Origin of the sequence: Microbacterium sp. SD291 (genome assembly GCF_017355365.1) — a bacterium.
GTDB lineage: Bacteria > Actinomycetota > Actinomycetes > Actinomycetales > Microbacteriaceae > Microbacterium.
On record NZ_JADIJR010000022.1, the window covers coordinates 1 to 53790 of the forward strand.

Sequence of the window (53790 nt, forward strand, 5' to 3'; positions counted from 1 at the left end):
TCTGTGAAAGAGCCACCCATTGTTGGGTGGCTCTTTTGCGTTAACCCCCTTTGCGTCGCCGAGCGCTCAGCGCATGAGTCGCGACTCCAGGATCGCTGCGGTCTCGCTGACCGCAGCGGCGAGCGAAGCCTCATCGAGATCCGCCGCAGCCCAGGTCACGGCGACAGCCGCGATAGGCCACCCTGCGTGATCGCGCACGGCTGCGCCGACGCTGCGCAGGCCGTCGGCGACCTCGCTGTCCTCCGTGGCATAGCCGCGGGCGCGCACCTCGCGCAGCAGCTCGCGGAGTTGGCTCGGCTTGCGCGGCCCGAGTCCCGTGCGGTCCGGGAAGGCAGAGGCGCTCGGGTAGAGCGCCCTGACCTGCTCGCGGGGAAGGGCGGCGAGCATCGCGCGCCCGGATGCTGTCAGATGGGCCGGGAGGCGCACACCGACATCAGTCACGAGCGCCGGCCGCCTCGGTGCGCGCTCCTCGACGATGTAGAGCACGTCGCCGCCGCTCATCACCGCGAGGTGAGCGCTCTCGCCCAGACGGTCGGACAGAGCGGCCACCAGCGGCCGTCCGAGTCGTGCCAGCGGCTGCTGCCGCGCGTACCCGCCCGCCAGCTCGAATGCGGACGTGCCGAGTCCCCAGCGGCGCTCCTCCTTCAGATGCAGGACGAAGCCGTGCGTCCCAAGTGTCGTGAGCAGGTGATACACGGTGGATCGCGGCAGGGTGAGCTCCCTGGCTATCGCGGAGGCCGCGACCGGCGCAGGACGCCCCGCGAGGTAGCGGAGGATGCGCAGAGTGTTCTCGGCGGCAGGCACCTGACCGGCATCCGCGCCGCCTGCATCCGCAATGTCTGGGATCACAGACACAGGATGTCATGAACCGCTGTTGCGCGCGACCTCCCGGGTGTGGAATCGAGACATGAGTGATCAGCCCCCCGTTCTCGTCGGCGTCGCGCCCCTGCGCCACGCCGATGTCGTCGCCGTCGCCCGGCACGGCGCCACCGTCGTCATCGCGCCGGAGGCCCTCGAGCGGGTTTCCGAGACCCGGAAGGTGATCGACGGCCTCGCCGCCGACCCGAATCCGCACTACGGCGTCTCGACCGGGTTCGGCGCCCTGGCCACCACGTTCATCGCCCCCGACCGCCGCCTGCAGCTTCAGGCCAGCCTGATCCGCTCGCACGCTGCCGGCACCGGAGCCGAGGTCGAGCGCGAGGTCACCCGCGGGCTGCAGCTGCTGCGACTGCAGACGCTCGCCTCCGGCCGCACCGGCGTCCGCCCGGTGGTCGTCGAGACCTACGCCGCGCTGCTGAACGCGGGCATCACGCCGATCGTCCGCGAGTACGGCTCGCTCGGCTGCTCGGGAGACCTCGCGCCGCTCGCGCACATCGCCCTCGCCACGATGGGGGAGGGCGACGTGCGCGTCCTTCGACAGGCTCAGGAACCCAGCACAGAGGTCGTCCCGGCATCCGAGGCGCTCGCCGCTGCCGGCATCCAGCCGCTGACCCTCGTCGAGAAGGAGGGCCTCGCCCTCATCAACGGCACCGACGGCATGCTCGGCACTCTCGTGCTCGCGCTCCACGACCTGGACGAGCTGCTGCTCACCGCCGACATCGCAGCCGCCATGTCGATCGAGTCGCAGCTCGGGACCGACGCCGTGTTCGCCGCCGACCTGATGGCGCTGCGCCCCCAGGTCGGGCAGGCTTCGTCCGCGGCGAACCTGCGTGCGTTCCTGGGCGATTCCCCGATCGTCCAGAGCCACAAGGGTCCTGAGGACGGGCGGGTGCAGGACGCGTACTCGCTGCGCTGCACCCCGCAGGTGCACGGCACCGCGCGTGACACAGCAGGCTACGCCGCGATGATCGCTGACCGCGAGCTCGCGAGCGTCATCGACAACCCGGTGATCACGGTCGACGGTCGCATCGAGTCCAACGGAAACTTCCACGGGGCACCCGTCGCGGCCGTGCTCGACTTCCTCGCGATCTCGGTCGCAGATGTCGCCTCCGTCTCGGAGCGACGCACCGACCGCGCCATGGATCCTGCCCGCAACCACGGTCTCCCGCCGTTCCTCGCCGACGAGGTGGGCGTCGACTCCGGTCTGATGATCGCGCAGTACGCGTCCGCCGGCATCGTGTCCGAGCTCAAGCGGCTCGCTGTCCCGGCATCCGTCGACTCGATCCCCTCGTCGGCCATGCAGGAGGACCACGTGTCGATGGGATGGGCCGCCGCCCGTAAGCTCCGCCGAGCGATCGACGGCCTCGGCCGCGTCCTCGCGATCGAGATCCTCACCGGCGCCCGCGCGCTCGACCTGCGCGCACCGCTCGAGGCAGGCCCCGCCACCGGGGCCGTCCGAGACCTCGTCCGCACCGTGGCGGCGGGGCCCGGCCCCGACCGCTTCCTCTCTCCCGAGATGGAGGCCGTGACCGCACTGGTGCAGTCCGGCGCCATCGCACGCATCGCAAAGGAGCACGCTCATGACTGACACTTCGACGAGCTCAGTAACCCAGCCCGCCAGCCGAACGATCCGCGCCGCGCGCGGCAACGTCCGCACCGCCAAGAGCTGGGGGGCCGAGGCCGCCAAGCGGATGCTGATGAACAACCTCGACCCCGAGGTCGCAGAGCACCCGGAGGACCTGGTCGTCTACGGCGGCACCGGCAAGGCCGCCCGCAGCTGGGAGGCTTACGACGCGATCGTGCGCACCCTCGACGAGCTGGAGCCCGACGAGACCCTGCTGGTGCAGTCCGGCAAGCCGGTCGGCGTGTTCCGTACGCACGAGTGGGCGCCCCGGGTGCTCATCGCTAACTCGAACCTCGTCGGCGACTGGGCGAACTGGCCCGAGTTCCGCCGCCTCGAGCAGCTCGGCCTGATGATGTACGGCCAGATGACCGCAGGGTCCTGGATCTATATCGGCTCGCAGGGCATCCTCCAGGGCACTTACGAGACGTTCGCGGCCGTGGCCACCTCGCTCGGCAGGGAGTCGCTCAAGGGCACGCTGTCCCTGACCGGCGGCGCCGGCGGCATGGGCGGCGCCCAGCCTCTCGCCGTCACCATGAACGACGGCGCCGTGCTGATCGTCGACGTGGACGAGAGCCGCCTCGCCCGCCGCGTCGACCACGGCTACCTCGACGAGTACCACACCGACCTCGACACTGCGATCGCACGTGCGGTCGCAGCGAAGGATGCGGGGGAGGCGCTCTCGGTCGGCATCGTCGGAAACGCGGCAGAGGTGTTCCCGGAGCTGTTCCGCCGCGGCGTGCCGATCGACATCGTCACCGACCAGACCAGCGCCCACGACCCGCTGGCATACCTGCCGATCGGCGTCTCGGTCGCGGACTGGAAGGCCGAGGCCGAGCGCGACCCCGAGGAGTTCACCCGCCGGTCGCGCGAGTCGATGGCCGCGCACGTCGAGGCGATGGTGGCGTTCAAGGATGCAGGGGCCGCTGTCTTCGACTACGGCAACTCGATCCGCGCCGAGGCGCAGCTGGGCGGCTTCGACCGCGCCTTCGAGTTCCCCGGCTTCGTCCCGGCGTACATCCGTCCGCAGTTCGAGGAGGGCCGCGGCCCGTTCCGCTGGGCAGCGCTCTCGGGCGACCCCGAGGACATCCGAAAGACCGATCGGGCGATCGCCGAGCTGTTCCCCGAGGACGCGGCGCTGCACCGGTGGCTGGAGAAGGCGGGCGAGAAGGTCCATTTCGAGGGGCTTCCGGCCCGCATCTGCTGGCTCGGCTATAAGGAGCGCCACCTCGCCGGACTGAAGTTCAACGAGATGGTGGCATCCGGCGAGCTCTCTGCACCGATCGTGATCGGCCGCGACCACCTCGACTCCGGATCCGTCGCCTCCCCGTACCGCGAGACCGAGGCCATGAAGGACGGCTCCGACGCGATCGCCGACTGGCCGCTGCTGAATGCGCTGCTGAACACGGCGTCCGGTGCCTCGTGGGTGTCGCTGCACCACGGCGGCGGTGTCGGCATCGGCCGCTCCATCCATGCAGGCCAGGTGACCGTCGCCGACGGGACAGTGCTCGCGGCCGAGAAGCTCGAGCGCGTGCTGACGAACGACCCCGGCACCGGTGTCATGCGGCACGTCGACGCCGGCTACGAGCACGCACGGGACATCGCGCGCGAGCGCGGCCTCAAGGTGCCGATGCTGTGAGGAGGGATGGCGAACGAGCAATGACAGATGCGGTTGCGCACGGCCGGCTCGCCGGGCTCGATCAGATCGACGGCGTCGGTCGCGACGGCGCTCGCGGGGGATACTCTCGTCACCTCTGGAACGACGCCGACATGCAGCTGCGCAGCTGGTTCATCACGCGCGCCGAGCAGCTCGGGCTCACGATCGAGCATGACCGCAACGCGAACATCTGGGCATGGTGGGGCGCTCCGGGTGATGACGCGATCGTCACCGGGAGTCACCTGGACAGCGTTCCCGGTGGCGGCGCCTTCGACGGGCCGCTGGGTGTGGTCAGCGCACTGGAAGCGGTGGCCACGCTGAAACGAGAGGGGTTCGTTCCCTCCCGCCCCTTCGCGATCCTCGTCTTCGCCGAGGAAGAAGGCTCGCGCTTCGGCGTCGCCTGTCTCGGCTCGGCACTCATGGCCGGTGCGATCACTCCGGATCGTGTGCGGGCTCTGACGGATGCCGAGGGGCAGACCTACGCCGACGTCGCACGGCGAGTGGGCTTCGACGCCGCGCACATCGGTCGCGATGAGGAGTCTCTGCGCAGAATCGGCCTCTTCCTCGAGCTTCACGTCGAGCAGGGGCGGGGTCTGATCGAACTGGGTTCGGCCACAGCGGTCGCCAGCAGCATCCTCGCCCACGGGCGGTGGACCCTGACCTTCCGTGGCCAGGGCAACCACGCCGGGGCCACCCTCATGACCGACCGCGACGATCCGATGGTGACCGCGGCGCGCGCCGTCCTCGAGATCCAGGAGGCGGCGCTCGCCATGCCGGGAGCACGGGCGACGGTGGGGCGCATCTCTGCGGTCCCTGGAGGATCGAATGTCATCGCCTCGACCGTCACGATGACGCTGGATGCCCGGGCCGGCAGCGATGATGACACGCGCGAGCTGGTGGCCGACATCGCCCGGCGGACGGGAGCATCCGAGTTCGAAGAGAACTCCTGGTCGCCCGAGGTCGCCTTCGACGCGGATCTGGCGGCAAGGCTCCAGTCGGCCCTCGGTGGCGTGCCCGCACTTCCCTCGGGGGCCGGGCACGACGCGGGTGTGCTCGCGGCATCCGTACCCACCGGGATGATCTTCGTGCGCAACCCCACCGGTGTGTCGCATGCCCCCCAGGAGTTCGCTGAGCTCGACGACTGCCTCGAGGGGATCGAGGCACTTGTCACCGTTCTGAAGGGCCTGCTGTGAGCCTGTGGTGCGAGCGACTGGTCAGTGCATCGGGCACGCGCGAGCGGGTCAGGATCGAGGTGGATGCCGAAGGAATGGTGGCATCGATCACGGCCGACACCGATGCCCGTACAGGCGACATCAGTCTGGGCACGGTGCTGCCGGGGGTGGGCAATGCCCATTCCCACGCATTCCATCGGGTGCTGCGCGGACGCACGCATGCCGACGGGGGCGACTTCTGGATCTGGCGACGGCAGATGTATGGAGCAGCCGGCCGTCTTGACCCGGAGAACTACCACGAACTGGCCAGAGCCGTCTTCGCAGAGATGCTCGCCGCGGGCTACACCGCGGTGGGGGAGTTCCATTACGCGCACCATCGGCCCGACGGATCGCACTATGCGGCTCACGACATGGAAGAGGCGCTCTCCGCTGCCGCGGCCGATATCGGCATCCGGCTCACTCTTCTCGACACCGCCTATCTTCACGGCGGGATCGGGCAGCCTCTGAGCCGGGAGCAGACGAGGTTCGGCGACGATACCGCCGAACGATACCTCGATCGCTGGTTCGAGCTTCGTCGCCGGATTCCTCGACTCGGTGCCGCTCTGCACTCGGTGCGCGCGCTCACCCCCGATGAGATCTCACGGATCGTCGACGGGCTTCCCCCCGACGTGCCCTTGCACATCCATCTCTCCGAGCAGCCGGCGGAGAACGAGGCGAGTCTCGCGACCTACGGCGTGACGCCCACTGAGCTCCTCGCTGAACGGGGGGCGCTGTCGTCGAGGCTCAGCGCCGTGCACGCGACGCACCTCACCGATCGTGACATCGAGCTTCTCGGTGCTGCGGGGGTCTCGATCGTGATGTGTCCGACGACCGAGGCCGATCTCGGCGACGGAATCGGCCCGGCGAGAGCGCTGAAAGACGCCGGAGCGACGCTCGCGCTCGGTTCGGATCAGAACGCCGTCGTGGATGCGGTTCTGGAGATGCGCTCTCTGGAGATGCAGGAGCGACTCGCATCGGGTGCACGGGGACGGTTCAGCCCGGCTGAGGTCATCCTTGCGGCCGGCGCTGGAGGCTATCGCTCGCTCGGCTGGGCTCAGAGTCCCTTGGAACCGGGGGGCCCTGCCGATCTCATCGAGGTGCGCACCGACTCGATGCGCACTGTCGGCTCGGCCCCCGAGCAGCTGATCTTCGCGGCGACCGCCTCCGATCTGACCCGCGTGATCGTCGGCGGCCAGGTCGTCGTCAGCGACGGCGTTCTGGCATCCGGCGAAGAACCCGCATATATGCTTGCCCGCAGTCTGGAGGCCTTCTCATGACCGAGCTGATCACCAACATCGGTGAACTCACCACTCACAGCGAACAGCATGGGCGGCTGCGGGACGCCGCGCTCGTCATCGAAGACGGGCGCATCGCGTGGCTGGGAGAGGCGCGTTCCGCTCCCGCCGCAGATCGGGTCACCGATGCGCACGGGCGCGCGGTGCTTCCCGGATGGGTGGACTGCCACAGCCACATCGTCTTCATGGGGGACCGTGGCGCGGAGTTCGAGGCGCGGATGGCCGGTCAGCGCTACAGCGCCGGAGGGATCGCCTCGACCGTTGCCGCAACGCGGGCCGCCGGGGAAGAGGCGCTTCGAGCACAGGCGCGTGCGCTGCGCACCGAGGCGCTGCGACAGGGGACGACCACGCTCGAGACGAAGACCGGGTACGGTCTGGATCTCGAAACCGAACTGCTCAGTGCACGGGTGGCGTCGCGGGTGGCCGAGACGGCGACTTTTCTCGGTGCCCACATCGTCCCGGACGGCGCGGATCGGCGTGAATATGTCGACCTGGTGAAGGGGCCGATGCTCGATGCGGTGCGTCCTTTCGTCGACTCGATCGACGTCTTCTGCGAGGACGGCGCGTTCACTGTGGAGGAGTCCCGCGAGATCCTCCTCGCAGGCGCCGCCGCGGGCCTGCGGCTGCGCGTGCACGGGAATCAGCTCGGACATTCCGGGGGAGTCAGCCTCGCGATCGAGCTGGGTGCGGCGAGCGTCGACCACTGCAACCACCTCTCTGATCACGACGTCCTGGCCCTCTCTTCTTCAGACACCGTCGCAACATTCCTGCCCGCCTGCGACCTTTCGACGCGAGAGCCCTTCGGCCCCGCTCGCGCGGTGCTCGATGCCGGTGGCCGCGTCGCCCTGGCGAGCAATTGCAACCCGGGCAGCTCTTATACGACCTCGATGGTCTTCAACGTCGCGACGGCGGTGCTGCAGATGCGCCTGACGATCGAAGAGGCGGTGTACGCGGCCACGCGCGGTGGTGCGCGGGTGCTGGGTCTCGACAGCGGTGATGATGAGCGCGGTGTCGTGCGGGTCGGTGCGATTGCCGATCTGCAGATGCTGGATGCCCCCTCGATCGCCCACATCGCCTATCGGCCGGGTGTGCCGTTGACTGCCGCGGTGTGGCAGCGCGGGGTCGCGGCGAATGGGGTCACGGCACGATGAGACGTCTCGCTCGATCAGAGCGCTCGGTCACGCCCTGGCGCAACGGCGGCGGCCATACCAGTGAGATCGCGGTGGCCGCCGGGTCATCCGCGAACGCCGGTTTCGACTGGCGGCTGAGCGTCGCACGCATCGACGGGGATGGTGACTTCTCGGCGTACCCGGGAGTCGACCGGCTGCTGATGCCCTTGAGCGCGGGCGGCCTGGATCTTCTCGTGGACGGCGTGCGGCAGAGCATCCCGCGCTTCGAGGCGATTCCGTTCGCCGGTGAGGCACGCGTGAGCGCGGTGGATGTCACGGCGCCGAGCCTGGATCTCAACGTCATGGTGCGTCGTGAGTTCGGGACGGCGTCGCTCGGGTGTGAAGCCGTGGAGCGCACCCATCTCGTCAGCAACCGCGCCGGCGAGGTGACAGCGATCATCGCGCTCGACGGTGCGCTTCGCGTGAACGGCGAGAGCCTCGAGAGTGAGGATGCTGTGCTGAGCGGCGAGGCGGAGACGATCGAGGTCGAGGGGACAGGGCGCATCGCGATCGCCTGCGTGCGCCCCGTCTCACCGGACAGCGACTGAGCGACGCCGTCGCGGCCCGCTCACCGGATGGCGAGCTCCGCGATGTCCTCGGCGGTGAGCGCTGTGCTCCAGACGTTCAGCTCGTCGACGTCGCCGGAGAAGGGTGCGTCCCACCAGTTCACGCCGACACCGAACTCCGCCTCCGATGCTGAGAACACGTCCGGGAATCCGGTGCCGTGGAAGCTCTCCACCCCGTCGACGTACACCGATACCGAGCCGCCGTCCACGGTGAACGCGACGTGCGACCACTCGCCGAGCGGCAGCGTCCGGCCGGTTCCGGCGTCGTACCAGCGGGTCCCTGACCAGAGCATCGCGGAGCCGCCCACGCCGCTGTGCCCCTGCGGGACCAGGCTGATCCAGGATTCCGGGCTTGTGGCGCCGAAGAACGCGCTGGTGAAGGTGGTCAGCGCGTCCGGCCGCAGCCACACGCTGACCGTGTACTCGGAGCCGTGGATCAGCCCCGTCGGCAGCCTCACCCCGGATGCGCCGTCGAGGTGGATCGCGCTGCCGGAGACACCGTCCGCGACGAAGGCCGCGGCCGCGCCCGACGTGTCGAGCCGCGCTCCGGTCGTCGAGGCGTCGGGATGCAGACCCGCGCCGTCGGAGAGATCGTTCTCGAACGACCATGCCCCGGCCAGCACTCCCGGAGTGCGGGCGAGCACGGTCAGGTCGAACGACACGGACTGCGTGACGTCACCCGCTGCGACGGTCGCGGTGAGCGTGACCCGAGCATCCGCCGAACCGATCGCCGGTCGCGTGACGGAACCGTCTGTCGCGACGACCGACGCGTCGGAGCTCTCCCACGTGATGACCGTGCCACTCGTCCCCTCGGTCGGCAGCGCGAGGCCCCCGGTGATGGCAGAGGTGTCGCCCAGGTCGAGGGCTGCGACGACGGCGGCCACGGCATCCGCATCCGACAGGGTCGGCACCTTCCGACCCCACACGCTGACGCCGTGCTCGGAGAGGGCGGTGAAGCCCGTCGACCAGGCCTCGAGGGCCGGATCCCACACCGGAACGAAACTGCCGGTGTAGACCTCGCCGTCGATCGTCAGCGTCGTCGTGTTCACGTCGTCGAGGATCCAGCTGCCGTTCGCGTCGCCGGTGATCCGGCCGTTCTTCGTGAGCACGATGTCGGCAGACGCCGCGGGGGCCGCCGTGATGTCCTTGCCCATGTTCACGAGCTGCCAGTCCCCGATGACGTCGCTGCGGTAGACCTTCCCTGCTGTCTCGCCGGCGTAGCGCTGCGGCGAGATCACCGGCCAGCCGTCCTCGTTGATCCAGACCTGGTGCACGCGCACCTCGTGGGACTCGCCGCTGCCGGGGAAGCGCGCATGGAAGACGAGGAACATGCGGCCGGTCTCCGGATCCTGGTACCAGGAGTTGTGGCCGGGGGAGACGTAGCCGATTCCGGCGCCGGTTCCGGCGTCTCCGAGCTTGCGGGTGAACAGGTGGCCTCCCATGAGCTTCACGCCGTACGGCTGGATCGACGCGTCGTCGAACAGAGGGAGCGCGGGGTCGGACTTCACGTCCGCCATGTCGTTGCCCTCTGCGTCGAGGTAGGGCCCGTCCGGTGCGGTCGAGCGCGCGACGCGCACGTCGTATCCGCCGGAGGCGTCGAGACCGCCGAACGAGAGGTACAGGTAGTAGTAGCCGCTCTCGGCGTCGTACTGGATGGTCGGCGCCTCGATGCGGCTGTGGTTCCCGCCGACGAGGTGCTTCCCGTACCCCTGGTCCGGCAGCGGCTCCCCGGTCGCGGGGTCGAGGCGCAGGATGTGGATGCCGCCGGAGTACGAGCCGTAGACCATCCACAGATCGCCTTCGGCGTCGTAGAACACGTCGGGGTCGACCGCATTCGGGTGCAAGCGGGCATCGTAGACCTCGCCCGGGTTCTCGGATTCTCCGGACATCCCGGACTTCAGCAGGATGCCCTGGTTCTCGTAGGGACCGTCGACGGCATCCGCTGTCGCGATCCCGAGCGCCGAGCGCGGTGAGGAGCCCTCGCAGGCGTTGTAGTACATGGCGAAGCGGCCATCGGGCAGCTGGATGACGTCGGCCGCCCAGAGCGTGCGCGTGTTCGCCCATTCGAAGGTGTCGGCGAGCTCGGTGTAGATGTCCTCGAACAGCGCGTTGTCGGCGTCCTGCGAGAGATCGACGGTGTGCTGCTCCCAGTCGATCAGGTCGGTCGTGTGCGCCGAGGCGCCGTGCGACCCGAACGCCCAGATCTCCTCGCCCGAGGTCACGATCGACGGATCGTGCACCGTGACGTCCTGGAACTGCGGCGGTTCGGGTGAGGCGGCCGGGGGCTTGGCCCAGGCCGGTGCTGCGACCAGGCAGCCGATGGCGATCGCTCCGGCGGTGGCCAGGGCGATCGGGGTGCGGGCGGGGCGGGACATGGTGCTCCTGTTCGGCATCGGACGGAGATTCGGGCTCGGCCTTGAGCCTCGCCCGAATCTACAACGATGTAGAACAGGAGCGCAAGGAATCTCTCCAACGTTGCAGGGATGCGCTCCGCGAATCAGGAGCTGCTGGACTCCGAGTCGATCTGCAGTCGCTCGCGGAGCATCCGCTTGCCCTGCTCTCCGGCCTTCTGGCTGTTGTGCTGGATCTTGCGGAACCACTCCGCGAGTTCGGCGTCGCCGGCGGCATCGGCGTCCTCGATGTACGCCTGAATCGTCCAGGCGCTGCGCAGGGACGCCTCGAGCACGCAGACGAGGTTGTAGTCCTTGTCCTTCAGGGGGCTGTCGGGTGCGGTCATGATCTCCTCCTTCTCATCGGAGATCCAGCCTGCGCGCGCCGCCGGAATCGGGCCAGGGACTGGCGCCTCGCGGCGCGGAGGCGTACCGTGCCTCGTCGGGTGTCGGCGACCGGTCGCGGTTCAGGCTCCGGTCGCGGTTCAGACTCCGGGGATCAGGGCGTGGGCGATCGCGAAGATGGCGAGGCCGGCGAGTGCGCCGACGAATGTGCCGTTGAGGCGGATGTACTGCAGGTCGCGGCCGACCATGAGCTCGATCTTCTCGGTCGTCTCGGCGGGGTCCCACCGCTCGACCGTGTCCGTGATGATCGAGGCGATGTCGTGCCGGTAGCGGTCGACCAGGAAGACCGCGGCATCCGAGACCCAGGTGTCGACGCGGTGCTGCAGCGCGGCATCCGTCGTCAATCGCTCGCCGATCTCCTGCAGGGCCTGCACGGCGCGGCGACGGAGGCCGCTCTGCGGATCGGCGAGGGCGGTGAGCAGGCCGGCCTTCGCGGTGTTCCACGCCTCGGCGGCCAGCGCGCCGACGCGCGGGCTGTCGAAGAGGGAGGACTTCGCGTTCTCCAGCTTCGCCCTGGTGGCCGGGTCGTGCTGCAGGTTGTCGGCGAGGCGGGCGAGATAGCCGTCGATCGCGAGGCGGGCCGGATGCCCAGGGTCGGCCTGAACCGCGTGCACGAAGCGCACCGCCTCGTTGTAGACGGTGTCGTCGACGAAGCGGTGGGCGAGCTTCGGCACCCATGACGGCAGACGCCGCGAGACGAGGCCGGTGAAGGATTCGGCGTTCGCGTCGAGCCAGCGCTGGATGCTGTCGACGGCCAGGTCGACCGCGCCGCGGTGCGCGTCGGCCTCGACGATCTTCTCGAGCCAGGCACCGGCGGGCGGACCCCACTCCGGCGCCACCAGATGCTCGCGCGCGAGGTCGGTGATGAGGTCGCGCACGTCGTCGTCGCTCAGCGCGTTCAGCACCGCGGCGGCGACCGCGGCTCCCTCGTTCCCCACTCGCTCGGCGTGCGGGGCGGCGCGCAGCCATTCGCCCGCGCGCTGCGCGATCGCGGTGCTCGAGAGCTTGGTGCGCACGACGTCGGCCGCGAGGAAGTTGGTCTCGACGAACTCGCCGAGGCTGCGCCCGATCTCGTCCTTGCGGCTCGGGATGATCGCGGTGTGCGGGATCGGCAGGCCGAGGGGCCTGCGGAACAGAGCCGTCACGGCGAACCAGTCGGCGAGGGCGCCGACCATGCCGCCCTCGGCTGCGGCGCGCACGTAGGCGAGCCAGTCGATCCGTGCCTGGAACGCGAAGGCGACGACGAAGACCACGGCCATGAAGACCAGCGCGCCCAGCGCCACCGCCTTCATCCGGCGGAGGGCGCGCAGGCGGTCCTGGTCGGCGGGGGAGAGCAGAGCCATCGGCGTTCGCGGCATGACGCCATCCTCGCACGTGCGTCTGAACCGGGCGTTTCGTCTCGCTTCGCTCGCTCAACGACCGGGCGGTGCGGGATCGCTCGACGACCGGGGGTCGGGGATCGAGAGTACGCTCGAATCCGTGATCGAAGACATCAAGAAGCGCGCACTGCACCGCACCAGCATCCTGGAGGGGCAGATGCGCGGTGTCGCGCGGATGATCGAGAACGAGGAGTACTGCATGGACATCATCACGCAGTCGCGTGCGATCCAGCGGTCCCTGGAGTCACTGAACCGCCTGCTGCTGGAGAATCACCTGCAGACGCACGTGACCCACATGTTCGAAGAGGGTGGCGAGGAGCGCGACAAGGCCGTCGTCGAGCTGCTGAAGGCGTTCGACTTCGACTCGAAGTAGCCGCGCTCCCCGTCCGTCACCGTCGGCCGTCGAACACCTCATCCTCCATGGCGTCGTACCCTTCGGCCTGAGGGTCGCCGTGCGTCCCGCCGGAGAGCGCGTACTCCTCCTCGGGGGAGAGCACCAGGCGGTGCCGGAAGAACAGCCCGAACCCGAGCAGGATGATGGCGTACACGATCGCGATCGCGATGATCGCCGGCCCGAACGTCGGGTTCAGCAGGAATCCGAGGAAGATCAGTGCCGAGATCACAAGGGCCACGACCGCGCCGGGGATGCCCCACGGGCTGCGGTACGGCCGGTCGGCGTTCGGGTACTTCTTGCGAAGGATCATGAACGAGATCAGCTGGAGCGCATAGGCGAGCACGGCGCCCCACACCGCGATGTTCAGCACGATCGCTCCTGCGACGGAGCCTGCTCCCTCGGCGTCGAGCGACGCCAGCACGTCGAGCACGATCAGCGCGATGAAGCCGATCGCCGCGCCGACCACGAGGGCCACCCACGGGGTCTGACGCTTTCCTGTGAGGGAGAGGAAGCGGGGGTAGTAGCCGGCGCGTGACAGCGAGTACATGTTGCGCCCGTACGCGAACATGATCCCCTGCAGGGAGGCCAGCAGGCCGATCAGCGCGAACAGTGCGAGGACGGCGGCGAGCTGGTCGCCGACGATCGCGCGGAAGCCGTCGAGGAGCGGCTCGCCGGCGACTCCGGTCGCCTCGGCGCCCAGGATCCCGGTGTTGAGGAACAGCACGAGGAGCCCGGTCACGATCAGGGTGCCGCGAGCCCAGAAGCCCGCCTTCGGGATGTCCTGCGTCGGGTTGTGCGACTCCTCGGCGGCCAGCGGCAGCTCTTCGATCCCGAGGAAGAACCACATCGCGAACGGCAGCGCGAACAGGATCGGCAGCACGCCGTGCGGGAGGAACGCGGTCTGTCCGGGGTCGGGGGCGATGTCCCAGAGCGCAGCCCAGCTGAAGGCGCCGGAGAAGATCGCCATCGCGGAGAAGATCAGGATGATCGCGATCGAGATCACCGAGACGATGATCGCGAAGCGGAACGAGATGGCGGCCCCTGCCGAGTTCAGCGCGATGAACGCGATGTACAGGATCAGGTACCAGAGCCAGCCCGGCAGCTCGAGACCGAGCAGCTCACTCGTGATCCCGTTCGCATACGACGCCGAGAAGTACACGATCACCGCGGTGGTGGCGACATACTCGATCGTCTCGGCGGCGCCGGTGACCAGGCCTCCCCACGGGCCCATGGCGGAGCGCGCGAAGGAGTACGCGCCTCCGGTGTGGGGCATCGCGGACGCCATCTCCCCGATCGAGAAGATCATGCCGTAGTACATGACCACCAGGATCACGAAGGCGATCAGCATGCCGCCGAAGCCGGCGAAGTCGATGCCGAAGTTCCAGCCCGAGAAGTCCCCGGAGATGACGGCGGCGACTGCCAGTCCCCACAGGCCCCAGACGCCGGCGGATCGCTTCAGCGTCCGTTTCTCGAAGTACTCGCTGCCCGCCCGTGTATAGGTCGCCCCAGCGACCTTGCGGGACTCGCTTTTGTGCTCAGACATCCGCTCTCCGTTCGAGTTCGTGTAGGCGCCGGGTGCACCTTGCGCATGATTCTGACAGTCAATGGTGGTTTCGTCTACCTTTAAACGCGGGAATGATCTACTCTGAGGGCGAAGCAGGTCGGACGGCCTCTTCACCGCACGAGGACAGGAGCGAGAGATGTCGGGAAACCTGAGCATCGAGCAGCTGGATGCCGGCATCGCCGCCGGCGACATCGACACGGTGATCGTGGCGTTCGCCGATGCGCAGGGAAGGCTCGTGGGCAAGCGCGTGTCCGCGCGCCTCTTCCAGGAGGACATCCTGCACCACGGTGCAGAAGCGTGCGACTACCTGCTGTCGGTCGACGTCGACATGAACACGGTGGAGGGCTACGCGATGTCCGGCTGGGACCGCGGATACGGCGACATGGTGCTGCGCCCGGATCCCGAGACGCTCCGCGACATCCCCTGGCTCGAGGGCACGGCGCTGGTGATGGCCGACCTCGTCTGGCAGAACGGCGATCCCGTCGGGCCGTCGCCCCGGGCCATCCTCGACCGGCAGCGCGATCGTCTCGCCGAACGCGGATGGACCGCGTATGCCGGCACCGAACTCGAGTTCATCGTGTTCGACAACACGTACCGCGACGCCTGGTCACGCAAATACGAGGGCCTGACGCCCGCCACGGATTACAACGTGGATTACAACCTGCTCGCCTCCACGCGGCTCGAGCCGCTGCTTCGCGACATCCGCAGGGGCATGGACGGCGCAGGGCTGTACTGCGAGGGCGTCAAGGGCGAGTGCAACCTCGGCCAGCAGGAGATCTCGTTCCGCTACGCCGAGGTGCGTCAGACCGCCGACGAGCACGCGATCTACAAGAACGGTGCGAAGGAGATCGCCGAGCAGCACGGGCAGTCCCTGACGTTCATGGCGAAGTTCAACGAGCGCGAGGGCAACAGCTGCCACATCCACCTCTCGCTGCGCGACCAGTCCGGCTCGCCGGTGATGGCAGGCGACGGAGAGCACGGCTTCAGCCCCGTGATGGAGCACTGGATCGCCGGTATCCTCGCGACGCTTCGCGAGTTCACCCTCCTGTACGCGCCGAACATCAACTCCTACAAGCGCTTCGCGAAGGGCAGCTTCGCCCCCACCGGCGTCGCCTGGGGCATCGACAACCGCACCTGCGCACTTCGCATCGTGGGCCAGGGTTCGGCGCTGCGCGTCGAGAACCGCGTGCCGGGCGGCGACGTCAACCCGTACTTGAGCATCTCCGCGATCATCGCCGGCGGTCTGCACGGCATCGAGAACGAGCTGACGCTGCCGGAGCGGTTCACCGGCAACGCCTACGACGCGGGTGTCGATCACCTGCCGACGACGCTGCGCGATGCCGCCCAGCTGTTCGGCGAGTCCGCCATCGCGCGGAAGGCGTTCGGCGACGACGTGGTGGAGCACTACCTGCACCAGGCACGCATCGAGCTCGAGGCGTACGAGGCGGCCGTGACGGACTGGGAGCGGATCCGTGGTTTCGAACGTCTCTGATCGGGCACCCCTCGTCGGGGTCACGACCTACCTCGAGCAGGCGCAGCAGGGGGTCTGGAACGTCAGGGCCGCATTCCTGCCCGAGACGTACCTCAACGGGGTCACGCGCTCCGGCGGCATCGCCCTGCTCCTGCCCCCGCAGCCCGAGACGGCGGCGGATGCGGCGATCAGCGGCCTGGACGGCCTGATCCTGACCGGCGGAGCGGATGTCGCCCCCGAGCTCTACGGTGCGCAGCGGCATCCGCTGACCGATTCGGCGCGTGCCGACCGCGACGCGTGGGAGATCGCGCTGTTCCGTGCGGCCGAGCGCCGGCGCATGCCGGTGCTCGCGATCTGCCGAGGGATGCAGCTCGTCAACGTCGCGCGGGGCGGCACGATGCAGCAGCACCTTCCGGAGTCCCTCGGCACGGAGCGCTACCGGGCGGCACCGGGCGTCTTCGCCGAGACCGACGTCGACGTCGCACCGGGCACCGCGCTCACCGACGTCCTCGGGGACACCGCACGCGTGCACAGCTACCACCACCAGGGGATCGACCGGCTCGGTGAGGGACTCACCCCCGCGGCGCGCTCCGACGACGGACTCGTGCAGGCTGTCGTCGACACGTCAGCCGGGCACCTCGTCGGAGTCCAATGGCATCCGGAGGAGAACGCCGAGGACCGGCGCCTCTTCGAAGATCTCGTCTCACAGGCACGTGCGTTCGCCGCGCGGCGGAAGGAGGACGCACGATGAGCGCGTTCACAGTCATCAACCCGTCCACCGGAGCCGCCATCCGCGAGGTGCCGAGGGCTGACGTCGGGCAGACGGATGCCGCGATCGCGCGCGCCGTCAAGGCTCAGCGGCACTGGGCCGCACTCGCCCCGGTCGCGCGCGCCGATGCGCTGCGCGCCTTCGCCAGGGCGGTCGGGGGCGCCGCGGAGGAGCTCGCGCAGCTCGAGGTGCTGAACTCCGGGCATCCGATCGGCGCCGCACGCTGGGAGGCGTCGCACGTCGCCCAGGTGCTCAACTACTACTCCGCCGACCCGGAGCGCCTCTCCGGCCGGCAGATCCCGGTGGCGGGCGGCATCGACATCACCTTCCACGACCCGTACGGGGTCATCGGCGTCATCGTGCCGTGGAACTTCCCGATGCCGATCGCGATCTGGGCGGTCGCCCCGGCGCTCGCCGCCGGCAACGCGGTCGTCCTGAAACCCGCGGAGCTGACGCCGCTGACCGCTCTGCGAATCGGCGAGCTCGCCGTGGAGGCGGGCATGCCGGAGGGGCTGCTCGAGATCGTCACCGGATCCGGGTCCGTCATCGGCCAGCGTTTCGTCGAGCACCCGGACGTGCGCAAGGTGGTCTTCACCGGATCGACCGCCGTGGGCATCGAGGTCGCGGCCGGGTGTGCGCGCGCGCTCAAGCCGGTGACCCTCGAGCTCGGCGGCAAGAGCTCGAACATCGTCTTCGCCGATGCCGACCTCGAGCGGGCGGTGGCGGCCGTCCCCGGCTCGGTGTTCGACAACGCGGGCCAGGACTGCTGCGCCCGCAGCAGGCTGCTGGTGCAGCGCTCCGTCTACGACCGGGTGCTCGAGCTGCTCGAGCCCGCGGTCACCGGCTGGCGCGTCGGCGACCCCGCTGACGCCGACTCGGACATGGGGCCGCTGATCTCCGCCGGGCACCGCGACACCGTGGCGTCCTTCCTGGACGATGCGAACATCGCGTTCCGCGGCAGCGCCCCCGAGGGCGACGGGTTCTGGTTCGCGCCGACCGTCGTGCTCGCCGAGCCGTCCGACCGGATCGCGCAGCAGGAGGTGTTCGGGCCGGTCCTCGCCGTGATCCCGTTCGAGGACGAAGCCGACGCGATCCGCCTGGCGAACGACACCGTCTACGGCCTCGCCGGCTCCCTCTGGACCGAGAACCTCGGCCGCGCCGTGCGCGTGGCACGCGGCGTGCAGAGCGGAGTGCTGTCCGTGAACTCGCACGCCTCGGTGCGCTACTCGACGCCGTTCGGCGGCATGAAGGCATCCGGTCTCGGGCGCGAGCTCGGCCCGGATGCGGCGGAGCACTTCACCGAGACGAAGAACGTGTTCTTCGCCACGGACGAGCACTGATCACACCCCACCCCGCACCCTGCAGAGGAGAAGAAGTCACATGAGCATCGATCTCACCCAGCGACTCAAGGATCGCGTCGCCATCATCACCGGAGGAGCGAGCGGCATCGGCTTCGCGACCGCCCAGCGCTTCGCGGCCGAGGGCGCCTTCGTCATCATCGCCGACATGGATCCGGTCAGCGGCGAGAAGGCGGCGGCGGCGGTCGGCGGCGCGTTCCGTCGCGTCGACGTCGCCGACGAGCAGCTCGTGAACGACCTCTTCGACGGGGTCGCCGCGGAGTTCGGGCGCATCGACATCGCGTTCAACAACGCCGGGATCTCGCCGGCCGACGACGACTCGATCGAGACGACCGAGCTGCCCGCCTGGGACCGCGTGCAGGACGTCAATCTCAAGAGCGTGTACCTGTGCTGCCGCGCGGCGCTGCGGCACATGGTGCCGGCCGGCCGCGGGTCGATCATCAACACCGCGTCGTTCGTCGCGCTGCTCGGATCGGCGACGTCGCAGATCAGCTACACCGCGTCCAAGGGCGGCGTGCTGGCCATGTCGCGCGAGCTCGGTGTCCAGTTCGCCCGCCAGGGCATCCGCGTCAACGCGCTGTGCCCTGGACCGGTGAACACCCCGCTGCTGCAGGAGCTCTTCGCCAAGGACCCTGAGCGCGCGCAGCGCCGGCTGGTGCACGTGCCGATGGGGCGCTTCGCGGAGCCGGAGGAGCTCGCCGCGGCGATCGCGTTCCTGGCATCCGACGACTCGTCGTTCATCACGGCCAGCGCGTTCGTGGTCGACGGCGGGATCACCAACGCCTACGTCACCCCGCTCTGAGCCGGCTACGGGCGCGCGTCACAGTGTGACAGGGTGAAGGCATGAGCGAGCACGCACCGCACGAGGGCGACCTCGTCGAGGTCCGCCGGGCGGTGTACCGGCCGCTGCGACGGGGCAACGCGCTGGAGGACACCGTCGCCCGGCTCGTGCAGACGATCCGGCTCGGTGTCGTCGCGCCGGGGGAGTCGCTGCCGCCCGAGCGCGAGCTCGCGGCGTCGTTCGGCGTGAGCAGGGACACGGTGCGGGAGGCGATCAGGGAACTGGCGGACACCGGATACCTCCTTCCGCGGCGCGGTCGCTACGGCGGCACGTTCGTGGCGGATCCGCTCCCGCAGCCCGCGACCCGCCGCGCGGTGACGCCGGAAGAGGTCGACGACGTGCTGGGCCTGCGGTGCGTGCTGGAGACCGGGGCGGTGCGCGCCGCCGCGAGCCGGTCTCTGGACGCGCCGACCCGCGCCGACCTCTGGGCTCGTCACGAGGCGGCGCTTCCGGCGGGCCCCGAGGAGTACCGGCGCCTGGACACGCTGCTGCATCTGGCCATCGCGGAGGCCGCCGGCATCCCGTCGCTTGTCGCGCTCGTGGCCGAGAACCGTGCGGACGTCAACGAGTTCCTCGACACCTTCCCGCTGATGCCGAGGAACATCCAGCACTCCGGGGAGCAGCACGAGCGCATCGTGGCCGCGATCCTCGCCGGCCGCGCGGATGCCGCGGAGGCGGCGATGCGCGACCACCTGGCAGGGTCCGAAGCGCTGCTCCGCGGCTTCCTGGCCTGAACGGGCCGTTCGTCGTCTGAGGAGCTCGAGTCGGTCAGTATCGAAAGCTTCTCACCGGATACACAACTGAAATCGTTGCAATTGGATCAAGGTACTTCGGTATTCGCTGTACCTGGCGCCGAACCTGTGCTTGACTACAAGCGATTCTCAACGGGGAGGTTCCATGACAGGCACCATGCCGGCGTCGACGGCGACGACCGATGCGCGCGAGGCCGCAGGCGGCGTCGGCATCGAGGGCGTGACCAAGCGCTACGGTGACGCCACCGCCGTCGACGATCTGACGCTCGACATCCGTCCTGGCGAATTCCTGTCGCTCCTCGGGCCCTCCGGATGCGGCAAGACCACCACGCTGCGCATGATCGCCGGATTCGAGTATCCGGATGCCGGCGACATCCGCATCTCCGGCCGCAGCGTGCTCGACCTCCCGCCGTACCGGCGCGAGGTGAACACGGTGTTCCAGGCCTATGCGCTGTTCCCGCACCTGACAGTCGCCGAGAACGTCGCCTACGGGCTTCAGCAGCGTCGCGTTCCCAAGGCCGAGCAGCGCGAGCGCGTGAGCGCCGCCCTCGACATGGTGCAGCTGCGGAGATTCGCCGACCGCAAGCCCGCCCAGCTCTCCGGCGGCCAGCAGCAGCGCATCGCGCTGTCCCGTGCGCTCATCAACCGCCCGAGCGTCCTGCTGCTCGATGAGCCGCTCGCGGCGCTCGACCGTCAGCTCCGCGAGGAGATGCAGGTCGAGCTCAAGCTGCTGCAGTCGCGCCTCGGCACCACGTTCGTGTTCGTCACCCACGACCAGGCGGAGGCGCTGTCGATGAGCGACCGGATCGCCGTGATGCGCGCCGGCCGCATCGAGCAGCTGGGCGCTCCTGCGGCGATCTACGCGGAGCCGGCCTCCGCATACGTCGCCTCGTTCATCGGCCAGCAGAACTTCCTGCACGGCACGGTGCACGCCTCCGGTGACGCGGTGCAGACGCCCCTCGGCGTGATCGGCGGGCGGTGGAGCGGCGGCGCGGTGCCGGCCGGGCAGCCCGCGGTGGCGGCGATCCGGCCCGAGTTCATCCGGCTCGAGGATGCCGGCGCGCCGGGCGACGGCGCCAGGGGCGTGGTCCTGAGCGTCTCGCATCTCGGCGAGACCCTCCAGGTCGTGGTGGAGGCGGGCGCCGGCCTCAAGCTGCTGGTGCGCACCCCGGCACCGGCCGCGCCCCGGCTCCAGCCGGGTGACGAGATCCGCTGCGCCTGGAACCGGGCGGACGTGCACCTGTTCGCCGCAGACGGAGCACCCAGCGCCGCGACCCACACGATCACCCTCCCCGCGAATGCCACCTGAGCACGCAGCAGAACCCCGCCCGAACACCCGCACGAGTCCACACGCACGAAGGAGTGCCATGAACGACACGACCAGCATCCGCATCCTCGCCGACAGCAAGGCGGCGCCGATCCTGCGCCACCAGCTCACCCGCCGCGGGTTCATGAGCACTGTCGCCGCTCTCGGCGCCGCCGGCCTCCTCACCGCCTGCACCCCGGCCGGCGGGGGCAAGCCCGCGGCGCAGGCCACCGGCGGCGAGATCGAGGGGTCGCTCTCGATCTACAGCTGGGGTGAATACGACGCGCCTGAGGTCGTCGAGGCCTTCACGAACGAGCACGGCGCGAAGGTCGTGATGGACACCTTCGCCTCGAATGAGGAGATGATCGCCAAGCTGATCGCCGCGAAGGGCAGCAGCGGCTACGACCTGGTGGTGCCGACCGGCGTGTTCATCCCGCAGATGATCGAGAACGGGCTGCTCACGAAGCTCAACCTCGACCTGATCCCGAACATCGAGCACATGGACCCCGAGTTCCTCGGTCGCGCGTGGGATCCGGAGAACGAGTACTCGATCTGCAAGGCGTGGGGCACGACCGGCTTCGTGTACGACAAGACGGTCATCACCCGGGAGCTCGCGACCTGGGCCGACTTCATCGACGCGGCGGGGAACGAGGCCTCGGGCAAGACCTCCGTCCTCGACGACCCCTCGCCGATGTGCGGCATCTACTACTGGGCGAACGGCATCGACTGGAACACGACCGACCCCGCAGATCTCGACGCCTGCGAGAAGTTCATGGTCGAGGAGCTCGCGCCGCACATCTCCGCGTTCGACTCGTACCCCGGCGGCTCGGCGATCCCGCAGGGCTCGCACGTGCTGATGCAGGCCTGGAACGGGGACGCGCGCATCGGCATCCTGGAGTCGCCCGACCCCGACCGCTGGCAGTGGGTGCTCGGCGCGCCGGACACGGAGATCTGGATGGACAACTGGGCGCTCGCCGCAGGAGCTCCGCACCCGGAGGCGGCGCACGCGTTCCTGAACTTCATCCTCACCCCGGACGCGCAGCTGGCGCAGGTCGACTACATCGGCTATCACACCGGTGCCGCCGGCATCAGCGAGGCCGCGGAGGAGGCCGAGCTCGAGCGCCTCGACCTGGTGTTCTTCGACGAGGCGCAGGTCGCGACCATGCACGAGGGCAAGGTCGGCGAGCAGCAGGCGCGCGTGGTCGAGATCTGGAACGCGACGAAGGCGGCAGCGGGTGCGTAGGCCCCGCTACCTGCTCGCGATACCCGCCTGGATCTGGCTGCTGGCATTCTTCGTCGCGCCGATCGGGATGGTGGTGTGGTTCAGCTTCGGGTACAAGCCGGGCATCTTCGGCACCCACGCGAACGACGTGCTCTCGTTCGACCGCTACATCGAGGCGCTGTCGCCGACGTTCTTCACGACGTTCCAGAACACGCTCTGGGTAGGCATCGCCGGCACGGCGCTGTGCCTGATCATCGGGATGCCGGTGGCGTACTGGATGGCGGTCAAGGCTCCGCCCGCACGACGGGGCCTGCTGCTGGCGCTGGTGATGGTGCCGTTCTGGACGAACTTCCTGGTGCGGACGCTGGGGTGGCAGGTCATCCTCTCGCCGGAGGGCTGGCTGTCGACTCTGCTCCAGGACCTCGGGATCACGCACGGCCCGATCGAGGTGCTGTACACGCGGGGCGCCGTGCTGCTCGGCGTCGTCTACAACTACCTGCCGCTGATGATCCTCCCGCTCTTCGTCGCGTTCGACAGGGTGAGCACTCCGCTGCGCGAGGCGAGCGAGGACCTGGGGGCGAACGGCGTCAGCACCTTCTTCCGGATCACCGTGCCGCTGGCCAGACCCGGCATCATCGCCGGCGTGCTGCTGGTGTACATCCCGCTGATGGGTGACTACATCACGGCCACCGTGCTCGGCGGAGCACAGGGCAACATGATCGGCCAACTGGTGGCGAGCCAGTTCGGCACGGCGCAGAACTGGGCGCTCGGATCCGCGATGGCGGTGCTGCTGATCATCGTGATCATGCTCTCGGTCGCCGTGGCCGCCGCGATCATCTGGCTGATCACGCTGCCGCTGCGCACACGGAACCGCCTCGTGCTGGGGGTGGCGGCATGAGCCGGGCGCGGCGCCGCGGCCGGGTCGGCGACAGGGTTCTGGCCACGTGGTCGGTGCTCGTCTTCGTCTTCCTGTTCCTGCCGATCATCGTGATCGTGATCTCCTCCTTCAACTCCGGCCGGCTCCTGGTCGCGTGGGACGGCTTCAGCCTCGAGCCGTTCGCCGCGATCCTGGAGAAGCCGGTGATCCGCGATGCGGTGATGGTGTCGATCCGCACCGGCCTGATCGCCGCGGTGCTGGCCTCACTGCTCGGCACGCTGGCCGGCATCGCGATGGCGAGGCGACCGGGACGCTGGGTCTGGTGGTTCCTCGGACTCCTGCTGCTGGTCTCGGTCACACCGGAGATCGTCGACGCGGTCGCGCTGCTGCCATGGCTGGTGTTCCTCGGCCAGGATCTCGGGATGGCGCTGTTCAGCGACGGGACCGCGCGTCTCGTCGTCGGGCACTCGCTGTTCTCGGTCGCGATCGTCTCGTACATCGTCAGGGCTCGACTCGTCGGTCAGGACGCCCGGCTCGAGGAGGCCTCGGCCGACCTCTACGCGACGCCGGTGCGCACCTTCTTCCGGGTGACGCTGCCGCTGGCGATGCCTGCCGTGCTCGCCGGGTTCCTGCTGTCCTTCACTCTGAGCCTCGACAACACCGTGGTGTCGGCGTTCGTGCAGGTGTCGGGCACGACGCCCTGGCCGGTGTACGTGCTGAGCGCTCTGCGCAGCGGCCTGCGGCCGGAGATCGCCGCGGTGTCGACGATCATGCTCGTGCTCACGCTCGTGGCGCTCGCACTGGTCGCGGTGGTGCTGCGGAGAGCGGGGGACTCGGCCACCGAGATCGCCCGGACCATGGCAGGAGGATGACATGACCCATGCCGATATCGTGTTCACCGGCGGGCGCCGGGGAGGGCGGGCTTTCCTCGCGGACGCGGCGCGGCGCACGGCGCCCGCTGTCGCGGTCACAGGAGGCAGGATCAGTGCCGTCGGACACGACCTGGAGGACCTGATCGGGCCGCGCACCGAGGTCGTCGACCTCGCCGGGCGGCTGCTCGTGCCGGGATTCCAGGACGCTCACGTGCATCCGGTCTGGGGCGGTCTCGACATGCTGCGCTGCGACCTGTCCGCACTGTCGACGCGCGAGGAGTACCTCGCCCGGATCGCCGAGTACGCCGCGGCTCACCCCGAGGGCTGGGTGCTCGGCGGAGGCTGGCAGATGTCGGCCTTCCCCGGCGGCACGCCCACGGCGGACGACCTCGACACGGCCGTGCCCGATCGGCCGGCGTTCCTGCCGAACCGCGACGGCCACGGCGCGTGGGTGAACTCGCGCGCGCTCGAGCTGGCCCGCATCACCCGGGACACGCCGGACCCGGTGGACGGGCGCATCGAGCGCGATGCCGAGGGGGAGCCGACCGGCACCCTGCACGAGGGCGCGATGGGGCTGGTCAACCGGCTGCTCCCGCCCGAGCCGCCGGAGCGACTCGTCGACGCCCTGCTGATCGGCCAGCGGCACCTGCACTCGTACGGCATCACCGCCTGGCAGGATGCCATCGTCGGCACGCAGTACGGCGATGCGGGCGATCCGCTGCCGGCGTACCTGACGGCGGCGGCGTCAGGGGCCCTGACGGGACGCGTGGTCGGATCACTGTGGTGGGACCGCGCGCGGGGCCTCGAGCAGATCGACGACATCGTGGCACGTCGCGCGTCCGGCGTCGTCGGCCGCTTCAGCGCCCGCAGCGTGAAGATCATGCAGGACGGCGTGGCGGAGAACTTCACCGCGGCGATGCTGGAGCCGTACTGCGACGGCCACGGGCATCCGGGCGCCGACGACGGCATCTCGTTCGTCGAGCCGGAGCTGCTGAAGGAGGCGGCGACGCGATTGGACGCGCTCGGGTTCACCCTGCACTTCCACGCGATCGGCGACCGCGCGGTGCGCGAGTGCCTGGACGCCGTCGAAGCCGCTCTCGCCGCGAACGGCCCGAGCGGGAACCGCCACCACATCTCGCACATCCAGGTCGTGCACCCCGACGACGTCCCGCGTTTCCGCGCCCTGGACGTGGCCGCGAACATGCAGATGCTGTGGGCGACGCTCGAGCCGCAGATGGTGGATCTGACCATCCCGTTCCTCGGCGACACGCGCTCCGCATGGCAGTACCCGTTCGGCGACCTGCTGCGCTCCGGGGCGGCGCTCGCGGCAGGCAGCGACTGGTCGGTGTCGACGCCGAATCCGCTCGCGGCCATCCACGTCGGGGTGAACCGGCGCTCCGCGCCCACCGAGTGGGAGGGCGACTACCCGCCGTTCCTGCCGGAGCAGGCGATCGACCTCGGCACGGCGCTCGCCGCGTACACCGCAGGGTCGGCGCGGGTGAACCATCTCGACGAGACGGGGACGATCGCGGTCGGGATGCTCGCCGACCTGGCCCTGCTCGACCGGGACCCGTTCGAGCATCCGGCCGAGGAGATCGGCCTCACCGAGGTGATCGGCACGTGGGTCGAGGGCGAGCGGGTGCACGAGGCCGGCTGATCGGGCCGGCCGGCCGACCGGGCGGGCCGACAGGCGCAGGCCGGCGGTTCAGACCAGCGGGAGGGCGCCGTCGTACTCGGTCGAGGTGAGCTGCGGGCCGTCGTCGGCGCCGAACACCCTGGCGGTGCCGGGGTCGGTGTCCCACGCACGCCAGCCCGGGTCGTGCCGGTGCAGGAACGACACGGCGGTCGCGTGCATGAGGTCGGCGAGACGCTGCGGCGGAGCAGGTCCCGCCAGACGGCGGACGCGGGGCGCGTCGAGCACATCCCACCAGAACGGCACGTCCAGGCAGTGGCATGACCAGCCGAGCACGGGCGACACCCACGCGAACCGGTACGCCCACGTCGACTCGCCGTCCCGCGCCTCCGCGACGCTCACCACCAGTGAGCGGAACACCTCGTCGGCGATGTAGCGTCCGAGCAGGCCGATCGCGTTGCGGCGGTGCGCGCGGTTGGCGGCCAGCCAGCTGCGCCGCCGCGGCGCATCCTGCGCGAGCAGCGGCAGGGCGAGGCTCCGCGGCAGGTGGCGCAGGAACATCGGGGCCGTCTCCAGCGCGGTCGTGAACTCGTCGTCGGTCGCGCCGAGGAGGAGCGGCTTGCCTGCGCCGACGCCGGAGCGGAGGGAGTCGACGGTCGACTGCCGGATCAGGTCGTCGTCGATCACCGGCCCCCACGGCACGCCATCGTGCAGCGGGGTGAGCAGGGCTGCGAGCCCGCGCTTGCCGAGCAGGCCCGCCTCGTACTGACGCCGGGTGAGCCGGCGCTCGCTCGTGCTCCGGAATCCCCGCAGGTCGGGGCGGACGCCGGCCAGTTCGGCGAGGCGGATGCTGCGCTGCCGCGCGACGTCCCGCGGAATGTCGGCGAGTGCTCCGGAGAACGAGATCGCCCCCTGGAACAGATGCTGCGCCGACGGCATCCCGAGCAGCGTGAGCACCGCGCCGCCGCCTGCCGAGTGCCCGGCGATCGTCACCCGCCCCGCATCGCCGCCGAAGGCCGCGATGTTCCGCCGCACCCACTCCAGCGCCGCCAGCCAGTCGCGCACCCCGCGGTTGTCGGGCGCGCCGTCGATGACGCCGAAGCCGTCGAAGCCGAGCCGGTAGGAGACGGTCACCGTGACGACGCCGTCGCGGGTGAAGGTGCCGCCGTCGTACCAGGAGCCGACGGGGGAGCCGGCGGAGTAGCCGCCGCCGTGGAACCAGACGAGCACGGGCAGGGCAGCGGGGGCGAGCGACGGGGTGAAGACGTTGAGGTTGAGCGTCTCGGCGCCGGGGACGCTCGGCTCGGGGATGAAGGCCCCAGGCTCCTCGCGGCGCTGCGGCGTGGGGCCGTAGGCGATGGCATCGCGGAGCCCGCTCCATGGCTCGACGGGCTGCGGGGGGAGGAACCGGTTGACGCCGACCGGAGCGGCGGCGAACGGGATGCCGAGGAACGCCAGGTCTCGGGCACGGCGGACCCCTCGGATCGGACCTTCCGCCGTCCCCACGACCGGATCTTCGCCCATGCTGCTCACTCCTGGACCGCCAGTATGCAGTCGGATGCAGGGGCGGTCACGCTGCTTGCGCGAACGCGCCGGATGTGCTGAGCCGTGCCCAGCGCATCCGGCGCGTCAGCCGATCAGGAGGAGGCGGCCTCGTCGGCGACGTCGAGCGCCTGATCGATCGCGGCGAGCCCGCGGACGAGCTCCTCCTCGGAGATCACCAGCGGGGGAGCGACGTGCACGCGGTTGAAGTGCGTGAACGGCCAGACTCCCGCCCGCTTCGCCGCGGCGGCGAAGGCGGCCATCGGCGCGGCATCCGCGCCGGACGCGTTGAACGGCACCAGCGGCTCGCGCGTCTCCTTGTCGCGCACCAGCTCGATCGCCCAGAACAGGCCGCGTCCGCGGACCTCTCCGACGGACGGGTGCTTGTCGACCCAGGAGCGCAGCGTCGGCTCGACGACGCGCGAGCCCAGGTCGCGCACGCGCTCCAGGATGCCGTCGCGGCGGAACACCTCGAAGGTGGCCACACCCGCGGCGCACGCGAGCGGATGACCGGAGTAGGTCAGCCCGCCGGCGAACGGCACTGTGTCGAACGCCCTCGCGATGCGGTCGCTGATGATCACCCCGCCGAGCGGCACGTAGCCGGAGTTCACGCCCTTGGCGAAGGTGATGAGGTCGGACTTCGCGCCGACCGCATCGATGCCGAACCACTCGCCCAGGCGCCCGAAGCCGACCATGACCTCGTCGGCGATGTACACGATGCCGTAGCGGTCGCACAGCTCGCGCACGCCCTGCAGGTAGCCGGGCGGCGGGATCAGCACGCCGTTGGTGCCGACCACGGTCTCGATGATGATCGCCGCGATCGTCTGCGGGCCCTCGAGCTGGATCGTCTGCTCGAGGTGGGCGAGAGCCCGCTCAGACTCCTGCTCCGGGGTCTCCGCATGGAACGGCGAGCGGTAAAGGTACGGCCCGAAGAAGCGGACCGCACCGGTGTCGACCGTGTCGTTCGCCCAGCGCCGAGGATCGCCCGTGAGGGAGATCGCCGTCGCGGTGGAGCCGTGGTAGCTCCGGTACATCGAGAGCACCTTGCGCCGGCCCGTGGACTGCCTGGCCATGCGCACCGCGTACTCGTTCGCCTCGGCGCCGCCGTTGGTGAAGAAGACCTTCTCCATGCCGTCGGGCGCGACCTCGGCGATGAGCCGGGCGAGCTCGCCGCGGACGTCGTTCGCGACCGACGGCTGGATCGTCGCCAGCCGGCCGGCCTGCTGCTGGATCGCGGACACGAGGTCAGGATGCTGATGCCCGAGGTTCAGGTTCACCAGCTGGCTCGAGAAGTCGAGGTAGGCGTTGCCGGCGTAGTCCCAGAAAGTCGACCCCTCGCCCGCGGCGACGGGAAGCGGGTCGATCATTCCCTGCGCGCTCCACGAGTGGAACACGTGCCCGCGGTCGTCCGCGCGCACCTGCGCCTCCGCCTCGGCGGCCGGGAGGGGGTGCTCGGCACCGTGCCGGTCGATGTGGTTCGTCATCTCAGTCCTCGTTCAGTGGTTGCTGGGGAAGCCCAGGTCGATCTGCGACGGCGTGTGGTCGGGCCAGCGGGTGGTGACGACCTTGGAACGAGTGTAGAAGTGCACGGACTCGGGGCCGTAGATGTGCGAGTCGCCGAACAGCGAGTCCTTCCAGCCGCCGAACGAGAACGCGCCGACCGGCACCGGGATCGGCACGTTCACGCCGACCATGCCGACCTCGATGTCGAACTCGTACTGGCGGGCCGTGCCGCCGTCGCGCGTGAAGATCGCGGTGCCGTTGCCGTACGCGTTCGAGTTCACGAGCTCCACGGCCTCCGAGTAGTTCTCCACCCGGACGACGGAGAGCACGGGGCCGAAGATCTCGTCCTCGTAGACCTTCATGCCGGGGGCGACCTGATCGATCAGGCTGACGCCGATGAAGAAGCCGTCAGAGTCGAACTGCTGCGTCGTGCCGTCGACGACGACCTTGGCGCCCTCGGCGGCGGCTCCTGTGACGTAGGAGGCGACGCGGTCACGGTGCTCGCGGGTGATCAGCGGGCCCATCTCGCTCGCGGCGTCGTCTCCGGCGCCGATGGTCAGGCCCTCGATGCGGGAGGCGATCGCCGCGATCAGGTCGTCGGCGACGTCGCCGACCGCGACCAGCACGGAGACCGCCATGCAGCGTTCGCCGGCGGAGCCGTAGGCGGCGGAGATCGCGGCGTCCGCGGCCGCATCGATGTCGGCATCCGGCATCACGACCATGTGGTTCTTCGCGCCGCCGAGGGCCTGGACGCGCTTGCCGTTGGTGGAGGCGCGCTGATAGACCGAACGGGCGATCGGGGTGGAGCCGACGAAGCTGATCGCCTTGACCTTCGGCGAGTCGAGCAGCGCGTCGACGGCCTCCTTGTCGCCGTTGACGACGTTGAGGACGCCGGCCGGAAGGCCGGCCTCGAGGAAGAGGTTGGCCAGCCAGACCGCGGCCGACGGGTCCTTCTCGCTGGGCTTGAGGACGACGGTGTTGCCGCAGGCGATCGCCGAGGCGATCATCCACAGCGGCACCATCACCGGGAAGTTGAACGGGGTGATCGCGGCGACGACGCCGACCGGCTGCTTGACGGAGTGCACGTCGACTCCGCGGGAGACCTGCTCGCTGCGCTCGCCCTTGAGCAGGTGCACGAGGCCGGCGGCGAACTCGACGTTCTCGATGCCGCGGGAGACCTCGCCCGCCGCATCCGAGAGCACCTTGCCGTGCTCGCTGGTGACGATCGCGGCGAGCTCGGGAGTGCGGTCCTTCAGGAGCTGGCGCAGGCGGAAGAAGACGTCGGCGCGCTTGATCAGGCTGGTCTCGCGCCAGGCGGGGAGGGCAGCGGCGGCCGCGGCGATGGCGGTCTCGACCTCGGCGGTCGACGCGAACGCGACCTGCTTCGAGACCTGGCCGGTGGCCGGATCGAAGACCTGGCCGGTGCGGGCGGCCTCGGCGGTCTCGACTCCGTTGATGACGTGACGGACGATGTCCACGAATTCTCCTCGATGTGGGGGATGTGCGTGATCGAACAATCTGACCGACATTCGATACGCTGGCTTGCATCAATGATCACAGAGCAGAGAGGGGCATCCAGGTGTCAGAGCGTCAGGACTTCGACGAGTATCGGACAGAACGTCCGGCACGGGAAGCCGATGCGCTGCTCACGGTCGCCGACGTGCTCGCGATGCCGGCGCTGCAGGCCGGATCCCCCGACGTGATCGTGGGCGGTGGCGCCCTCGAGGCGGCGGTGCGCTGGGCGCACGTCTCGGACAGTGCGGGCGTCGCCCGGCTTCTCGACGGCGGTGAACTGCTGCTCAGCACGGGGGCCGGATGGCCGGATGACCCTGCCGCACTGCGGGAGTTCGCCGTCGGCCTGCACTCTTCCGGCGTGGCGGGGATCGTGGTCGAGCTCGGCGGCGCGCATGCGGTGATCCCGGATGCTGTGGTGGATGTCTGCACCGAGGCGGGGCTCGCGCTGATCGCGCTGACGAGCGAGGTGAAGTTCGTGGCGGTCACCGAGGCGGTGCACCGCGCGCTGATTGCGGCGCAGACCGGCGCGCTGCGCGAGCGCCAGCACCTGCACGAGCTGTTCACGGCGCTGAGCCTGCGCGGAGCGCCCGCAGACGTCGTCGTCGCCGAGACCGCACGGGCGCTCGGAGCGCCGGTGCTGCTGGAGAACCTCGCCCACGAGGTGATCGCCCAGGAGAGCCTGCGGATGCCGGTGGCCGACGCCGTCAGGAGCCGTCATCGCTCGGATGCCGAGCGGATCCCCGTGCAGGCCAGGGGCGTCCGCTGGGGGACCCTGATCGGCCTGCCCGGACCGGCGCACCCCGCCGGCCGGCTCACCGTGCTCGAGCAGGGGGCGACGGCCCTCGCTTTCGGCTGCCTCGCCGACGGCGGGGACACGGAGTGGGCGCTGCTCGCCCAGCGCGGCGTGATCGACGACCTCCTCGGCGCGCGGTTCGCGAGTGCCGACGACATCGCCGCCCGGCTCGAGGCCGGCGGCTTCCGCGTCGCCGGCAGACGATGCCACGGCATCCTGCTGCGGGGCACCGGCTCGATCAGCGACCTCGCCTACCGCGCGCGACTCGCCGGGTGCGCCGTGGTCGCCGCTCGCGTTGGCGATGACGACGTCGCGCTGCTGTCGCTGCCGGCATCCGCCGTTCTGGGCGATGACATGCTCGCCAAGATCGCCGGCCCCGATCGCACGGTCTTCGTCGGGCCCCCGGCCGATGAGGTGCTCGACCTGCTCGCGTCGCTGCGCGCCGCGCGGGACCTCGCAGACAGCGACCCCTCCGATGCCGGTCCTCGGATCCGCCGCGTCGACGGCCGCCCGCTGGAGCGCCTGGTCGCCCGGCTCCGCGACGATCACCGGCTGCACGAGCACAGCGAGCGGATGCTGGCCCCGCTGATCCGCCACGACCGCGAGCGCCGCGGCGACCTGCTGGACGTGCTGTCAGCACTCGTCGCGCACCCGGGCAACCGCTCGGCGGCCGCAGCGGCCAGCCACCTGTCGCGGTCGGTGTTCTACCAGCGGCTCACCCTGATCGCGGACCTGCTCGACGCGGATCTCGATGACGGCGAGACCCTTGCGGCGCTCCACCTCGCGCTGCTGGCCAGGCGGCGCACCGCATCCTCCTAGCCGCCCGGCCCCGCCCCGCCCAGCCCAGCCCAGCCCGCGAGACTTCACGAATGTCTCGAAATCGGGCCGAATCCGTGACATTCGTGAAGTCTCGCGAGTTGTGGCGGGTCAGAGGACGCTCTGCGCCCGGGTGAGCACGTCTCGGAGGATCTGCTCGATCTCGCGGAACTCCGGCTGCCCGATGGTCAGCGGCGGCGCCAGCTGGATGACGGGGTCGCCCCGGTCGTCGGCGCGGCAGTAGAGCCCGGCCTCGTAGAGGGCGGGGGAGAGGAAGCCGCGCAGCAGGCGCTCGGACTCGGCATCGTCGAAGGTCTCGCGGGTCGCCTTGTCCTTGACCAGCTCGATGCCGAAGAAGTATCCGTCGCCGCGGACGTCGCCGACGATCGGCAGGTCGAGGAGCTTCTCGAGCTCCGCCCGGAACAGGGGCGAGTTCTCGCGCACGTGGCCGTTCAGGTTCTCCTCGTCGAAGATCGCGAGGTTCTCCAGCGCGACCGCCGCCGAGACGGGATGCCCGCCGAACGTGTAGCCGTGGTAGAACGTCGTATCGCCCTTCGAGAACGGCTCGTAGATGCGGTCGCTGACGATCGTCGCGCCGATGGGGGAGTAGCCGCTGGTCATGCCCTTGGCGCAGGTGATCATGTCGGGCACGAAACCCATGCCGGTGCATGCGAAGGTGTGACCGAGGCGGCCGAACGCGCAGATGACCTCGTCGGAGACCAGCAGCACGTCGTGCCTGTCGCAGATCTCGCGCACCCTGGCGAAGTAGCCGGGAGGGGGCGGGAAGCAGCCGCCGGAGTTCTGCACGGGCTCGAGGAAGACCGCGGCCACGGTCTCCGGTCCTTCGAACAGGATCATCTCCTCGATGCGGTCGGCCGCCCAGCGGCCGAAGGCCTCCACATCATCGGCGGGTGCGCCCATCTCGGCGGCACGGTAGAAGTTCGTGTTCGGCACGCGGAACCCGCCGGGGGTGACCGGCTCGAACATCGCCTTCATCGCGGGGATGCCTGTGATCGCCAGCGCGCCCTGCGGGGTGCCGTGATAGGCGATCGCCCGGGAGATGACCTTGTGCTTGGTGGGCTGGCCCATCAGCTTCCAGTACTGCTTCGCGAGCTTGAACGCGGTCTCGACGGCCTCGCCGCCGCCGGTGGAGAAGAACACCCGGTTGAGGTCGCCGGGTGCCTCCTCTGCCAGCCGGTCGGCGAGCTCGATCGCCGCGGGATGCGCGTAGGACCACAGCGGGAAGAACGACAGCTCGGACGCCTGCTTCGCGGCGGCGTGCGCGAGGCGGCGACGGCCGTGCCCTGCGTTCACGACGAAGAGGCCGGCGAGGCCGTCGAAGTACTCCTTGCCCTTCGAGTCCCAGATGCGGTGGCCGTCGCCCTTGACGATGATCGGCACGCCGGATTTCTCCATCGTGGACTGCCGGGTGAAATGCATCCAGAGGTGGTCCTTGGCCATCGCCTGGAGCTCGGCCTCGGTCGGGATCGTGCGGGTGGTGGCGATGCTCATCTGGTCCCCCAGTTGTAGAGCTGCTTCTGCAGCTTGGCGTAGATGAAGGTTTCGGTGGACAGCACGCCCTCGATCGGGCGGATGCTGTCGTTGATCGTCGCCAGGAGGTCCTCGTCGTCCTCGCAGACGACCTCGGCGAGGATGTCGAAGGATCCGACGGTGATCACGACGTAGTCGATGGCGTCGATCGCGGCGACCGCCTCGGCCACGACCCTCGTGTCGCCGGTGACGCGGATGCCGATCATCGCCTGCCGGCGGAAGCCGAGCTGCATCGGGTCGGTGACGGCGACGATCTGCATCACTCCCGAATCGGTCAGCCGCTGCACGCGCTGGCGGACAGCGGCCTCGCTGAGGCCGACCACGCGGCCGATGTCGGAGTACGAGCGCCGCCCGTCCTCCTGCAGCAGCTCGATGATCGTCTTCGAGACATCATCGAGTGCGGGATGTTTCTTCGTCGAAACCATGGTGCGATCTTCGCACCAGAATTCACTATTTGCAACTGATTTCGAAGGTGTAAAGGTGATTAGCCTCCGAAATCGACCGTATTCGTCAGTTCAAGAGTCGAGTGGTCCTAGCCACGCGCTCGCCGCGGTCGCGTGCGCCGACTCCGGATCGGAGGGATGGAAGGCGCCGGCGAGAACGTCGCGGTACAGCCGGGAGAGCTCGTTCGAGGAGAAGTAGGAGCCGCCGCCCGCCGTGAGCATCGCCTGGTCGACGACGTGCTTCGACATCGTGATCGCGCGGTGCTTGACGCCCGACAGCAGGGTGAACCAGCGCGCCCCGTTGTCGGCCAGTTCGTCGACGTCTCTGGCCAGCGACGCGATCTGCGGCGGCAGGGCGTCGTACGCCAGGGCCATGTCGGCGATGCGCCAGCGGATGTCTGGGTCCTGGCTGTAGGCCCGCTGAACCGGTCCCTGAGCTTGTCGAAGGGTCGATCGCCGGCTCTGCACGGTCAGCACGGCGAGGTCGAGGGCTCGCCGGGCGATGCCGGTGTAGACCGAGGCGAGCAGGATCTCGAACACGCTGAAGATCCCGAACACGATCGGGTCCGGGTTGGGGTCCGGATCGATGCGCCGCACCACGTGCGCGGCATCCGCCACCGCGTCATCCAGCCGGGTGGTCCGGCTCTGCGTCGCGCGCATGCCGAGCGTGTCCCAGTCGTCGGAGGTCGCTACGGCGTCCGTCCGCTCGATGAACGCGAACACGAGCTTCGGGGCGTCCGCGCTCGTGGTGTCCAGGCCGTGCAGGCCGAGCATCGTCCACACCGGCGCGAGCGAGGTGAAGATCTTCGTGCCGGTGAAGGCGTAGCCACCGCCGTCGAGCGGCCTGGCGTCGGTGTCGCTGCCGAACAGGACGAGGTCGTTGCCACCCTCGCTGATGCCGAATGCGAAGACCTCGCCGCGCACGGCGCCGTCCTGCACGAACTCGAGCCCGGGCACGCCCCGGTCGGAGAACACCTTCGCGACGCCGGTCCAGACGAGGTGCATGTTGATCGCGAGGGCGGTGGCGGGGGCGGCAGTCGCCAGGCGCTGCTGGAGGATCGCGGCTTCCGCGAGACCGAGGCCGGCGCCTCCCCGCTCGCGCGGCACCAGGATCGCGAGGTACCCCGCGTCCCGCAGCTCGTCGAGGTCCTGCTGCGGGAACGTGTTCTCGCGGTCGTGGATGGGCGCGCGCTCGCGGATCCGGTCGAGGAGATCGTCCGGAAGGAACGCAGCCGGGTCGAAATCGCTCATGCCAGTGTCGCTCATGCCAGTGCCTCCAGGAGATGGCGGATCGAGTCCTCGGGCCTGTCGCGGTGCGGGGAGTGGCCTGCGCCTTCGACCACGGACATCGTCAGGAGAGGGTTGGATGCCAGGGCGTCCGCCGCGGTCGCGCCGGTGAACAGGCTGTAGACGGCCGGGTCGGCGCCGATCACGTGGGCCGGAACCGTGAGGCGCGCGACGTCGGCCCGCACGTCCCACGGCTTGTTCTGCGCGCTCGTCTGCTCGACCGCCCAGCGGCTGGCGCGGTGCACCGCGTCGACCTTGAGTTCGATGTCCTGCGGGTGCCAGTGCGGATGCTCCGCCCGCACGACCTCGGTGCGCGGGTCTGCGAAGGCGCGCTCCTGGCTCTTGCGGATCACCTTCGCGTCGTGCCCCTCCACGAGGATGGCGGGGTCGATCAGCACGATCCGGCTCGTCCAGCCAGGGGCGGATGCCGCGGCCACAGTGCCGGCGGCGCCGCCGAGCGAATGGCCGATCACGGCATCCCAGGCGCCGCCCCCGTCTGGCGCCGTCGCTGCGAGGTCGGCGGCGTAGGCGGCGACCGTGTAGTCGACGGAGCGCGGCGCGTCGCCGTGGCCGCGGAGGTCGACGGCGGTCGCGTGCCACCCGTGCTCGGCGAGCCCGTCGCCGAGGCGCCACATCAGCGCCGCAGACGAGCCGAGCCCGTGCACGAGCAGTGCCCGGCGGTTCGAGAGGGGGTCGCCCCAGGAGATGCGAGGAAGCGTGAGCGGCGCAGGCATGTCCCCAGCCTACGGGCGGCGATGGCGAAGAGGTCAGCCTGCATCAGGAAAAGTGATGCAGGGGAGCGTTCACCCATATTGGCCAGATGCATCCGTGCTGCGCTTTACTGACGGCATCGAGTGGCCCACGAGAGGACCCGCGCCATGACTGTAGAACTTGAGACGTCCGACATCCGGACCCAGCCCCTGCGCAAGACGCTGGGACGGATGGACATCGTCTTCCTGTCCGTCGGCGCGATCATCGCGATCGACACTGTCGCCGCGATCGCATCGCTCGGCGGCGCCGAGGCGTTCACCTGGACGCTCGTGATCGGCGTGACCTTCCTGTTCCCCTACGCGATGGTCATCGCCGAGCTGGGCAGCGCCTTCCACGGCGAGGGTGGTCCCTTCGTGTGGGTGCGCCTCGCCTTCGGCAAGCTCGCCGCCGCGATCGCCACGATGTTCTACTGGATCACCAACCCGCTCTGGATGGGCGGATCGCTCGTCTTCGTCGCGGTGGCGACCTGGAGCGCCTACATCTCACCGATCGAGGACGGAAGCCCCGCGGACTACCTCTTCAAGCTCCTCTTCATCTGGCTGGCGATCGCCACGGCTGTCATCGGCCTCCAGCACGGCAAGAAGATCGTCGCCGCCGGCGCGATCGTGAAGGTCCTCCTGCTCGCGATCTTCGTCGTCACGGTCGGTCTCTACGCGATCCAGCACGGCGTGCACGGCTACGCCGCCGGCGACTTCACACCGACGCTCGGGGGCTTCCTGGCGGTGACGCCCGTCATCCTGTTCGCCGTCGTCGGCTTCGAGGCGCCGAACGGGGCCGCCGAGGAGATGCGCAACCCGCAGCGCGACGTGCCGAAGGCCATCGCGACCTCCGGCATCATCTCGATGCTCTGCTACCTGGTGCCGATCTTCGGCATCCTCGCGGTGCTCCCGGCCGAGAAGGTCGCCGGCGCGAGCGGCTTCCTCGACGCCCTGAAAGAGGTGTTCGTGGTCTACGGCGGCGCCTCCGACCTCGTCATGGGCGTCGCCGCGGTGGCCTTCGTCTTCATCGTCTTCACCCAGGCCAGCGCCTGGATGATCGCCTCCGACCGGGTGATGGCCGCCGCAGGCGCCGACGGCGCGTTCTTCCGCTACTTCGGCAAGTTCTCCGAGCGCTTCGGCACCCCGGTGCGCATGAACCTGCTCTCCGGCGTCGTCGCCTCGGTCTTCTGCATCGCCGCGACCCTGCTCCTCAGCGGCGACGCCGCCGCGGTGTTCTTCGTGGTGCTCATCATCGCGATCTCGACCCTGCTGCTTTCCTACCTGATCATCTTCCCGACGATCATCGTGCTGCGCCGCAAGTTCCCGGACGCGCACCGCCCCTACCGCGTACCCGGCGGCAAGGCCGGCGTGTGGGTCTGCACGATCCTCATCTACGCCTGGGTCGCCCTCGGCTCCTGGGTCGCCGTCTTCCCCGGCACCCTCGAGGCGGCGCTCGGCCTCGAGTACGATTTCCTCGATATCTGGGGCGTCGACCAGGTCACCTTCGAGTTCTTCACGATCGGCACGCTGCTCGCCATCACGGCGCTCGCTCTCGTCGGCTACGTGTGGCAGCGCGGCCGCGATCGCGCCGCCGGCATCGTCGAGATCGAGGCGTGATGCGCCCGAACCTGTCGTGAGCCTCCACGAGACGCTGCACACGGCCGCCGTCGCCGCCATGGCGTTGGCGGCCGTGGTGCATCCGGGGCTCCGCGACCGCGCCTGCCGGCCCGACCTCCTCGCTGCGATCGTGATGCTGGTCGCCATGGCTGATGCCCTGTGGCTGCGGATCGTGCCGACCGTGTACGCGATTGCGCTCCTGCTCGTCGCGGCGATGGCATCCGCCGCGATCCGCGCCGTGCTGGTGGGGCGCGGGGTGGTCCCACGCCTCGGCGCCTGCGAGAGCACCCACAGTCCGCTCGGCTTCGTCGCGACGGCGGTGTGCCTGCCGTCGATGCAGGGCGCGGCTCTGTCCGGCGGTGCCGCCCACCACGGGCTCGGAGCGGGGGCGTTCACCGCTCTCGTCGTGCTCGTCTGCGCCGGCTATGCCGTCGCCTCCTCCGTCGCCGCGTGGGCATCGGCCGGCGCCGAGCGCGCGCACTATGCGCTGATGGGCGCCGGCGCCGCGCTGATGGCGCTCGCGGTGCTGTGATCGCACTGCATCCATTCAACTGATCGATCTCGCCAGGCTGCATCACGCGAAGTGATTCAGTGCACATCGGACGGATATTGGCCAGCGGCCGTCACCTGCGATGTACTCGATGAAACAGGGCGTGCCTGCCGGTACGCCCGACGCCCCTGACACCGCAGTTTTGGAGAGCATCGTGATCACACCGATCGTCCTCACCGCTCAGCGCACGCATCCGCTCGACCCGCTCAGCGCGTCGGAGATCACGGCTGTCCGCGACCACCTCGTCGCGGAGGGGCGCCTCGGAGACACCGTGCGAGTGGCCTACCTCTCGCTCAGGGAGCCCGAGAAGGCGCTGCTGCGCGGTGGCGTCGACGTGCCGCGCGAGGCGCGCGTGATCCTGCTGGACACGGCGAACGGTGACACCACCGACGTGCTCGTCGACCTCACGAACGGGCGAACGGTGACAGCCGTCGCCGTCGACCCGCTGGTCACCGGCCAGGCGCCGGTGCTGTTCGAGGAGTTCGAGGCGATCGAGTCGATCCTCGCCGCGGATGCCGGCTGGCAGGCCGCTCTCGCCACCCGCGGACTGACCCCGGACCAGGTGCGGGTCGCGCCGCTGTCCGCCGGCATCTTCGACTACGAGGGCGAGGAGGGCCGCCGGCTGCTGCGCGGTCTGGCGTTCGTGCAGAAGGAGCCGGGTCAGTACGCGTGGGGGAACCCCGTCGACCAGCTCGTCGCGTTCGTCGACATGATCGAGCGCCGGGTCGTGCAGATCATCGACGATGGCCCGTCGGACGACCCGATCTCGAACGGGAACTTCGAGTCCCCCGAACTGACGGGGGCGCTGCGCACCGACCTCAAGCCTCTGCAGATCATCCAGCCGGAGGGGCCGAGCTTCACCCTCGAGGGCAACGTGCTGAGCTGGCAGAAGTGGGACATGCACATCGGCTTCGATGCTCGCGAGGGGCTCGTGATCGGGCAGATCGGCTTCGACGACCACGGCATCCGCCGCTCGATCATCGACCGCGCCTCCATCGCCGAGATGGTGGTGCCGTACGGCGACCCCGCTCCGTACCGCTCCTGGCAGAACTACTTCGACACAGGTGAGTACCTGGTCGGCCGCGACGCGAACTCCCTGGAGCTCGGCTGCGACTGCCTCGGCGAGATCACCTACCTCTCGCCGGTCGTCGCAGACGACTTCGGCAACCCGCGCGAGATCACCCAGGGCATCTGCATCCACGAGGAGGACTTCGGCCTGCTCTGGAAGCACACAGACGACTGGGCAGGCCACAGCTCCTCACGCCGCCAGCGCCGTCTCGTCGTGAGTTTCTTCACCACGGTCGGCAACTACGACTACGGCTTCTACTGGTACTTCTACCTCGACGGCACGATCCAGTTCGAGGCCAAGGCCACCGGCATCGTCTTCACCGCCCGGTACCCCGGAGAGGGCTACCCGTACGCGTCGCAGATCGCTCCGGGCCTGGGGGCGCCGTTCCACCAGCACCTCTTCTGCGCGCGGCTGGACATGGCCGTCGACGGCGACCGCAACGCCGTGCACGAACTCGACCTGCAGCGCGTGCCGAAGGGGGAGGGCAACCCGCACGGCAACGCCTTCACCCGCTCTCGCCGCGTGCTCGGCACCGAGTCCGAGGCGCGCCGCAAGGCGGACGGCCTCGCCGGCCGGGTGTGGGAAGTCGTCAGCACCGAGAAGACGAACATCGTCGGCGAGCCGGTCGCTTACACGCTCATCCCGCAGGGGCTGCCGACCCTCGCCGCGGCGGAGGACTCGTCGATCAGCAGGCGAGCGGCATTCGCGACCGAGCACCTGTGGGTGACCCGCTTCGCGGAGGATGAGCGCTACCCGGCTGGGGACTTCGTGAATCAGAGCGTCGGCTCGCCCGGTCTGCCGGAGTTCATCGCCGCCGATCGCACCATCGACGGCGAGGACATCGTGCTCTGGCACTCGTTCGGCCTCACGCACTTCCCGCGGGTCGAGGACTGGCCCATCATGCCGGTCGACTACACCGGTTTCACGCTGAAGCCGACGGGCTTCTTCGACGCGAACCCCGCGCTCGACGTGCCGCCGTCGCCCCGTGCCGAGGGCGGGTCGCACTGCGAATCCGGCAGCTGCCACTGCTGACCGGGTTCCTCAGGCTCCCGGGTTCGCGTGGTCGGGGGATCAGCGCGAGCTCGGGTATGTCGCGGCATCCGCTCAGGCGGTGTCGAGCGCGTCTGTGCCGAACATCTCCCGCGCCAGCGTGCCGATCACGCGGGCGCGGGCGGTGGGCCGCACGTTCGTCACCCGCACGAAGCAGACCTCGAGCGGGTCGGCGCGGGGCCCTGTGAGCGGGATCGCGACGACCTCGCCGCCGTCGTAGGTGATCGACGACTGCGGGATGTGGTTCAGCACCGAGTACCCCTCGCCGCGCCCCACGAGCGAGCGGATCGTCTCGTAGCTGCGCGAGGTGTAGCGGATGCGCGGCTCGACGCCCGCGGCCTCGTGCATGCCGAGGAAGTACTCGCGGGAGTGCGGGGTGTCCAGCAGCACCAGGTCCTCTCCGGCGAGGTCGGCCAGCCCCAGGTGCGGGCGCCCGGCCAGAGGGTGGTCGTGCGCCAGGAGGACGTGCGGCGCCGACGTGTACAGGCGGTCGAACGTGAGGTCGTGCGCGCGACCGAAGTCGTACGCGATCGCCGCTTCGACGCTGCCGGAGAGCAGCAGATCGGTCGTGCCGTCGACGTCGGCCTCGATGATCTCGATCCGCAGGTTCGGATGCAGCTCCCGCACACGGGAGATCAGGCGGGGGAGCACGAACGGCGCGAGCGTGACGAAGCAGGCGAGGCGCAGGGTGCCGCGCACGTCGTAGTGCTTGCCGCGCACGGTGTCGGTGATCTCGTCGACCTGCGCCAGCAGCGACCGTGCGTCGAGCAGCAGCTGCTCGCCGGCATCGGTCAGCGCGAGGCCCCTGCTGCGCTGGCGCACGAACAGCTGCACGCCCAGCCCCCGCTCCAGCTGCGCGATCGCAGTGGAGACGGCCGATTGCGCGACGTGGAGGTCGATCGAGGCCTCGGTCATCGAGCGCTTCGTCGCGGCGGCGAGGAAGTAGCGCAGCTGGACGAGGGTCATGTCGGGGCGGGTGAGGCGTGCCATGGCGACACTGTATCAACAGATCAGATACGGTGCGTCGTCAATCTCATCTATACAGATGCTGGAGGGCTTCCTAGCCTGAAAGCGTCCAGTCGAAACCGGAGCAGATGGAGGTCGGGATGCCGATCGAAGAGACCGACGTCCTCGTCGTCGGAGCGGGCCAGGCAGGCATCGCGATGAGCGAGCACCTGCACGAACGTGGCATCCGCCACATCGTCGTGGAGAAGGACCGCATCGCCGAGCGCTGGCGGACAGGGCGCTGGGACTCGCTCGTCGCCAACGGGCCGGCCTGGCACGACCGCTTCCCGGGTCTCGCCTTCGATGTCGACGCCGATGCCTTCGCGACCAAGGACGACGTCGCCGCGTACTTCGACGCGTACGCGGCGAAGATCCAGGCGCCGGTTCGCACCGGCGTCGACGTCACCGCCGTCCGCCGCCTCCCCGGCCGTCCCGGCTTCGAGGTGCAGACCTCCGCCGGCGTCATCCGCGCGCGTCACGTCGTCGCCGCCACGGGGCCGTTCCAGAAGCCCGTCGTCCCCGCCGTGGTGCCGGATGCCGCCGGCATCCGCCAGCTGCACTCCAGCGCGTACCGCAACCCGCGGGAACTCCCCGAGGGTGGCGTCCTCGTCGTCGGCGCCGGATCGTCCGGCGTGCAGATCGCGGACGAGCTGCGCAGGGCCGGCCGTCAGGTGCACATCGCCGTCGGCCCGCACGATCGTCCGCCGCGCAGCTACCGCGACCGGGACTTCTGCTGGTGGCTGGGCGTTCTCGGCAAGTGGGAGGCCTCGGCGCCGCGTCCTGGAGCCGAGCATGTGACGATCGCGGTGAGCGGTGCCCGGGGCGGTCACACCGTCGACTTCCGCCGCCTCGCGGCCGAGGGCATCACGCTCCTCGGACGCGCGGGCGCGTACGAGGACGGCGTGATGCGGTTCGCTCCCGACCTCGCGAAGAACATCGCCGCAGGAGACGCGAACCACCGCGAGCTCCTCGACGAGGCCGACGCCTATATCGAGCGCAACGGCCTCGACCTTCCGGAGGAGCCGGAGGCGCGCATCGTCCTTCCGGACCCGCCGTGCCTGACCGAGCCGATCCTCGAGCTCGATCTCGCCGCGGCCGGCATCACGACGATCATCTGGGCCACCGGCTTCGCGGTCGACTACTCCTGGATCGAGCTCGACGCCTTCGACGAGCGCGGGCGGCCACGGCATCAGCGCGGTGTCTCCGTCGAGCTCGGCCTGTACTTCCTCGGGCTGCCCTGGCAGTCCCGCCGCGGATCGAGCTTCATCTGGGGCGTCTGGCACGATGCGCGCTACCTCGCCGACCAGATCCAGATCCAGTGCGGCTACAGCGCGTACGCACCGACCTCGACCGCCGCGCCCGCGGAGGGCGCCCTCCTCGCGACCGGAGCTCTGTCATGACGAACCACACCCGCATCCGTCCCTTCAACACGAAGGTCACCTATCCCGAGCAGAACCTCGACAACGACCTCTGCCAGGCCGTCGTGGCCGGCGGCGTCGTCTACCTGCGAGGGCAGATCGGGCAGGACCTCGAGACGCGCGAGTCGGTGGGCATCGGCGATGTCGAGGCGCAGGCGGAGAAGGCCATGGCGAACATCGCCATGCTGCTCGAGGAGGCCGGCTCGTCCCTCGACGACATCGTGAAGGTCGTCGTCTACCTCATCGATCCGCGCTACCGCGAGCCGGTCTACCGGGTGATGGGGCGCTGGCTGAAGGGCGTCTTCCCGGTGTCGACCGGGATCGTGGTGAGCGCGCTCGCCCGCCCCGAATGGCTCGTCGAGATCGACGCGACGGCTGTGCTCAGCGACCCTGCCGCGACGGTCCGGGCGGCTGGGGAGGAGCTATGACGTTCTCGATCGTCGCCCGCGACGCCGCCGGGGCCTTCGGATCGGCGATCTGCTCGTCGTCCCCGGCGGTCGCCGCGCGCTGTCTCTCGCTCGCCGACGGCGTGGGAGCGGTGAACTCCCAGAACATCACCGATCCGCGGCTCGGCCCGCAGATCGTCGAGCGCCTGCGCGCCGGCGCCTCGGCCCAGGAGGCGATGGATGCCGTGATGGCGAGTGCGGAGAACACGGAGTTCCGTCAGGTGCTGGTCGTCGACGGCACCGGAGGCACGGCCGTGCACTCGGGGGAGCGGGCGCTCGGCATCTTCGGGGATGCTGCAGGTTCCGGTGTCGTCGCGGGCGGCAACATGCTCGCCGCGGCGAGCATCCCGCATCTCATGATCGAGGCCTTCGAGAGCGCGAACGGCGACCTGGAGCACCGCCTCCTGGCCGCGATGCGCGCGGCGATGGCCGCGGGCGGCGAAGCAGGACCCGTGCACTCGGCGGGCCTCTCCGTCGTGCACGACGCCGGATGGCGCGTCACCGACCTTCGTGTCGACTGGACCGAAGGCGACCCGATCGGCGAGCTCGGCGAGCTGCTGGAGCTGTGGATGCCGCAGCGCGACGCGTACGTCATGCGCGCGCTCGCGCCCGACGCCGCACCGTCTTACGGGGTACCGGGCGATGAGTGACCGCCACGCGACGCTCAGGGCCGCAGCGGATGTCGCCGTGGCCGGGGCGTCCGCCGACCTCATCGCGCTGTCCGAGACGTTGCACGCGCACCCGGAGACCGCATGGAACGAGCACCGTGCAGCGGCCTGGGTGGGCGACGCCCTCGCCGGCGCCGGGTTCCGGGTGACGCCCGCGTACCTGGGCCTCGAGACGGCCCTGCTCGCCGAGGCGGGTTCCGGGCCGGTGACGATCGGCGTGATGGCCGAGTACGACGCGCTCCCCGGGCTCGGTCACGCCTGCGGGCACAACCTCATCGCCGCGAGCGCCGTCGGGGCCGGGCTCGCGCTCGCCGGGCTCGCCGACGAGCTGGGCATCACGGTGCGCGTGTACGGCACCCCCGCCGAGGAGGGCGGCGGCGGCAAGATCGAGCTCATCGACCGCGGCGCCTTCGCCGACCTCGACCTCGCGATGATGGTGCACCCCGCGCCGGTCGACGTGGCGGAGGCGCGGCCGTTCGCGGTCGCGCACAGCCACGTCGCCTACGACGGGGTGTCCGCGCATGCCGCCGCCTACCCCGACCAGGGCGTCAACGCGAACGACGCCTTCGTCATCGCCCAGGTCGCCATCGGTATGCTGCGACAGCAGCTGCCGGCCGACACCAGGGTGCACGGCATCCAGACCATCGGCGGCTACGCGCCCAACGCGATCCCGGAGCGGACCGAGGGTCGCTGGTACTGGCGGGCGAACTCGCTGGACGAGCTGGCCGTGCTCGAGCAGCGGGTGCTCCGCTGCTTCGAGGCGGGAGCGCTGGCGACCGGCGCCGCGCTCACGGTCACGCCGGAATCGAAGCCCTACGCCGAGTTCCGCACCGACGAGCGCGCCCTCGCCGCGTACCGGCGCGGTGCGCTCGAACGGGGGCGCGTGTTCGCCGACCCGGCCGTCGCCGGACGCATGAACCGCGCCTCGACGGACATGGGCAACGTCTCGCAGATCGTCCCCGCCATCCACCCCTACATCGGCGTCGGCTCGCTGCCGCACTCCAACCATCAGAAGGAGTTCGCGGCCGCTTGCATCGGCCCGGTCGCCGAGCGCGCGCTCCTGGACGCCGCCGTGCTGATGGCGTGGACGGCGATCGACACCACACTCGAAGGAAGAACAGCATGAGCACCATCGACTGGCAGACCCGCGCCGGAGAGCTGCGGATCGACGGACGCGCCGTCATCGGCGGTGAGCGGGCGGATGCCGGGGAGTCGACCATCCCGGTGATCAGCCCCGGCTCGCTCACCCATCTCGCCGACCTCTCGGCGGGCACCGTGGAGGACGTCGACATCGCGGTGCGGCATGCGCGCACGGCCTTCGAGGACGGCCGCTGGAGCCGGATCGGCGCGGCCGAACGCGGGAGCATCCTGATCCGCCTCGCCGAGCTCATCGAGGAGAACCTCGAGGAGCTCGCGCTGCTGGAGACGCTCGACTCCGGCAAGCCGATCACGCAGACGCTCGCCGTCGACGTGCCGGGCACCGCCGAGACCTTCCGCTGGTACGGCCAGCTCGCCGACAAGCGCTACGACGAGATCCCGGCGACGCCCCCGGGCTCCACGGCGCTCGTCCGGCGGGTGCCCCTGGGCGTCGTCGGTGCCATCACGCCCTGGAACTATCCGCTCGAGATCGCCGCATGGAAGCTCGCGCCGGCGCTCGCCGCCGGCAACAGCGTCGTGCACAAGCCCGCGGCGGAGACGTCCCTCACCGCTCTCCGGCTGGCCGATCTCGCCCTCGAGGCAGGGCTCCCCGCCGGCGTGCTGAACGTCGTGCCCGGCCGCGGCTCCACGGTGGGCGGGCGCATCGCCCGGCATCCCGACATCGACGTGCTCGCGTTCACCGGCTCCACCGCCGTCGCCAAGCAGCTCCTCATCGACTCCGGCTCGTCCAACATGAAGCGGGTCGCGCTGGAGGCCGGCGGCAAGAGTGCGAACCTCGTCTTCGCGGATGCCGATCTCGCGCTCGCCGCGCAGAAGGCGGCCTTCGGCGCCTTCTACAACCAGGGCCAGGTGTGCTCGGCGAACTCCCGCATCCTCATCGAACGCTCGGCGCACGACGAGTTCGTCGCACTGCTCGTCGAGGCGTCACGGGCGTACGAGCCGGGCGACCCGCTCTCCGGCGGCGACGGCAACGGCAGCCTGATCAGCACCGCGCACGCCGACGACGTCAGCCGTGCGATCGAGGCGGGCGCCCGCGACGGGAGCCTGATCAGCGGAGGCGAGCGGGTGACCATCACCGGCTCCGACGCCTATCTGCGCCCGGCCATCGTCACCGGACTCGGCGCCGATCACGAGCTGCACCGGGCGGAGGTCTTCGGGCCGCTGGTCGCCGTGCTGCCGTTCGATGCCGAGGAGGAAGCCGTGTCGCTCGCGAACGCGACCGAGTACGGGCTCGCGGCGTCGCTCTGGACCAGCGATCTCTCGCGTGCGCACCGCGTCTCCGATCGGCTTGTCGCCGGGACCGTGTCGGTGAACACCGTCGACGCGCTCGGACTCACCACGCCGTTCGGCGGCTTCGGGCAGTCGGGCTTCGGTCGAGACCTGTCACGGCACGCGCTCGACAACTACACCGACTGGAAGACCACCTGGTTCCAGCACGGCTGATCGCCGTGCCGTCGGCCGTCGCCCTCAGGAGGGTGTGACGGCCAGCGGCTCGGTGTCGGGGTGCGGGCTCGCGTCGCGCCCCCGCAGGTCGGGGAACGCGCGGACGAAGACGATCGAGACGACCAGGCCGACCGCCGCGAACAGCGTCGCCGCCAGGTAGGCGCCGCGCCAGTCGGTGATGTCGACGAGGAAGCCGGCGACCGCCGAGCCTGCCGCCGCGCCGATGAGCTGCCCCGTGCCCGCCCAGCCGAACGCCTCGGCGGTCTCGCTGAACTTGACGCTCGCGGAGGTGATCGCGAACAGCATCGCGAGGGCAGGCGCGATGCCGATACCGGCGAGGATCAGGGTTCCGCCGAGCCAGAACACGTTCAGCATCACCATCGTCAGCGCGAGCCCGACCGTGACGATCAGGAGGCGCCGAGCCATCGCCCACGGGCCGATCGGGAGATGCCCGAACGCGAGTCCGCCCGCGAGGCTGCCTGCTGCGAAGACCGCGAGCACGATGCCGGCCTCGAGGCTGCCGTGCTCGAACGTGGCGACGACGCCGACCTCGACGGCGGCGCACGCACCGATCAGGAGGAACCCGATCACGGTCGCCATCAGCACAGGCGGCTTGAGCACCACCTTGCCGAGCGGGTTCCTGCTGCGGGGGATGCGGACCCGGCCGACCTCGGGGGAGAGGATGAACCACGCCCCTCCTCCTATGAGGAACACCGCCACGAGCAGCAGTCCTTCCACGGTGCCGATCTGGGTGGAGACCAGGGTGATCACGACCGGGGCGAGGATCCAGATGATCTCCTGCAAGGAGGCATCGAGCGAGAACAGCGGGGTGAGCTGCGAGGAGTTCACCAGCTTCGGGTAGATCGTGCGCACCGCCGACTGGATCGGCGGCGTCGAGAGGCCGGCGAGCATCCCGAGCGCCATGCAGCCGCCGACGTTGAGGGGGAGGAGCGCGAGCCCGAGCACCGCGAGCACGCACACGCTCAGGGTGAGGGTGAGCACGCGCCGCATCCCCCAGGCGCCCATCCATCTGCTCGTGATGGGGCCGGCGACGGCCTGGCCGACGCTGGTCGCGGCGAGCACCAGGCCTGCGGCTCCGTACGATCCGGTCTGCTGCTCGACGTGCAGCAGGATCGCGAGCGAGCTCATCCCGTTGGGGAAGCGCGCGGTCAGCTGTGCAGCGATCATGCGCGCCACTCCCGGCGTGCGAAGAAGATCCCGGTATCCCGCCACCAGACCACGGTACCGGGAGGGGGCGACGCGACGCGAAGAGCCGTCGTCCGCGACACGCCGCGACACGCCGAAGGACGTTTTCCACAGGAAACCGGATGTCGGATGCCGCGCGTAGCGTGCCACCTGTGGATGGATCTGACGAGGGTGTCCGAGAGCCGCGGTTTCACGCGCTTCGCAGGCCCTCCGGCGAGGCTCCGAGCTGTGGAAGAAACGGTGGAGAACCTGTGTTGTATCAGTGGAGAGCAGTGGAAAACTACACGGATGTAACTACTACCCCTTGTGGTCGCCCTCAATGTCCGTCCCCATATGTAGTATTGAACTCCCGGCGGGGGGACTGCCGGATAAAACAGAGATCTGAGGGGATTCACATGTCGATCACCGTCTACACGAAGCCTTCCTGCGTTCAGTGCAACGCGACCTACCGTGCGCTGGATGCCAAGGGCATCGAGTACGAGATCCTCGACCTGTCGGAGGACCCGACGGCCCTGGAGCACGTCAAGGCGCTCGGCTACATGCAGGCGCCGGTCGTCGTCACCGACGAGGGCCACTGGTCGGGCTTCCGTCCCGACAAGATCGACGAGCTGGCTTCGCGCCTGGCCTAGTCCGACAAGCTCACCAACCCGAGGGGGCAGCTGTGATCATCACTGAGACAGCAGCGCCTCTCCTGGTCTACTTCTCGAGCGCGTCGGGCAACACCGCGCGCTTCGTCGAGAAGCTCGGGCTTCCGGCCCGGCGCATTCCGCTCCACCGGCAGGAGGAGGAGCTCGTCATCGACGAGCCCTTCGTGCTGGTCACCCCCACCTACGGCGGGGGTGAAGGGCGCGGCGTCGAACGAGGTGCCGTGCCCAAGCAGGTGATCCGGTTCCTCAACGACGAGCGCAACCGGCGCCACATCCGAGGAGTCATCTCCGCGGGTAACACCAACTTCGGCGAGTCGTTCTGTCTCGCCGGTGACATCATCAGCCGCAAGTGCCACGTGCCTCACTTGTACCGGCTTGAAATCTTCGGCACACAGGACGATGTCGATCGCGTGACCGACGGATTGGAACGACAGTGGGATCTTCGTTGACCGAGACAGTGGCATTCAAGGCGAACCCCGCGTATGAGGGGCTCGACTATCACGCGCTCAACGCGATGCTGAACCTCTACGACGCGGACGGCAAAATCCAGTTCGACGCCGACAAGCGCGCCGCGCGGGAGTACTTCCTGCAGCACGTGAACCAGAACACCGTGTTCTTCCACTCCCTCAAGGAGCGCCTCGACTACCTGGTCGAGAAGGAGTACTACGAGCCGGCCGTGATCGAGCAGTACTCGCTCGAGTTCATCCAGAAGCTCAACGACCTCGCGTACGGCAAGAAGTTCCGCTTCGAGACCTTCCTCGGCGCGTTCAAGTACTACACGAGCTACACGCTCAAGACCTTCGACGGCAAGCGCTACCTCGAGCGCTTCGAGGACCGCGTCGTCATGACAGCGCTCGGACTCGCCGACGGTGACGAGAAGCTCGCTGTCGCGCTGGTCGAGGAGATCATCTCCGGACGCTTCCAGCCGGCGACCCCGACGTTCCTCAACGCGGGCAAGGCGCAGCGCGGCGAACTCGTCAGCTGCTTCCTCCTGCGCATCGAGGACAACATGGAGTCGATCGCCCGCGGCATCAACTCCGCCCTCCAGCTCTCCAAGCGCGGCGGCGGCGTGGCGCTGCTGCTCTCGAACATCCGTGAGGCCGGAGCTCCGATCAAGCAGATCGAGAACCAGTCCTCGGGCATCATCCCCGTCATGAAGCTCCTCGAAGACAGCTTCAGCTACGCCAACCAGCTCGGCGCGCGTCAGGGTGCGGGTGCGGTGTATCTCAACGCGCACCACCCCGACATCATGCGCTTCCTCGACACCAAGCGCGAGAACGCCGACGAGAAGATCCGCATCAAGACGCTGTCGCTCGGCGTCGTCGTGCCGGACATCACTTTCGAGCTCGCCAAGAACGGCGAGGACATGTACCTCTTCTCGCCGTACGACGTCGAGAAGGTCTACGGCGTTCCGTTCGGCGACATCTCGGTCACCGAGAAGTACCGCGAGATGGTCGACGACTCGCGCATCAAGAAGACGAAGATCAACGCGCGCGAGTTCTTCCAGACGATCGCCGAGATCCAGTTCGAGTCGGGCTACCCGTACATCATGTTCGAGGACACGGTGAACAAGGCGAACCCGATCAAGGGCCGCATCAACATGTCGAACCTCTGCAGCGAGATCCTGCAGGTGAACACGCCGACGACGTACAACGACGACCTGTCGTACGACCAGATCGGCAAGGACATCTCGTGCAACCTCGGCTCGATGAACATCGCGCTGTCGATGGATGCCGATGACCTCGGTCAGACGGTCGAGACGGCGATCCGCGCGCTGAGCGCGGTGAGCGACCAGAGCCACATCCGCTCCGTCCGCTCGATCGAGGACGGCAACGACCGTTCGCACGCGATCGGCCTCGGGCAGATGAACCTGCACGGCTACCTCGCCCGCGAGCACGTCTACTACGGGTCCGAAGAGGGCATCGACTTCACGAACATCTACTTCTACACGGTGCTGTTCCACGCGCTGCGCGCCTCGAACAACCTCGCGATCGAGCGCAAGCAGGCCTTCGACGGGTTCGAGGACTCGACGTACGCGTCGGGGGAGTTCTTCGACAAGTACATCGAGCGCGCCTGGGTGCCGGAGACCGAGAAGGTCAAGGAACTCTTCGCCGGCAAGCACATCCCGACGCAGGCGGACTGGGTGGCGCTGAAGGCGTCCGTCCAGGAGCACGGCATCTACAACCAGAACCTGCAGGCGGTGCCCCCGACCGGCTCGATCTCGTACATCAACAACTCGACGTCGTCGATCCACCCGATCGCGTCGAAGATCGAGATCCGCAAGGAAGGCAAGCTCGGCCGCGTCTACTACCCGGCAGCATTCATGACGAACGACAACCTGGAGTACTACCAGGACGCGTACGAGATCGGCTATGAGAAGGTCATCGACACGTATGCGGCGGCCACGCAGCACGTCGACCAGGGCCTGTCGCTGACGCTGTTCTTCAAGGACACCGCCACCACGCGCGACATCAACAAGGCTCAGATCTACGCATGGCGCAAGGGCATCAAGACGATCTACTACATCCGTCTGCGTCAGATGGCGCTCGAGGGCACCGACATGACCGAGTGCGTCTCGTGCATGCTCTGACCCCTCAGGCTCAGCGACTCTCGACTAGGAACCCATCATGACTCCCCACCCACAGATCAAGCTGGTCGCCAGCGTGCAGGCGATCAACTGGAACCGCATCCAGGACGACAAGGACCTCGAGGTCTGGAACCGTCTGGTGAACAACTTCTGGCTGCCCGAGAAGGTGCCGCTGTCGAACGACGTCCAGTCGTGGAACACGCTGACGCCTGAGGAGCAGCTGCTCACGATGCGCGTCTTCACCGGGCTCACGCTGCTCGACACGATCCAGGGCACCGTCGGGGCGGTCTCGCTGATCCCCGACGCGATCACCCCGCACGAGGAGGCGGTGTACACCAACATCGCGTTCATGGAGTCGGTGCACGCGAAGAGCTACTCCTCGATCTTCTCGACGCTCGCGTCGACCAAGGAGATCGACGAGGCGTTCCGCTGGTCGACCGAGAACCCGAACCTTCAGAAGAAGGCTCAGATCATCATGGACTACTACCAGGGTGACGACCCGCTCAAGCGCAAGATCGCCTCGACGCTGCTCGAGTCGTTCCTGTTCTACTCGGGCTTCTACCTGCCGATCTACTGGTCGTCGAAGGCGAAGCTGACGAACACCGCAGACCTGATCCGCCTCATCATCCGCGACGAGGCCGTGCACGGGTACTACATCGGCTACAAGTTCCAGAAGGGTCTCGAGAAGGAGACCGAGGAGCGCCGTCAGGAGCTGAAGGACTACACCTTCAACCTGCTGTTCGAGCTCTACGACAACGAGGTGCAGTACACGCAGGACCTCTACGACGGCGTCGGTCTGACCGAGGACGTCAAGAAGTTCCTGCACTACAACGCCAACAAGGCCCTGATGAACCTCGGCTACGAGGCGATGTTCCCGTCGACCGTCACGAACGTGAACCCCGCGATCCTGTCGGCCCTCTCGCCGAACGCCGACGAGAATCACGACTTCTTCTCCGGCTCGGGTTCGAGCTACGTCATCGGCAAGGCCGAGGCGACGGAAGACGACGACTGGGACTTCTGAGAGCTTCTCTCTGAGGTCTCGGCGAAACAGCTGGTCAGAGGCCCGGATCCGCGAAATCTCGCGGGTTCGGGCCTCTTTCGTGCCCTCTTCGAAATGACAGAGGAGGACAGAGATGACCAGGAATACCCGTTCGGTGGGGCACGCGGGTGGCACGAGCACACCTCCCTCATGGAGGCGAGAGGGTCCGGCACCCGAAATTTCGGGTTGGCGAGCGGCCGAGGGCGTGCCACTTCGTGCCACAGGTGATCTACGAAATCCCTCACGATCCGCGGAAATATGCGGATCCTGGGTCTCATGGGCATCGAGTGGCATGGAGTGGCACGACGGTCCAGGCGCGTCCGTTCGAGTCCACGGGAGGGCACGATGAGTGCATCGAAGCGAGAGTCGTGGGGCAGCCTGCGCAAGCTCCCTTCTGGCCGCTGGCAAGCGCGCTATCCCGGACCCGACGGAGAGACATACACGGCTCGGACCGAGGGCGACAAAGCGCTGACGTTCCTCACGAAGACGGACGCGCGGACATGGCTTGCCGCCGTGCACACGAAGATCTCGCTCGGCCAGTGGAAACCGCCAGCGGCCGTAGCGGCACAGAACCGCGCCGAAGCCGCTGCGGAGAAAGCGCGGTCGATGGGGTTCGAGGAGTACTCGGAGCGATGGGTGCAGATGATCAAGACAGAGCGCAATCGCAGCGGCAAGATTCGGGCAATCGCAACCGTCCGCTCGTATCAGAGCAAGGTCAGCGGTTACCTCATTCCGGAGTTCGGTGACACTCCGGTGAGGGAGATCGACGTGGACCGCATCCGAGTGATGACGCAGCGACTCGACCAGATCCCTGCGCCGTTGAATCCGAAGTCGAAGTTCAACGGGATCACGCGGCCGGTGCTGATCGTGCTCATGATGATCTTGCGCCAGGCGGCCCGCGACGCGATCATCCCTGCGGCACCGAGCATCTCCATTCCGCGTCAGGAGTCGGTGCGTCACGATTCTGACCACGACGAAGGTGAGGATGTCGTGGCGCCCAGGCAGGTCGAAGCGCTCTACGCGGCGGTTCCCGAGCAGTGGGCGATCATGGTGCCGCTTGCCGCCTGGTGCCAGCTGCGTCGCGGGGAGTGCCTGGGACTCCAACGGCGCGACATCGAGTGGCACGATGACGGCAGCGCAACCCTGCATGTGCGTCGTCAGCTGAACGCCAACACTGGTGACTACACCGACACCAAGAGCGATGCAGGCAAACGGTCGCTCAGCATCCCGAAGCTCATGACCGTTCGACTCAAGCAACACCTGGCTGACAACGTCGCCGCCGAAGCCAAAGCGCCGGTCGTTCCGGCGAGCGTCAGGGGCAGCATGCCGCTCTCGAACACTCGCTGGGGGTACGTCTGGGCCGACGCGCGAGACGGCGTCGACGGCTTGCCGCATCGTTTCCGCTTTCACGACCTGCGACACACGGGCCTGACAATCTTTGCTCAGGAAGGTGCGACGCTCGCTGAGCTGATGCGTCGGGGCGGGCACGCGGATATTCGAATCGTGCTGCGGTACCAACACGCCACCATGGACCGTGATCGCGAGCTGGCGAATCGAATGAGCGACCGAGTCGTCGAGAACATCGCCCGCGCGCTGGAGGAGGATGAGGAGACCTAAGCGGACAGCCGCGGCCACCTGTGAAGTGACACGAGTCCACTCACGGGGAGGTAGCGCCATGACTGCTCGAACTCGCTCCGAGGAGCACGACACCGGGTTGGTCTCCCTGGCGATCGCGGCTGAGAGCTTGGGTGTCTCGGTCAAGACGATCCGACGTCGAATCTCCGACGGCACTGTCCGGGGATACAGGGTCGGACGCCTCATCCGCGTCGACCTGGACGAGCTGCGGCGGAGTCTCGTCGTAGAGATCCCGACGGCGGGGTGACCGCTACAACACTCGAGTGTTCGGCGAGACGACATGAGGTGCCCCCGGGCGGATCGCATTCCGCTCGGGGGCGCTCGTGTTGTCCCCGAGCATTCGCACGACATCGGGTCCGCAGGTGACGACACGGGCACGACCGTCTTGAAGGAGACGGTTCGTACCGGCGCTGGCAGCGCTC

General features: G+C 69.1%; 46 protein-coding genes. 32 read left to right on the forward strand and 14 right to left on the reverse strand.

Annotated elements, in window-relative coordinates:
* Nucleotides 1-66 precede the first annotated feature (66 nt).
* Nucleotides 67-855, reverse strand: a complete 789-nt coding sequence (locus tag IPV10_RS12190; protein ID WP_307861122.1) for an IclR family transcriptional regulator — start codon at nt 853-855, stop codon at nt 67-69.
* A 52-nt stretch (nt 856-907) separates the two neighbouring features.
* Here IPV10_RS12190 and hutH point away from each other — a divergent pair, with 52 nt between their 5' ends.
* From hutH to IPV10_RS12220, 6 genes are read left to right on the forward strand one after another with little or no spacing between them, the layout of a single operon-like run.
* Nucleotides 908-2467, forward strand: coding sequence for a histidine ammonia-lyase (gene hutH / locus IPV10_RS12195; protein ID WP_207484242.1), 1560 nt, complete (start codon nt 908-910; stop codon nt 2465-2467).
* A complete protein-coding gene (gene hutU / locus IPV10_RS12200; RefSeq protein ID WP_207484244.1) occupies nt 2460-4139 on the forward strand; it encodes a urocanate hydratase in 1680 nt (559 codons plus the stop codon). Before hutH ends, hutU begins: the two co-directional genes overlap by 8 nt.
* Nucleotides 4140-4159: 20 nt before the next feature.
* A complete protein-coding gene (locus IPV10_RS12205) occupies nt 4160-5350 on the forward strand; it encodes an allantoate amidohydrolase (RefSeq protein ID WP_207484246.1) in 1191 nt (396 codons plus the stop codon).
* 59 nt (nt 5351-5409) lie between these two features.
* The gene (locus IPV10_RS12210) at nt 5410-6645 is read left to right on the forward strand and encodes a formimidoylglutamate deiminase (protein WP_307861123.1); all 1236 of its coding nucleotides are present in this window, start codon (nt 5410-5412) and stop codon (nt 6643-6645) included.
* Nucleotides 6642-7814 (forward strand): imidazolonepropionase, encoded by a 1173-nt coding sequence (gene hutI / locus IPV10_RS12215; protein ID WP_207484251.1) that lies wholly within the window; start codon nt 6642-6644, stop codon nt 7812-7814. The genes IPV10_RS12210 and hutI overlap by 4 nt, the downstream gene beginning before the upstream one ends.
* Nucleotides 7811-8380 (forward strand): HutD family protein, encoded by a 570-nt coding sequence (locus IPV10_RS12220; protein ID WP_207484253.1) that lies wholly within the window; start codon nt 7811-7813, stop codon nt 8378-8380. The genes hutI and IPV10_RS12220 overlap by 4 nt, the downstream gene beginning before the upstream one ends.
* 20 nt (nt 8381-8400) lie before the next feature.
* On the opposite strand, the gene IPV10_RS12225 is transcribed toward IPV10_RS12220, so the two are convergent.
* From IPV10_RS12225 to IPV10_RS12235, 3 genes are all read right to left on the reverse strand, one after another.
* The gene (locus IPV10_RS12225) at nt 8401-10773 is read right to left on the reverse strand and encodes a LamG-like jellyroll fold domain-containing protein (protein WP_207484255.1); all 2373 of its coding nucleotides are present in this window, start codon (nt 10771-10773) and stop codon (nt 8401-8403) included.
* Between the two features lie 122 nt (nt 10774-10895).
* Complete coding sequence (locus tag IPV10_RS12230; RefSeq protein ID WP_207484257.1) at nt 10896-11135, reverse strand: hypothetical protein; 240 nt, start codon at nt 11133-11135, stop codon at nt 10896-10898.
* A gap of 138 nt (nt 11136-11273) precedes the next feature.
* Nucleotides 11274-12551: a DUF445 domain-containing protein gene (locus tag IPV10_RS12235; protein WP_207484259.1), complete on the reverse strand. Its 1278-nt coding sequence runs from the start codon at nt 12549-12551 to the stop codon at nt 11274-11276.
* Nucleotides 12552-12672: 121 nt separating this feature from the next.
* Between IPV10_RS12235 and IPV10_RS12240 the strand changes: the two genes are divergently transcribed.
* Nucleotides 12673-12945: a metal-sensitive transcriptional regulator gene (locus tag IPV10_RS12240; protein ID WP_207484261.1), complete on the forward strand. Its 273-nt coding sequence runs from the start codon at nt 12673-12675 to the stop codon at nt 12943-12945.
* A 16-nt stretch (nt 12946-12961) separates the two neighbouring features.
* On the opposite strand, the gene IPV10_RS12245 is transcribed toward IPV10_RS12240, so the two are convergent.
* Nucleotides 12962-14509 (reverse strand): amino acid permease, encoded by a 1548-nt coding sequence (locus IPV10_RS12245; protein ID WP_207484263.1) that lies wholly within the window; start codon nt 14507-14509, stop codon nt 12962-12964.
* Between the two features lie 157 nt (nt 14510-14666).
* Between IPV10_RS12245 and IPV10_RS12250 the strand changes: the two genes are divergently transcribed.
* The 10 genes from IPV10_RS12250 to IPV10_RS12295 all read left to right on the forward strand — a co-directional run bounded on the left by IPV10_RS12250 (nt 14667) and on the right by IPV10_RS12295 (nt 25655).
* A complete protein-coding gene (locus IPV10_RS12250) occupies nt 14667-16022 on the forward strand; it encodes a glutamine synthetase family protein (protein ID WP_207484265.1) in 1356 nt (451 codons plus the stop codon).
* The gene (locus IPV10_RS12255) at nt 16003-16752 is read left to right on the forward strand and encodes a gamma-glutamyl-gamma-aminobutyrate hydrolase family protein (RefSeq protein WP_207484267.1); all 750 of its coding nucleotides are present in this window, start codon (nt 16003-16005) and stop codon (nt 16750-16752) included. Before IPV10_RS12250 ends, IPV10_RS12255 begins: the two co-directional genes overlap by 20 nt.
* The gene (locus IPV10_RS12260) at nt 16749-18110 is read left to right on the forward strand and encodes an aldehyde dehydrogenase (protein WP_207484269.1); all 1362 of its coding nucleotides are present in this window, start codon (nt 16749-16751) and stop codon (nt 18108-18110) included. The genes IPV10_RS12255 and IPV10_RS12260 overlap by 4 nt, the downstream gene beginning before the upstream one ends.
* Before the next feature lie 40 nt (nt 18111-18150).
* Entirely contained in the window at nt 18151-18930 is a 780-nt protein-coding gene (locus tag IPV10_RS12265; protein WP_242684927.1) for a 3-oxoacyl-ACP reductase, read from the forward strand.
* Nucleotides 18931-18971: 41 nt separating this feature from the next.
* Nucleotides 18972-19703 carry a FadR/GntR family transcriptional regulator gene (locus IPV10_RS12270; protein ID WP_207484271.1) on the forward strand — a complete coding sequence of 244 codons (732 nt, stop codon included), beginning with the start codon at nt 18972-18974 and terminating at the stop codon, nt 19701-19703.
* 163 nt (nt 19704-19866) lie between these two features.
* On the forward strand, nt 19867-21030 hold the full coding sequence (locus tag IPV10_RS12275; RefSeq protein WP_207484273.1) for an ABC transporter ATP-binding protein: 1164 nt from the start codon (nt 19867-19869) through the stop codon (nt 21028-21030).
* 58 nt (nt 21031-21088) lie between these two features.
* Nucleotides 21089-22270, forward strand: a complete 1182-nt coding sequence (locus tag IPV10_RS12280) for a spermidine/putrescine ABC transporter substrate-binding protein (RefSeq protein ID WP_207484275.1) — start codon at nt 21089-21091, stop codon at nt 22268-22270.
* Nucleotides 22263-23147 carry an ABC transporter permease gene (locus IPV10_RS12285; protein ID WP_207484277.1) on the forward strand — a complete coding sequence of 295 codons (885 nt, stop codon included), beginning with the start codon at nt 22263-22265 and terminating at the stop codon, nt 23145-23147. Before IPV10_RS12280 ends, IPV10_RS12285 begins: the two co-directional genes overlap by 8 nt.
* Nucleotides 23144-23998, forward strand: a complete 855-nt coding sequence (locus IPV10_RS12290) for an ABC transporter permease (RefSeq protein WP_207484279.1) — start codon at nt 23144-23146, stop codon at nt 23996-23998. The genes IPV10_RS12285 and IPV10_RS12290 overlap by 4 nt, the downstream gene beginning before the upstream one ends.
* A gap of 1 nt (nt 23999) precedes the next feature.
* Nucleotides 24000-25655, forward strand: a complete 1656-nt coding sequence (locus IPV10_RS12295; protein WP_207484282.1) for an amidohydrolase — start codon at nt 24000-24002, stop codon at nt 25653-25655.
* Nucleotides 25656-25703: 48 nt separating this feature from the next.
* On the opposite strand, the gene IPV10_RS12300 is transcribed toward IPV10_RS12295, so the two are convergent.
* From IPV10_RS12300 to IPV10_RS12310, 3 genes are all read right to left on the reverse strand, one after another.
* Nucleotides 25704-27155, reverse strand: a complete 1452-nt coding sequence (locus IPV10_RS12300; protein WP_207484284.1) for a carboxylesterase/lipase family protein — start codon at nt 27153-27155, stop codon at nt 25704-25706.
* 113 nt (nt 27156-27268) lie between these two features.
* Nucleotides 27269-28657, reverse strand: a complete 1389-nt coding sequence (locus IPV10_RS12305) for an aspartate aminotransferase family protein (protein ID WP_207484286.1) — start codon at nt 28655-28657, stop codon at nt 27269-27271.
* A 12-nt stretch (nt 28658-28669) separates the two neighbouring features.
* Entirely contained in the window at nt 28670-30154 is a 1485-nt protein-coding gene (locus tag IPV10_RS12310; RefSeq protein ID WP_207484288.1) for a CoA-acylating methylmalonate-semialdehyde dehydrogenase, read from the reverse strand.
* A 101-nt stretch (nt 30155-30255) separates the two neighbouring features.
* On the opposite strand from IPV10_RS12310, the gene IPV10_RS12315 reads away from it, so the two are divergent.
* Nucleotides 30256-31803: a PucR family transcriptional regulator ligand-binding domain-containing protein gene (locus tag IPV10_RS12315; RefSeq protein ID WP_307861124.1), complete on the forward strand. Its 1548-nt coding sequence runs from the start codon at nt 30256-30258 to the stop codon at nt 31801-31803.
* 108 nt (nt 31804-31911) lie between these two features.
* Here the strand turns inward: IPV10_RS12315 and IPV10_RS12320 are convergent, their stop codons facing one another.
* The 4 genes from IPV10_RS12320 to IPV10_RS12335 form a co-directional block, all read right to left on the reverse strand.
* The gene (locus IPV10_RS12320) at nt 31912-33312 is read right to left on the reverse strand and encodes an aspartate aminotransferase family protein (RefSeq protein ID WP_207484290.1); all 1401 of its coding nucleotides are present in this window, start codon (nt 33310-33312) and stop codon (nt 31912-31914) included.
* Nucleotides 33309-33776 carry an Lrp/AsnC family transcriptional regulator gene (locus IPV10_RS12325; RefSeq protein WP_207484292.1) on the reverse strand — a complete coding sequence of 156 codons (468 nt, stop codon included), beginning with the start codon at nt 33774-33776 and terminating at the stop codon, nt 33309-33311. The genes IPV10_RS12320 and IPV10_RS12325 overlap by 4 nt, the downstream gene beginning before the upstream one ends.
* A gap of 90 nt (nt 33777-33866) precedes the next feature.
* The gene (locus IPV10_RS12330; protein ID WP_207484329.1) at nt 33867-35045 is read right to left on the reverse strand and encodes an acyl-CoA dehydrogenase family protein; all 1179 of its coding nucleotides are present in this window, start codon (nt 35043-35045) and stop codon (nt 33867-33869) included.
* An 11-nt stretch (nt 35046-35056) separates the two neighbouring features.
* Nucleotides 35057-35815 (reverse strand): alpha/beta fold hydrolase, encoded by a 759-nt coding sequence (locus tag IPV10_RS12335; RefSeq protein ID WP_207484294.1) that lies wholly within the window; start codon nt 35813-35815, stop codon nt 35057-35059.
* A gap of 144 nt (nt 35816-35959) precedes the next feature.
* Here IPV10_RS12335 and IPV10_RS12340 point away from each other — a divergent pair, with 144 nt between their 5' ends.
* The 3 genes from IPV10_RS12340 to IPV10_RS12350 all read left to right on the forward strand — a co-directional run bounded on the left by IPV10_RS12340 (nt 35960) and on the right by IPV10_RS12350 (nt 40098).
* On the forward strand, nt 35960-37447 hold the full coding sequence (locus tag IPV10_RS12340; protein WP_207484296.1) for an APC family permease: 1488 nt from the start codon (nt 35960-35962) through the stop codon (nt 37445-37447).
* Between the two features lie 16 nt (nt 37448-37463).
* Nucleotides 37464-37979 (forward strand): hypothetical protein, encoded by a 516-nt coding sequence (locus tag IPV10_RS12345; protein ID WP_207484298.1) that lies wholly within the window; start codon nt 37464-37466, stop codon nt 37977-37979.
* Between the two features lie 109 nt (nt 37980-38088).
* A complete protein-coding gene (locus IPV10_RS12350; protein ID WP_207484300.1) occupies nt 38089-40098 on the forward strand; it encodes a primary-amine oxidase in 2010 nt (669 codons plus the stop codon).
* Between the two features lie 72 nt (nt 40099-40170).
* Here the strand turns inward: IPV10_RS12350 and IPV10_RS12355 are convergent, their stop codons facing one another.
* Complete coding sequence (locus tag IPV10_RS12355) at nt 40171-41106, reverse strand: LysR substrate-binding domain-containing protein (RefSeq protein WP_242684928.1); 936 nt, start codon at nt 41104-41106, stop codon at nt 40171-40173.
* Nucleotides 41107-41222: 116 nt separating this feature from the next.
* Between IPV10_RS12355 and IPV10_RS12360 the strand changes: the two genes are divergently transcribed.
* The 5 genes from IPV10_RS12360 to IPV10_RS12380 are packed head-to-tail and all read left to right on the forward strand — an operon-like array spanning nt 41223 to nt 46254.
* A complete protein-coding gene (locus IPV10_RS12360) occupies nt 41223-42521 on the forward strand; it encodes an NAD(P)/FAD-dependent oxidoreductase (RefSeq protein WP_207484303.1) in 1299 nt (432 codons plus the stop codon).
* Nucleotides 42518-42967 carry a RidA family protein gene (locus tag IPV10_RS12365; RefSeq protein ID WP_207484305.1) on the forward strand — a complete coding sequence of 150 codons (450 nt, stop codon included), beginning with the start codon at nt 42518-42520 and terminating at the stop codon, nt 42965-42967. Before IPV10_RS12360 ends, IPV10_RS12365 begins: the two co-directional genes overlap by 4 nt.
* A complete protein-coding gene (locus IPV10_RS12370) occupies nt 42964-43635 on the forward strand; it encodes a DUF1028 domain-containing protein (protein ID WP_207484307.1) in 672 nt (223 codons plus the stop codon). Before IPV10_RS12365 ends, IPV10_RS12370 begins: the two co-directional genes overlap by 4 nt.
* Nucleotides 43628-44779: an amidohydrolase gene (locus IPV10_RS12375; RefSeq protein WP_207484309.1), complete on the forward strand. Its 1152-nt coding sequence runs from the start codon at nt 43628-43630 to the stop codon at nt 44777-44779. The genes IPV10_RS12370 and IPV10_RS12375 overlap by 8 nt, the downstream gene beginning before the upstream one ends.
* On the forward strand, nt 44776-46254 hold the full coding sequence (locus tag IPV10_RS12380) for an aldehyde dehydrogenase family protein (RefSeq protein WP_207484311.1): 1479 nt from the start codon (nt 44776-44778) through the stop codon (nt 46252-46254). Before IPV10_RS12375 ends, IPV10_RS12380 begins: the two co-directional genes overlap by 4 nt.
* Nucleotides 46255-46278: 24 nt before the next feature.
* Here the strand turns inward: IPV10_RS12380 and IPV10_RS12385 are convergent, their stop codons facing one another.
* Nucleotides 46279-47442: an MFS transporter gene (locus IPV10_RS12385; RefSeq protein WP_242684929.1), complete on the reverse strand. Its 1164-nt coding sequence runs from the start codon at nt 47440-47442 to the stop codon at nt 46279-46281.
* 413 nt (nt 47443-47855) lie between these two features.
* Here IPV10_RS12385 and nrdH point away from each other — a divergent pair, with 413 nt between their 5' ends.
* The 6 genes from nrdH (at nt 47856) to IPV10_RS12415 (ending at nt 53615) form a co-directional block, all read left to right on the forward strand.
* Complete coding sequence (nrdH, locus tag IPV10_RS12390; RefSeq protein ID WP_207484315.1) at nt 47856-48089, forward strand: glutaredoxin-like protein NrdH; 234 nt, start codon at nt 47856-47858, stop codon at nt 48087-48089.
* A gap of 35 nt (nt 48090-48124) precedes the next feature.
* Entirely contained in the window at nt 48125-48556 is a 432-nt protein-coding gene (gene nrdI, locus IPV10_RS12395; protein WP_207484334.1) for a class Ib ribonucleoside-diphosphate reductase assembly flavoprotein NrdI, read from the forward strand.
* Nucleotides 48553-50697 carry a class 1b ribonucleoside-diphosphate reductase subunit alpha gene (gene nrdE, locus IPV10_RS12400; protein ID WP_278249342.1) on the forward strand — a complete coding sequence of 715 codons (2145 nt, stop codon included), beginning with the start codon at nt 48553-48555 and terminating at the stop codon, nt 50695-50697. The genes nrdI and nrdE overlap by 4 nt, the downstream gene beginning before the upstream one ends.
* 37 nt (nt 50698-50734) lie before the next feature.
* A complete protein-coding gene (gene nrdF / locus IPV10_RS12405) occupies nt 50735-51715 on the forward strand; it encodes a class 1b ribonucleoside-diphosphate reductase subunit beta (RefSeq protein WP_207484317.1) in 981 nt (326 codons plus the stop codon).
* 363 nt (nt 51716-52078) lie between these two features.
* Nucleotides 52079-53350 (forward strand): site-specific integrase, encoded by a 1272-nt coding sequence (locus IPV10_RS12410; RefSeq protein ID WP_207484319.1) that lies wholly within the window; start codon nt 52079-52081, stop codon nt 53348-53350.
* A gap of 58 nt (nt 53351-53408) precedes the next feature.
* The gene (locus IPV10_RS12415; protein WP_207484321.1) at nt 53409-53615 is read left to right on the forward strand and encodes a helix-turn-helix domain-containing protein; all 207 of its coding nucleotides are present in this window, start codon (nt 53409-53411) and stop codon (nt 53613-53615) included.
* The last annotated feature ends 175 nt before the right edge of the window (nt 53616-53790 follow it).

Bases quoted from the DNA above. Each gene is read 5' to 3' on its own strand.
- hutH (WP_207484242.1), top strand. From the start codon at position 908: ATGAGTGATCAGCCCCCCGTTCTCGTCGGCGTCGCGCCCCTGCGCCAC.
- hutU (WP_207484244.1), top strand. From the start codon at position 2,460: ATGACTGACACTTCGACGAGCTCAGTAACCCAGCCCGCCAGCCGAACG.
- IPV10_RS12205 (WP_207484246.1), top strand. From the start codon at position 4,160: ATGACAGATGCGGTTGCGCACGGCCGGCTCGCCGGGCTCGATCAGATC.
- hutI (WP_207484251.1), top strand. From the start codon at position 6,642: ATGACCGAGCTGATCACCAACATCGGTGAACTCACCACTCACAGCGAA.
- IPV10_RS12220 (WP_207484253.1), top strand. From the start codon at position 7,811: ATGAGACGTCTCGCTCGATCAGAGCGCTCGGTCACGCCCTGGCGCAAC.
- IPV10_RS12225 (WP_207484255.1), bottom strand. From the start codon at position 10,773: ATGTCCCGCCCCGCCCGCACCCCGATCGCCCTGGCCACCGCCGGAGCG.
- IPV10_RS12230 (WP_207484257.1), bottom strand. From the start codon at position 11,135: ATGACCGCACCCGACAGCCCCCTGAAGGACAAGGACTACAACCTCGTC.
- IPV10_RS12235 (WP_207484259.1), bottom strand. From the start codon at position 12,551: ATGCCGCGAACGCCGATGGCTCTGCTCTCCCCCGCCGACCAGGACCGC.
- IPV10_RS12245 (WP_207484263.1), bottom strand. From the start codon at position 14,509: ATGTCTGAGCACAAAAGCGAGTCCCGCAAGGTCGCTGGGGCGACCTAT.
- IPV10_RS12250 (WP_207484265.1), top strand. From the start codon at position 14,667: ATGTCGGGAAACCTGAGCATCGAGCAGCTGGATGCCGGCATCGCCGCC.
- IPV10_RS12260 (WP_207484269.1), top strand. From the start codon at position 16,749: ATGAGCGCGTTCACAGTCATCAACCCGTCCACCGGAGCCGCCATCCGC.
- IPV10_RS12265 (WP_242684927.1), top strand. From the start codon at position 18,151: ATGAGCATCGATCTCACCCAGCGACTCAAGGATCGCGTCGCCATCATC.
- IPV10_RS12270 (WP_207484271.1), top strand. From the start codon at position 18,972: ATGAGCGAGCACGCACCGCACGAGGGCGACCTCGTCGAGGTCCGCCGG.
- IPV10_RS12275 (WP_207484273.1), top strand. From the start codon at position 19,867: ATGACAGGCACCATGCCGGCGTCGACGGCGACGACCGATGCGCGCGAG.
- IPV10_RS12280 (WP_207484275.1), top strand. From the start codon at position 21,089: ATGAACGACACGACCAGCATCCGCATCCTCGCCGACAGCAAGGCGGCG.
- IPV10_RS12290 (WP_207484279.1), top strand. From the start codon at position 23,144: ATGAGCCGGGCGCGGCGCCGCGGCCGGGTCGGCGACAGGGTTCTGGCC.
- IPV10_RS12295 (WP_207484282.1), top strand. From the start codon at position 24,000: ATGACCCATGCCGATATCGTGTTCACCGGCGGGCGCCGGGGAGGGCGG.
- IPV10_RS12300 (WP_207484284.1), bottom strand. From the start codon at position 27,155: ATGGGCGAAGATCCGGTCGTGGGGACGGCGGAAGGTCCGATCCGAGGG.
- IPV10_RS12305 (WP_207484286.1), bottom strand. From the start codon at position 28,657: ATGACGAACCACATCGACCGGCACGGTGCCGAGCACCCCCTCCCGGCC.
- IPV10_RS12320 (WP_207484290.1), bottom strand. From the start codon at position 33,312: ATGAGCATCGCCACCACCCGCACGATCCCGACCGAGGCCGAGCTCCAG.
- IPV10_RS12325 (WP_207484292.1), bottom strand. From the start codon at position 33,776: ATGGTTTCGACGAAGAAACATCCCGCACTCGATGATGTCTCGAAGACG.
- IPV10_RS12330 (WP_207484329.1), bottom strand. From the start codon at position 35,045: ATGAGCGATTTCGACCCGGCTGCGTTCCTTCCGGACGATCTCCTCGAC.
- IPV10_RS12335 (WP_207484294.1), bottom strand. From the start codon at position 35,815: ATGCCTGCGCCGCTCACGCTTCCTCGCATCTCCTGGGGCGACCCCCTC.
- IPV10_RS12340 (WP_207484296.1), top strand. From the start codon at position 35,960: ATGACTGTAGAACTTGAGACGTCCGACATCCGGACCCAGCCCCTGCGC.
- IPV10_RS12350 (WP_207484300.1), top strand. From the start codon at position 38,089: ATGAAACAGGGCGTGCCTGCCGGTACGCCCGACGCCCCTGACACCGCA.
- IPV10_RS12355 (WP_242684928.1), bottom strand. From the start codon at position 41,106: ATGGCACGCCTCACCCGCCCCGACATGACCCTCGTCCAGCTGCGCTAC.
- IPV10_RS12360 (WP_207484303.1), top strand. From the start codon at position 41,223: ATGCCGATCGAAGAGACCGACGTCCTCGTCGTCGGAGCGGGCCAGGCA.
- IPV10_RS12365 (WP_207484305.1), top strand. From the start codon at position 42,518: ATGACGAACCACACCCGCATCCGTCCCTTCAACACGAAGGTCACCTAT.
- IPV10_RS12370 (WP_207484307.1), top strand. From the start codon at position 42,964: ATGACGTTCTCGATCGTCGCCCGCGACGCCGCCGGGGCCTTCGGATCG.
- IPV10_RS12375 (WP_207484309.1), top strand. From the start codon at position 43,628: ATGAGTGACCGCCACGCGACGCTCAGGGCCGCAGCGGATGTCGCCGTG.
- IPV10_RS12380 (WP_207484311.1), top strand. From the start codon at position 44,776: ATGAGCACCATCGACTGGCAGACCCGCGCCGGAGAGCTGCGGATCGAC.
- IPV10_RS12385 (WP_242684929.1), bottom strand. From the start codon at position 47,442: ATGATCGCTGCACAGCTGACCGCGCGCTTCCCCAACGGGATGAGCTCG.
- nrdH (WP_207484315.1), top strand. From the start codon at position 47,856: ATGTCGATCACCGTCTACACGAAGCCTTCCTGCGTTCAGTGCAACGCG.
- nrdF (WP_207484317.1), top strand. From the start codon at position 50,735: ATGACTCCCCACCCACAGATCAAGCTGGTCGCCAGCGTGCAGGCGATC.
- IPV10_RS12410 (WP_207484319.1), top strand. From the start codon at position 52,079: ATGAGTGCATCGAAGCGAGAGTCGTGGGGCAGCCTGCGCAAGCTCCCT.
- IPV10_RS12415 (WP_207484321.1), top strand. From the start codon at position 53,409: ATGACTGCTCGAACTCGCTCCGAGGAGCACGACACCGGGTTGGTCTCC.